Genomic DNA, 56,767 nt, shown 5'->3' with positions numbered 1-56,767 from the left:
TGGAGGTTCTCCACCCGCTGCACGTTGCTCCGGATGTCGGTCAACTCGGTGCTGGTACCCGGGACCCAGACGGCGGTGTGCGTGGCGGAGTCCGGGTTGCCTACCGCGACGATCGCCTTTCCGTCGCCAGCCGGATCGATGCCGAGCAACAGCCCTCGGTCACCTAGTCGGGTGAGCGTGGCGTCGACCTTGTCCAGCGTGGCCTGTTGCCGGTCGATCCCCTGTAGCTCCTCGGTGAGCCGCCAGATCTCCCGGCTGGCCGCTGTTCGCTCCGCGTCCGTTTCGCCGGGATCGGATCGCAGCTGGGCCAGTTGGTTGGCCAGCTCGGTTTCCCGGCGTTGCAACTCGTCCTGATGTCGGTCCAGCGAGATCCGGTTGGCGGCGTCCCGGTCCGTGGCCGGTACGCCGTCCAGCCAGCCGATTAGATCCGGGTACTGCTGGATGGCCCGTTCCTGCTGCTCGGGGGTGAGGCCGGTCCACCAGTCGTTGACCTCCCGGGCCGGGCGGCCCTGCTGACCAGCGATCTCCTCCCGTCCGATATCGGGTGCTTTGGCACGACCGAAACCCCGCTCAGGCTGTGGGAGTTCGACACTGATCGCGCTGGCGGTGCTGTCGTCCAGTGGTCGGGCCTGGTCCAGCACCGTGGCGAGTTCGTCGGCATACCGCTCGGCCTGCGCCGCGATGGCCGCCTGGTTGGCCACCATGACGTCCGCGCCGCCGAAACTGCCGGGCGATGCCGCGGTCACCAGCCCTGTCGTGCCGTCCACCGCGTAACCCGCACGTCGCGCGGCGGCGACGATTTCCCTCGCCTGTCCGGCGTAGCCGCGCATCCCGTCGGCGTGCCGGCTCAGCGCCTGATGAATCCGCCGCGCCGGAGGGTAGGCGTTACTCACCTCGGAGCGGAGGGTGGCGGCCGCTGTGTAGGCCGCCTCCGAGCCGGATCCGTGCGGCCAGGCGTACTCCAGGGCGCGGGTCTGGTGGACCAGTTCCTCGGCGACGTCGTCCAGATCCCGGGTCAGCTGTTCCCAGGTGGCGGCGGCCACGGCGAACGAAGCCGGATCGGCGGCGAGCAGGTCGGCCAGGGTCAGTACGCTCATTCGGCGTACTGCTTCCGCAGGCTCGCCTCGGCGCGCGCGTCGCTGGCCTGGTAGGCGAGCGCCGCTGACCGCAGCCGGGCGGCCAACCGGTCCGCCGAGGAGGCCAGTCGGTCGAGAAAGGCCGCCCAGGACGTCGCCGCAGCCCGGGGCGGCGTCCGCCGACGACCAGCCTGCCGCCTGGCTCACTGCCGGACCCAGGCCAGGCTCCCGAACCGTACGCGCCTTGCGCAGCGATTCCGCGACCTGGGTGATCTCGGTTGCGACAGCCTCTACCCGATCCGGATCGACTTCGAACTGCGGACCACCCATCACTCCTCCGCATAATGAGATCATTTCACTACGTAATGGATCGAGTGAATAGTACCGCATTTCGTCCCATAGACGTTTTTGAATCGGGAAGTGGATAGATCAAATCGGTGGGCACCTCGCCCGAGCCGAATGAACAGCGGATCCCCGCTCCGCCCTGGCCGGGGAAGCGGGGATCCGGACGTGCCGCTGGGATCAGGCGCAGATCGCGTACGCCTTGACGGCCCAGGAGTTGCCGTAGCCGCCCTCCTCCTCGGCACCGGTCACGGTGACCGTGGTCGACGAGTTCGCCCACATCGCGGTCATCCGCACCTCACCCTGACCGTTGTCGATCTCACCGCCGACGCCGTGCACCCGCTTCCCCTCCGGGCAGCGCGCGACCGCGCTCTTCGGAGTGGTCGAGTCCAGCACCCCGAAGCCGGTGATCCGGACCAGTCCGGCCGGCGGGGTCGCGCAGATCGCCTTGCCGACCATCGTCCACTTGTCGAGGTAGTTTGGCCCGCCGTCCTCCATCCCGGCCACCGTGATGCCGGTCAGGTCGGCGTTCGGCCGCAGGTCGTCGATGACGACCCGGCCCAGGCCGCCGGACATCTCCGCACCGAGCCCGAGGACCTTCTTGCCGGGCGGGCACTCGACGTCCATCGTCTTGCCCACGTTGGAGTTGTGGTCCGAGAACTGGGTGCGGGTCTCCAGACCGGCCGGCTCCGGTGCGCAGAGCGCACTTGTGGTGATCGACCAGTCGTTGCCGTAGCCGGTGCCGTCCTCCCGACCGGTCACCGACCACGCCCCGCCGCCGACCAGCGGCAGCATGGTGTCCATCGTGACCTGGCCGTTGCCGTTCACGATCCGGCCGCCGCCGCCGAGCACCGTCGTGCCGACCGGGCACTGGGCGTTCGTCGTCTTCCACTCGCTGTCGCTCTGGCCGCCCGTCACCTTCAAGACCAGGCCGGGTACCGCGCTGGCCGGCGTGACCAGCAACTGGCTCACCAGCAGCGCGGCGGACGCCAGGCCCGCCGTGGTGGCGATCCGCCGGACCCGCCCAGCGCCATTCTGTCGTACGTACATCGGGCAGCCTCTCCTCGTTCTCGCTCCATGTCCGGATCGCCCGTACTGTCAATTCCCCGACAGTTCCCGAATTCGTTTTCCTTCGGCGGGCGACCCGTTTCCGACCTGGGTTTTTCCCGGCCGACAACGACGTTACGAGAAAGGGGTCCACTCCCGACTCACCAATTCGTGCCGCCTCGGCGAGTAGTCGGGACTCACCGGCGTACGCCGCGACGTGACACGAGCCGGACCAGTTCCAGCAACGCTCCGGCGGCGACCGCGAGCCCCACCGCCACGGCCGGCGCGGTCGTGCCGACCAGGTTCAGCTGGAAGAAGTCCTGGAGGAACGGCACCACCAGGATGACCGCGAACGCGCACCCGAGGGCCAGCACCAGCAGGATCCGCCACCAGGTGTACGGCCGGGCGATGATCGCCACCGCCCAGAGCCCGACCAGGAAGAGGGTGAGCGTCGCCGCCGAGGTCTCCGCCGCCAGGTCGCCGTCATAGACACTCCGGGCGAACAGGTACGACGTGAGCGTCGCCGCCATCGCCACCACCCCGGACGGTACGGCGAACCGCAGCACCCGGCTGACGAAGCCGGACCGGGCCCGTTCCGTGTTCGGGGCCAGCGCCAGGAAGAACGCCGGGATGCCGATGGTCAGCGACGAGATGATGGTCAGGTGCCGGGGCAGGAACGGGTACGGCACCTGGCTCAGCACCACCGTCACGGCCAGCAGCACCGAGTAGACGGTCTTGGTCAGGAACAGGTTCGCGACCCGTTCGATGTTGCCGATCACCCGCCGCCCCTGCGCGACCACCGCCGGCAGCGCACCGAAGTTGTCGTCCAGCAGCACGATCTGGGCCACCGCCCGGCTGGCCGGACTCCCCGAGCCCATCGCCACCCCGATGTCCGCGTCCTTGAGCGCGAGTACGTCGTTGACCCCGTCCCCGGTCATCGCCACCGTGTGCCCGGCGGCCTGGAGCACCGCCACCAGGTCCCGCTTCTGCTGCGGCCCGACCCGGCCGAACACGGTGTGCCGCTGCACCACCTCGGCGAGTTCCGCCGGATCGGTCGGCAGTTCCCGGGCGTCGACCGGGTGTTCGGCGCCGGGCAGCCCGAGGCTGCGGGCGACCGCACCGACCGAGCGGGCGTTGTCGCCGGAGAGGACCTTCACCGCCACCCCCTGCTCGGCGAAGTAGCGCAGCGTGTCCGGCGCCTCCGGGCGGAGCCGCTGGGCGAGCACCACCAGCGCCACCGGGTGTAAGGAAGGGCCCCCGCTTATCGTTTTCTGTTGTAGCGGGGGCCCTTCCTTACCCGGGGTGGTGGAGTCTGAGCGGGCGAGTAGCAGTACCCGCAGGCCTCGCTCGCCGTACGCGTCCGCCTCGGTGAGCGCGGGGTGGCCGGCCGGCAGCAGTACGTCGGGGGCGCCGAGCCGCCACCGCCCGATGGCCCCGTCCGGATCGACGAGGGTGGCCCCGCCCCACTTCCGGGCGGACGAGAACGGCACCCGCTCCGCGATCCGCCATCCACGCGGCGCCGGGTACGCCTCGACGACCGCCCGGAGGCTGGCGTTCGGCCGCTCGTCGGCGGCACCGAGCAGGCCGAGCAGCTCCGGCACCGGGGCGGTCGGGTCGAGCCGGCGTACCTCGGCCACCGTCATCGCCGCGTCGGTGAGGGTGCCGGTCTTGTCCAGGCAGACCACGCTGACCCGGGCCAGTCCCTCGATCGCCGGCAGTTCCTGCACCAGGCAGCGCCGCCGGCCGAGCCGGATCACCCCGACCGCGAACGCCACCGAGGTGAGCAGGACCAGCCCTTCCGGCACCATCGGCACCAGGCCGGCGACCATCCGGCGGACCGCCTCCGGCAGGTCGTCGGAGTTGACCAGGTACTGGCTGACGATCAGGGCCAGTCCGGTCGGCACGATCAGCCAGGTGACGAACCGCAGGATGGTGTTCAGCCCGCCGCGCAGTTCCGAGTCGACCAGGGTGAACCGGCTGGCCTCCTCGGCGAGCCGGGCCGCGTACGCCGCCCGGCCGACCTTGGTGGCCCGCATCGCCCCGGTACCGGCGGCGACGAAGCTGCCGGAGAGCAGCGGGTCACCGGGCTGCTTGACCACCGGGTCGGCCTCGCCGGTCAGCAGCGACTCGTCGACCTCCAGCTGCTCGCCCTCGACCACCACCCCGTCGACGGCTATCTGGTCGCCGGGTCCCAGCTCGACGAGGTCGTCCAGCACCAGGTCGGCGGCGGTCACCTCGACGGCGTCGCCGTCCCGGCGTACCACCGGGCGGGCGGCGCCGACGATAGCGAGCCGGTCCAGGGTGCGCTTGGCCCGCAGCTCCTGGACCACGCCGATCAGGGTGTTGGCGATGATCACGCCGCCGAAGAGCGCGTCCTGGATCGGGCCGACCGCGAGGATCACCCCGAACAGCACACCCATGATCGCGTTGATCCGGGTGAACAGGTTCGCCTTGACGATCTCCCCGACGCTCCTGGCCGACCGCACCGGTACGTCGTTGACCTGCCCCGCCACGATCCGCTCGGCGACCTGGGCGGTAGTCAGCCCGGACTCGATTGTCAGCATGGTCGAAAACTACGAAGCCGGGCCGCCGCTCGGCTGCGCCCGATGGTCAACCGCCGACCCTGACCTTTCTCGGGGTCGACGTACCCGCGATTTCCGGGTCGTCTGGGCGACGCCCCGGATCTCCTCGAGCGGGCTGCCTGGGTACCGTCGCAACGGTGCGACCCGCGACCGAGGCAGCCTGGCGGTTCGGGGGCGGGCGGCGACGACGCCACCGGGCCCTCGTCGCCGACCTGCTGCTCTGGGCACTGCTGGCCGGGCTGGTGACGTCGGGCTGGGCCGGGCACCGGTCGTACCCGCCGTGGCTGCTGCTCGGCGGCCTGGCAGCCCTGGGCGGCGCGCTGGCGGTGGGACGGCGCCTGCCGCTGGTCCCGCTCTTCGTCGTGGTGGCGCTCTGCGGGCTGGACGGCAACTACTCCTTCGGCCTGCCGCCGGTCAGCTATCTGCTCGGCCGCCGGATGGCCAGCACCTGGCCGGCGGCGGCAAGCTACTCCGGGCTCGCGGTGCTGGGCACCCCGCTGGTGTGGAGCCGGTCCGGTTTCGTGCCCTGGGCGACGATGGCCGGCGCGCTGGTCTACGCCGGGCTCTTCCCGTGGTTGGTCGGCCGCTACCGGCGGCAGCAGCGTGCCCTCGTCGCCGCCGGTTGGGAGCGGGCGGAGCAGCTCGAACGCGAACAGCGGATGCTGACCCGGGAGGTACGGCTGCGCGAGCGGGCCCGGATCGCCGAGGACATGCACGACTCGCTCGGCCACGAGTTGAGCCTGCTCGCGCTCCGGGCCGGTGCCCTGGAGGTCCGGCCCGACCTGGACGAGCGGACCCGGGAGGCGGCCGGCCAGCTCCGGGCCGGCGCGGCTGCCGCCACCGGCCAGTTGCGGGACATCATCGAACTGCTCCGGGACGACCCGGCCGACGAGGCGGCCGCTCGGCACCCCGGCGCGGCAGCCGGGAGTCTCGGGGAGGTCGCCGATCTCGTCCGCCGGGCGCGGGCCGCGGGGATGCCTGTGGAGCTGCACGACGGGCGGCCAGCGGAGCCCATGCCGCCGCTGGTGGCCAGGGCCGTCTTCCGGGTGGTGCAGGAGTCACTTACCAACGCCAACAAGCACGCGGGCGGCGCGGCGGTCACCGTGCGGCTCGACGCCGACGACAGCGGGGCGGTGCTGGTCGACGTCACGAACACCGCCCCGCCGCCCGGTGCGCCACCGGCCGCGCCGGTTTCTGCCCGAGGCGGGCGCGGCCTGGTCGGACTCCGTGAGCGGGTACGGCTGACCGGCGGCACGCTGCGCGCCGGTGCCCGGGACGGCGGCTTCGAGGTCGTCGCCCGGCTGCCCGTCCGGGCCGACCGCCCGGTCCCGGCGGAACCGCCGCTCTCCAGTCCGGTCCCGGCCGAACCGCTCTCCGCCGGCGCGAGCCAAGCCGAACCGCTCTCCGCCGGACCGGTCCCCGTGGAACCTCTGCTCCCCGACGCGGTGCCGGCGGCCGACCTGCGTCGTCGGGTGCAGCGGGAGGCCCGCCGGGGTCTGGTCGCGGCCACGACGGTGCTGGCGACGCTCGCCGTTACGCTCGGCGGCGCCGCCCTCGGCTACTACCTCTACGTGACCAGCAACTCCGTACTCAACCCGCACCGGTACGCGGAACTGCGGGTCGGGCAGGACTGGGCCACCGTGCTCCCCCTGCTGCCCCGGCGGGAGATGCTGGAGCCGCCGGAGCCCGATCCGCTGCCGTCGCCCGCCGGTGCCGACTGCCGCTACTACCGCTCGCACGGCGACGTGCTCCAGCCCCGGCTGGACGTCTATCGGATCTGCGCCGCGCACGGCCGACTGGTGTCGAAGGACCTGCTTCCCGAGGCATGACTGGCGGTGCGGTCCGGCAATGCCACTCCACCGTCACCGGTCTTGCTCGTACACATGTGCCATCCGCAGGGTGTGGATTGCCTGCCGCCACCCCGACGAACGGGACAAATGCGGGGTAAACTACCCTGAGTGCCCGGAGGGCTACATGGAGGCACGGAAAGTCGTACGGGTCGTGGCGGTGCTCGTGGCGGGCGCGGTGGCGCTCTGCCACGCGTACCGGACGTTCTCGGACGAGCCCGCGGCGACACCCGGTTACGGGCCGGGCGTCCTCCACCTCAGGGGCGTCAACGACATCGAGTTCGGCGACACCGCCCAGGAGTTACGCCGACGTGGGGAACTCGACGCGACATTCCCCGCCGACGACCTCTCCGCCTCCGACTGCGGCCCGAGCCTGACCGAGCCGGCCACGGTCAGCCCGGTCTTCGCCGGCGACCGGCTGGTGCTGCTCTGGGCCAGCCCACCGGTGCGTACCCCGGAAGGTGTCACCGCCGGCACCCCCGTCGACCAGGTCGAGGCCGCCTACCCGGCCGCCACCCGGCTGACCGCGCCCCCCGGCAGCTACCGCTACGACGGACTGCTGGCGATGCAGGGGGACCGGGCCTACCTCTTCCTGCACGACGGCCGGACGGTCCGCAAGACCGTCGCCGGCTACACCGACTACGCGAAGCGTCTCTTCGACGAGGGCTTCGGCACCTGCTGAGCCCGCTCGCCACCGTCCCGGACGCGGCCTCGGGCGGACAGCCGGAACGCCAGGTCCGATCTCCGCCAGCGACTCTGCCGGTCCGCCGGACAGAGTTGCCGGATGCACGTCGTTCCCGGGCTCAAGGTGCTGTACTTCGGCACGCCAGTGGTGTTGATCAGTTCCCGCAACGAGGACGGCAGCGCCAACCTCGCCCCGATGTCGTCGGCCTGGTGGCTGGGACAGTCCGGGATGCTCGGCCTGGGCAACAGCGGCCAGACGACGGCGAACCTGCGCCGGGAGCGGGAGTGCGTACTCAACCTGCCCTCGTCGAACATGGTCGGTGCGGTGGACCGGATCGCGCTCACCACCGGGAAGCGGATCGTGCCGGAGCACAAGCTCGCCCAGGGCTACCGGTACGAGCCGGACAAGTTCGCCCTGGCCGGTTTCACCGAGCAGCCGTCCGAGCTGGTCCGGGCGCCCCGGGTCGCGCAGTGCCCGATCCAGCTGGAGTGCCGGGTCGTCGCGGTACTGCCGATGGCCGAGCCGGTGCCCGACTGCACCGCCTTCCAGGTCGAGGTACTCCGCGCCCACGTCGACGAGTCCCTGGTCATCCCCGGCACGCGCCACGTCGACCCGATCGGCTGGGATCCACTGATCATGAAGTTCTGCGAGTTCTTCGGCGGCGGCCACAACGTGCACCCGTCGAGGCTCGCCGACGGCTGGCAGCTGCCGCACCGGTTGCTTCCCACCTCCGCCGGCTGACCGTGCCCTTCCCGCATCCGGTGCGTATTGCCAATCTGACGGTGCGCAACAGGAACGCATTCTCCATCGAAACCTGGCTGATCCAGATCTCGAATAGAAAATGGAAGTTCCACGAGCACCGGGCCATAATGCCGGGCAAATCCGCAGCACCGGCGCCGGTTAGTGAATGAACATGCGTGACAGATGGAGTCAACTCGGAGCAGCCGCGAGAATTGCTATCTGACCAGATCCGACAGAGGAGTCACGATGGCGGTACGCGAGACCTATGCCTCGGACGAGCGGAGGCACCGACTCGTTCGGTCCACGCTGCTCGTCGCATCCACCGTGCTGCTGGCTGGGACGCTCCTCGCCGCGATCGTGTCGCCCACCATCCTGAACCGGCTCTACAGCGGTCAGCACGACTATTCGACGGCCAGCGACATCGGGCAGGCGTACGGCGCAGCCTCGGCACTGCTGGCCGCGCTCGCCCTGCTGGTCGTCTGCGCCTCGCTCGTGGTCCAGTACAACCAGTTCAGGTACGAGCGGGTGCAGGCCGTCTACCACCGCACCGACGACCTCGTGCAACTCGCCGTCGAGAATCCGGAGTACTGCCAGTGCTGGGGTGCCCGGGTGTCACCGGAACACGTGGACGAACGGCTCTTCTACTACTGCAGTCTGGTCATAAAGTCCTGGACGAGGGCGTGGGAGCGCAGAGGACTGACCGAACGCGAGGCGCGGGAGTTCCTGGCCCAGTTCTTCGACAGCGAGGTGCCCCGGCTCTTCTGGCAACGGCACGGCGACTGGCACCTGCACCGCAAGCCGCGTACCCGGGCGGCCCGGTTCATGGCGCTGGTGAACGAAGAGTTCCTCTGTGCGGTCAAGGCCGGGCCGCCCTCGCGGTCGTACGAGCCGCCGACGCCGCCGGTCAATCCGCCCTGGGACGGCCTGCGCGGCGCGACCCGACTCGGCGACGAGATGGTACGCCCGCAGCGTCGAAGGGAGTCACGAGCGCGCGAATAGAGCGTCGTGATCGGACGGCGGAACCGGGGCGGCGCGGACTAACTGTCCAGACCGCCCCGGTTCACGAAGGCGTCGTTCTTCAACCCGGCGACGAGTTCGCGCCAGACGCTCCGCCCGATCAGGAGCACGGCCGCGGGGCGCTGTGAATTCCGGAGTGCCACCCCGTCCCCGCTGAGCGCGAACTCGACACAATGATGTTCGGTCACGCAGCGCGAACTGCGCCGCCACGACGAGCGCATGACCGCGCGGTCGGCGGTCACCGTTCCTTCTCCGCCGACTGCGAGAACTGTTCGAGCAGGATCTTTCACAAATGGATCTTAACAGAAGAAGGTCACTAAATCGGGCAGAAACGGTGCTTTGCGTGTCGCTCGTGGGCGGCGACGTCAGCCGATCCGTTCGACCACCGGGCGCCGGATCACGAACTTGCCCGGCTCCCGGACCTGCTCGAAGGCCGCGTCGTTGAGCAGTACGCAGCTGCCGGACGGGCTGGTCACCCTGACCGTGACGCTCTTGCCGTTGTCCAGGTTGGTGACCTTCAACGTGGTACCGATCGGGAAGGTCCCGCTGGACGCGGCCGGACCGGCGTCCTCGTTGAACAGGGTGACCGTGCCGCCCTTGCAGATCACCTCACTGCTCGGGTCGTCGCCGTTCGGGTCGTTGCCGTTCGAGCCGCCGCCGGGGTTGGCCGGCGGCTGGGCGGGCGCCTCGGGTGGCTGGGCCGGCGGCTTCGCCGGAGCCGTGGTCGGCTCGGCGGCCGGTGGGGCGGCGGGCGGGACGGGCGCGTCGGCGCGTACCTCGGCGGTGCAGCCGGCGGTGGCCCGGCGCTGCTGGATCAGGTCGACCACAGCCTGCCGGTTGGCGATCCGAGCTTCGGAGAGAGCATCCGGGTTGGCCTGCTGACCGGCGATGAAGTTCAGGTTGTTCCGCAGCGCGGCGTCCAGGCCGGCGCAGCTCTCGCCAGCGTTGCCGAGTCCGGTCCCGACGGCCAGCGCACCGCCGAGCAGGGCTGCCGCCGCCACGCCCAGGAACACCTTCCGCCCCCGACCGGTCGTCCTGCGTCGCCTGTTCATACACCGCTCCCTCGCCTCGTCCGCCGCCGTACGCAGCGCCTCGCCCGCTGCCGGATGCAGCTACCGCTGGGTACGGCGACCGGTACGAAGTGGATCAGTTCGGATTCCTAAATGTTCTTTAACTACCCACCGCCACACCTTCGGTGCGATCCGTACGGCGCACTTGTCCGCCGGACATCGACCGCCCTACCTTGCAGGCAGACACCGGAAAGTTTCTTAATTGTTTTGCCGACGCTCCAACCCCCGCTCCAGGAGTGCATATGCGCGGATCCGTTCTCTGTCGACTCGGTACCCTCACCGCGGCCACCGCCGTCACCGCCCTGCTCGCCGGCATCGCCGTACCCCCGGCTTCGGCCGCCCCCGGCGCGGCGTCCCGGCCCGAGACCGCCTCCCGGCCCGACGGCGGCCGGGGCGGCGACTACGTCAAGGTCGGATACTTCACCCAGTGGGGCATCTACGGCCGGGCCTTCACCATCAAGAAACTGCACGACTCCGGCGCCGCGGGCCGGCTGACCCACCTCAACTACGCCTTCGGCAACGTCAGCCCGGACGGCCGCTGCTACGTCGACGGCGGGCCGGGCGAGGGCGACGCCTGGGCCGACTACCAGCGGCCGGTGCCCGCCGAGGAGAGCGTCGACGGCGTCGCCGACAGCTGGGGCGAGCCGCTGAACGGCAACTTCGGGCAGTTGCAGAAGCTGAAGGCACTGCATCCGGACCTGAAGGTACTAATCTCACTCGGCGGCTGGAGCTGGTCGACGCACTTCTCCGACGCGGCGCTCACCCCCGAGTCCCGGCGGAAGTTCGTCTCCTCATGCATCGACCTCTACCTCAAGGGCAACCTGCCCAACCCGGACGGCAGCGCCGGCGGACCCGGCTCGCTCGCCGGAGTCTTCGACGGCATCGACCTGGACTGGGAGTGGCCGGGCTCGGCCGGTGACGTCGACACCGTCTACCGGCCCGAGGACAAGCAGAACTTCACCGCGCTGGTCGCCGAGTTCCGCCGCCAGCTCGACGCGCTCGGCAGGCCGGCCCGGCGGCACTACGCGCTGACCGCCTTCGTACCGGCCAACCCGGCCGCGATCGACGCCGGCTTCGAGGTCCGCAAGGTCTTCCGGAACCTGGACTTCGCCACCGTGCAGGGCTACGACTTCCACGGCACCTGGGAGCCGGTCGCCAACCAGCAGTCCGCCCTGCGGGTACCGGCCGGGGCCACCGAACCGGACTTCGCCGTCGACCGCACCATCGACGCCTGGCTCGACCGCGGCGCCGAGCGCCGCAAGCTGGTGCTGGGCATCCCGTACTACGGGCGCGGCTGGACCGGGGTCACCGGCGGGCGCGACGGGCTGTTCGGTACCGCCACCGGCGGCGCCGCGCCGGCCACCTTCGAGGCCGGCTACGAGGACTACAAGGTGCTGAAGACCAAGGTGGGCAGGGACGGCTACCGGCTACACCGCGACCTGCGCGCCGGCACGGCATGGCTCTACGACGGTACGACGTTCTGGACGTACGACGACCCGGCGGTGCTGCTCCAGAAGACGCTGTACATCCGCGCGGAGCGACTCGGCGGCGCGATGATCTGGTCGCTGGACGGCGACGACGAGCAGGCCACCCTGACCCGGACCATCGACCTCGGCCTCTGGACGCCGTAACCCCACTGCGCACGAGGAAGTGGCTGCACCAACTCACGGCGGAACACCTCGACACCGAACCCGACGCCGCCGGACCCGATGCCAAAAGCCGGCTGTCCGCGAGTGGGTGAAGCCGTCAAGCCCGGACCACCGGCCCGGCTGCGGCCGGATGAACACGCCAGTCCAGCGCGTTCATCCGGCCGCCGAGTCCAGTTCGGACATCAAGGCATGACTGTGTGTCGCCTCGCCCGACGGTCATTCGGTGTCAGGCGGCACTTCGGGGTCCGCCGCACGTCGCGCCCGCAGAGGTCCACCCGAAGAGGCGCCGGCTAAAGGGCCTCGTAGAGGCTCCAGGAGCCGTCCGGCTCCAACTCGCAACTCCACGAGCTGGCCGCACCCGCCGCCAGGTCACCCTCACCCTGCTCTGCACACAGCACCTGGTCCGGGTAGGAGCCCACATAGATCTTCGTGGCTGCCGCGGCGGAAGCGCCGCCGATTCCCAGTCCTACGGCCAGGGTTGCACCGATGACCACCACCTGAATGATGGCACGCTTGCCTAAGAGCGCGTTTTAGATGTGGTCGCACGGCGTGTGCGTCGGTAGGTGAGGCAGTGGTCGATGTGCCGGTATGGATCGATCGCGCCGGTACCCCTCCGACCTGACGGACCTACAGTGGGCGCTCATCGAGCAGGTGCTACCGCCGCCGAAGTGGATGGGCCGCCCGGAGAAGCACTCCCGCAGGGCCATCGTTGACGCGATCTTGTACGTGGTGCGGACGGGCTGCGCCTGGCGGTACCTGCCAGCGGACTTCCCGCCGTGGCAGACCGTGTACGGCCGGTTCCGGCAGCGGAACAAGACCGGCGCCACCGAGAGAATCCTGGACGAGCTGCGCGAACAGGTCCGGATCAGCCAGGGCCGCAACCCGCAACCGAGTGCGGGGATCATCGACTCCCAGAGCGTCAGGACCGCCGACACCGTCCCGACGACCACCCAGGGCTACGATGCGGGCAAGAAGATCAGTGGGAGGAAACGGTTCGTCGTCACCGACACGTTGGGGCTGCTGCTCGTCGTGTGCGTGGTCGCGACGAGCGTGCAGGACCGAGACGGCGCGAAGGGCACCTTGCTGAGCCTCTACCACGCCCTCGGAGTCCGATACGTCCTCGCCGATGGCGGCTTCGCGGGTGTACTCGTCGACTGGTGCCAGCGGTTCCTGAAGCTGACCTTGGAGATCGTCCGCAAACCCAAAGGGCAGAAGGGATTCGTGCTGATCCCCCCGCCGTTGGCCGGTAGAGCGCACGCTCGGCTGGTTGATGCTCCACCGCCGCCTGGCACGGGACTACGAAACCCACCCGGAGGTCTCCGAACACATGATCCGCTGGGCCGCGATCAACGGCATGCTCGGCTACCTCGACCGCGGCGGACCCGCCACCCGCCAACCCCGACGCACCTTCCACACGCCGGAGTAGCCACATCTAAAACGCGCACTAAGGTCGCCGCTGGAGTCCGCAACTTTCCTCCCCGTCTGCCGATCCATCGAGCCAGAGCGGCTAAGGCTAGGGTCCGCAGAATGCCAGCGTCAATCGGAAATCCGACCGAACAAGCGCTTTGCATTAATCTTGGCCACCAGATGATCCGCGATGGTCAGCCTGATTCCAGAATCGCCAGACAGGTGCCCGGCTGTCGAATTCCACGACCCGACCGTGACGATTCACGGGCGGTTCGGGCGGTCCACGGGCGGGCCGGCGATCCCGAGACGGCAAGACGCCCGGCTGGCCTTTCGGACACACCGGGCGCCTTCCCTGATCAGTGGCTGTGGCGGCGGGATTTGGGAACCTTGGTCATGGAAGGATCAGATGTTCCTGAGCCGCCATCCTTCGACGTACGTCGGCGCGTTCGTTGCCGCCTGCGTGATGCCGTGGTCGAAGCACCGGTTCTGAATCTGTTCGATCTTCTGGACGTTGTATGTCACGTTGAACGCCTCCACCCCGTACTCGGCCAGCAGCCGGCTGTACGGCGCGACTGTGGTGTTGATGGTGACTCCGAACTTCGTGGTGATCGACGCGACGATCTGGGCGCTGACGTTGCGGGTCAGGAACTCGCTGAGCTTCGCGGTCGTACCCACGGTCACCGTCACGCTGAACGTCTGGCTCGTTTCGGTCACGATGGTGGTGTTGAGTGGAGCGCTGTTCCCCGCGTTGTCGAAGACCCTGGCGTAGGCAATGTTGAAGGTCGTCGACACCGAGGCCACCGAGACGTACCGGTACAGCGTCCGTCGAACGATGATGATCCCCGAGGTGCCGACGTCGGACGTGGTGGCCGCGCCGACGGTCGCCGGGAACGCGTCCGACGGGCAGGGAATCTGAGGCGGGTCCGCGCTCGCGGCGCCCGCTGTCGCGACGACCGTCAGCGTCGACAGCAGCGTGGCCAGCACGGTGACCATACCGAACCGGCGGAATGGATTGCGGGTGTTGGGGGCTGACATCCGTACTCCTCTCAGGACTTACCTCCAGGCCGGTAGAGTGCCGGAGCGCACTGGAAATCGACTGGACGGAGACTGGACGACAACGCCGTCATGATCATGCGGTCGGCGGGAGGTCGGTGACGCCCAGGTCCAGGCCGTGAGCACGAAGGTTCTCGAAGAGTTGCCGGCTCGCCGGGGCGGACAGCCGAACGCCCGGTAGGTCGTTTTCCGACCTGCCGGGCGTTTTGCCTGTTCAGTGGCGGTGGCGGCGGGATTTGAACCCGCGGAGGGCGTAAACCCTCACACGCTTTCGAGGCGTGCTCCTTAGGCCACTCGGACACACCACCGCCGAGAAGGGTACCCGACGCCTCCGGTCGACGTCGCGGCGGTATCCGCCGTACGGACCTGGCAGGATGACCTCACATGAGTACGCACATTGGCGCCAAGCCTGGCGAGATCGCCGAGCGGGTCCTGATGCCGGGCGACCCGCTGCGGGCCAAGTGGATCGCGGAGACCTACCTCGAGGACGCCAAGTGCTACTCGACGGTGCGCGGCATGCTCGGCTTCACCGGCCGCTGGTCCGGCACCGAGGTTTCGGTCCAGGGCTCCGGCATGGGGATGCCGTCCGCCTCCATCTACGCGCACGAGCTGATCAACGATTACGGCGTGAAGTCGCTGATCCGGGTCGGCTCGTGCGGCGCCCTCAGCGAGGACCTCCAGCTTCGGGACGTGATCGCGGCCAGCGGCTCGTCGACCGACTCGAACATGAACCGGATGCGGTTCGACGGGCTGATCGACTATGCCCCGGTCGCCGACTTCGGGCTGCTGCGTACCTCGGTCGAGGTGGCGCAGCGGCGCGGCATCGCGATGCGGGTCGGGCCGATCCTGGCCGCGGACGCCTTCTACACCGACCGCCCGGACCTCTACGACACGCTGGCCGACTACGGCGTGCTGGCGGTGGAGATGGAGTCGGCGGCGCTCTACACGATCGCGGCCCGGTTCAGGGCGAAGGCGTTGACGTTGCTGACCGTCAGCGACCACATCAAGCGGGGCGAGCAGACCACCGCGCACGAGCGCGAGCAGACCTTCGGCCAGATGGTCGAGATCGCCCTCGACACCATCGTCGCCTGACCAACAACGTAAGGAAGGGCCCCTTCCTATACAAAAAGCGATAAGAAGGGGCCCTTCCTTACGCCCCGTCAGGGGGTGGCGAGCGCCTCGGTCGGGGCCAGTCGGGCGGCCCGGATCGCCGGGTAGAGCCCGGCGAAGGCGCCGATCAGCAGGGTCGCGCCGACCCCGCCGGCCATCGCCCAGCTCGGCACCACCGTCGGCCAGTCCCGGGACAGGGCGTAGCCGGCGGTCACCCCGATGCCGATCAGCACTCCGCCGACCCCGCCGAGGGCGGATAGCAGCAGCGACTCGGCGAGGAACTGGGTGCGTACCTGACCCCGGGTCGCGCCGAGCGAACGGCGCAACCCGATCTCGGCCCGCCGTTCGAGTACCGAGATCACCATCGTGTTCGCCACTCCGACCCCGCCGACCAGCAGCGCGACCGCGCCGAGCCCGAGCAGCAGGCCGGTGAACGCCTCGTCGGTGGCCTGCTGTGCCTCCAGCGCGTCGGACGGCCGGGACACCTTGACCTCGTTCGGCGCCTCCGGGTTCGCGGTGGCGCCGAGCACGGCCTGCACCGCCTCGACCGACTGCTCGGCCGAGCGGGTGTAGACGGTGGTCGGGTGCCCGTCGAAGCCCAGGTACGACGCCGCCGCCTCCCAGCCGAGCAGTGCGGAGAGGTCCAGTTCCGGCGCCAGCGGCACCGGGGCCAGGATCCCGACCACCGTGAACCACCGACTGCCGAGATAGACCTGTACGTCCGGTCCGGCACTGCCGATTCCCAGCCGTTCGGCCGCGGTGGCTCCCAGCACGACGGCCGGGTAACGCGACGTCGCCTCGTTCAGCCAGGTACCGCTGACCACCGTCGCCCCGACCGTGTCGAGCAGGTCCAGTCGGGCCGCCCTGGCGGCGATCCCGCCGCTCTCCACCGCCGGGATCCGGTCCGACCGGTAGACCCGGGCGTCGGAGAGCATCCCGGTGGCGGAGACCTGCTGGACCGGCCCGATCCGGCCGATCATCGCGACCGACTCCTCCGGCAACTGCGCCTCGTCGCCGAACATGGTGTTGCCGGGTCCGACGGTGAGCAGGTTGGTGCCGAGCGAGTCGAGCATCCGGTCCAGCTCCGCCCGGGAGGAGGACGAGATGCCGACCACCGCGACCATCGCGGCGATGCCGATCGCGATGCCCAGCGCGGAGAGGAACGCCCGCAGCGGCCGGGTACGCAGCCCGACGCCGCCGACCCGGAGGATGTCGCGGGGCCGCATCCGCGCCGGTACCAGCCGGGGCCGTGCCCCGCCCGTCCCGGCCATCAGCCCGCCCCGTTCGACGAGAGCGACGAGACCGGCGAGAGCGACGAGATCGGCGCGAAGCCACCGCCAGCCGGCCGACCGCCACCTGCGCTGTCCGACAGGACGAGGCCGTCGCGCATCTGCACCTGCCGGGGCATGCTCGCGGCGATCTCCCGGTCGTGGGTGATGACGATCACCGTGGTTCCGGCGGCGTTCAGCTCCCGCAGCAAGGCCAGCACCCCCGCCCCGGACGTCGAGTCGAGGTTGCCGGTCGGCTCGTCGGCCAGCAGCAGCGCCGGGTTGCCGACCACGGCGCGGGCGATCGCCACCCGCTGCCGTTCGCCGCCGGAGAGTTCGTGCGGCCGGTGGTCGAGCCGGTGCCCCAGCCCGACCCGGACCAGCGCGACCTCCGCGCGCCGCCGCCGCTCCCCGAGGGGTACGCCGGCGTAGAGCAGCCCGTCCGCCACGTTGTCCAGCACCGGTACGCCCGGTGCGAGGTGGAACTGCTGGAAGACGAAGCCGATCCGGGACGACCGTAACGCGGAGAGTTGCCGGTCCGACAGCTTCGCCACGTCGAACCCGTCGATGTGCACGGTGCCGGTCGACGGCCGGTCGAGGGTGCCGATCAGGTGCAGCATCGTCGACTTGCCGGAGCCGGACGGCCCGACGATCGCCACCAGTTCGCCCGGCCGGATGGCGAGGGTGACCCCGCCGAGCGCGGTGACCCCGCCCGGATAGACCTTTGTGACCCGGTCCAGCACGACGACCCCGTCGGTGCCGGCCGGCGCGTCGGCGAGCGCGGTCGCCCCGCCGGCCGGCCCATGATGGCGCACCGCCGTTCCGTCCCGGCTCACTTCGGCATCCCCACGGTCGCCCCCTCGACCAGCCCGTCGCCGGTCACCTCCACCCGGCCGGAGGCGAAGAGCCCGGTCTGCACCGCCACGATCCGGGTCGCGTCCCCCTCGACGATCTCCACGCCGTAACCGCCCTCGGCGAGGGCGAGCAGCGCGGCGACCGGGACGGTGAGGACGTCCTTCCGCTCGGCGGCGGTGAAGGCCACGTCGACCGAGGCGCTGTCGAAGCCGGCCAGCGCCTTCGGGTCGGCGGCGGTGACTGTCACCTCGATCCTGGTTTCCGACTCGTCCTGGCCGTTGGCGCCGCTGCTGGTCTCGATCACCGTCTCGGTGGCGGCGACGGTGCCGGGCACCGCCTTGCCGTCCGGCAACGTGACCGTGACCTTGGCACCCCGCTTGGCCAGCCGCTGGTCGTCCACGTCAAGCGAGACGGTGACCACCCGGGACGTACCGCTGTAGCTGAGCACACCGGCGCCGGGCTGCACCGCGTCGCCGCCCTCGGCCTCGATGCTGTCCACCCGTACCTCGCCGGTGGCGTAGACGACCTGGCCCAGCTCGACCCGGCCGGTCTCGTCCAGCCCGAGGTCGTCCTGCCAGTCCCGCACCGCCTCGGCGGTGGCCGAGGTGTACTCGTCGTCGACGGTGAACCCGTCGTAGCCGAGCGCACTCAGGTTCTTCTCGAACTGCTCGACGTCGTCACCGCTGTCCCCGGACCGGAGCGTCCGGTATGCCGGCAGGCCGCCGTAGAGGAGTACGACCTTCTGGTTGTCGACCGAGTAGAGCGGCTTGCCCCGGGTGACCCGGGTGCCGGCGGCGGCCAACGAGGTGACGGTACCGGCCTTCCGGGCGGCGACCGTGCGCGTCTCGCCGTACCCGAGTTCGCCGTCGGCGGTCTCCGAGTCGATCAGTGTCTGCCGGGTGACCTGGGCGTTCGCCGGTGGCAGGTGGCTGGCGGTGGCCGTACCCGGGTCGTCGCCGCCGAATCCGACGGCGGCCGCCGCCCCGGCGGCGACCGCGAGCGCGGTGGCGGTGACCACCGCCGCCGCCCGGCCCCGCCGGCGACGGCGGCGCCGACCCGGTCCGCCGCCGGCCGGAACCGCCCCCGTGGCGTTGCCCGGTCCGGCGCCCGCCGGAACCGCCCCCGTGGCGTGGCCGGCTGGGGCCGACGCCGCGCCCCCGCCCGCCCCGGCCCCGTCCGGAGCCGAGCCGTCGGCAGCCGAGCCGTCCCGGGCCGGGTCGTCTGGAGTCGGGCCGGTACCGGTGAGCGAGGTGCCCGAGATGCCCTCCGTCATTGGCCACCTCGGATTCGGACCGGGAAGTCACCCCGGCACTTCTCCATGGCAGCCTGGAACGCCGGGTCGTCCGGCTTGAACCCGCTGCCCTGGCCGAGCTCCATGGTGCCGTCCGGCTGCGGGTCCGGGAAGTTCGGCACCCCGTTCTCCCGCATGCACTTCGCCAGCTTGCGCACCTGCTCGACCTGCTCCGGGGTCAGCTCCAGCTGACCCCCGTTCGGCAGCAGATGGCGGCACTTCTCCATCGCCGCCTCCGCCTTGGCCGGATCCTCACCCGGCCTGCGCTGCATCCGGATCCCGCCCTTGCCCGGCTCCGGGTCGGGCATCTCCACCCCGTTCTCCCGCATGCACTTGGCGAACTCGAGGCGGCGATCATCGTTACTCATCGCGGCGGCACTGGCACTGGCCGTAGGACCGGCACCCCCGCCGCCCTGGGCGCTGGCCACCCCTGGCCCCTCGTCGGGCTTGGCGCAGCCGGCGAGCACCAGGCCGAGGACGGGGAGGGCCAACCAGATGCCCGACATTCGTCGGCGCATGGCACAACTCCTTCCGTGGGCCGGCGCGGTTCGCCGGCCGATACGGACAAAGTCAAGTCGTCGGCCCGTATCCGGGGCGTAACCGTCGACGTTTACGGCGCCGTTATCCGCGACCGAGTCACCATGGAACGGTGCGGGTACTGGTGGTCGAGGACGAGAAGCTGTTGGCGGACGCCGTCGCCGAGTGGTTGCGCCGGGAGGCGTTCGCCGTCGACGTCGCGTACGACGGCGACGCGGCCCTGGAACGGCTCGGCGTCAACGACTACGACGTGGTGGTGCTCGACCGGGATCTGCCGGTGGTGCACGGCGACGACGTGTGCCGGGCGATCGTGGAGGGCGGGGGCGCGACCCGGGTGCTGATGCTCACCGCCGCAGCCGCCGTACGCGACCGGGTGGCCGGGCTCGCCCTGGGCGCCGACGACTATCTGATCAAGCCGTTCGCGCTCGTCGAACTCTCCGCCCGGGTACACGCGCTGATCCGGCGGGCCAGGCCGGCCGCACCGCCGAAGCTGACCCGGGCCGGTCTGGTGGTCGACCCGGCCCGGCACGAGGTCTACCGCGACGGCCGGTACGTCGCGCTCTCCCGCAAGGAGTTCGCGGTGCTCGCCGAGCTGATGCGGGCCGGCGGTGCGGTGGTATCCGCCGAGGAACTGCTGGAGCGGGCCTGGGACGAGCACATCGACCCGTTCACAAACGTCGTCCGGGTGACAGTGATGAAGTTGCGCCGCAAGCTCGGCGATCCGCAGATCGTCGAGACCGTGCCGGGAGTGGGGTATCAGATCAGGTGAAACGACTCACGATCCGCGCCCGCCTGACCCTGGTCTACGGCGGCCTCTTCCTGCTCGCCGGGGTGGTGCTGTTGGCGGTCACCTACGTCCTGGTCTCCCAACAGATGCCCGCGACCTTCGGGGTCACGCTGAACCGTGCGCCGGCGCCGAAACTCGACCGGATCATCGACCCGGGGGACGCCGAACAGCTCCGGGTCTTCGCCCGGCAGGTGCAGGACGAGGCCCGGCAGAACGCCCTGGAGAGCCTGCTGACCCAGGGCGGCATCGCACTCGCCATCGTCTCGGCGACCGCGTTCGCCTTCGGCTGGCTGATCGCCGGCCGGGCGTTGCAACCGCTGCACCAGATCACCGGTACCGCCCGGCGGATCGCCGGAGCCGGCATCGCCGGTCGCGGGCTGCACGAGCGGATCGCGCTGGACGGCCCCCGGGACGAGGTCAGGGAACTCGCCGACACCTTCAACCTGATGCTGGAACGGCTGGACCAGTCCTTCGACGGGCAGCGGCGGTTCGTCGCCAACGCCTCGCACGAGCTGCGTACGCCGCTGGCGCTGAACCGGTCACTGCTGGAACTCGCGATCACCCGGCCCGGGGCGCCGGCCGAGTTGCGGCAGCTCGGCGAGACGCTGCTGGCGGTCAACGAGCGGCACGAGCGGTTGATCGACGGGCTGCTCACCCTCGCCGACTCGGAGCAGCAGGTGGTGGACCGTACCTCGGTCGACCTGGCCGAGGTGGTCGGGCACGTCGCCGAGCAACTGGGTACGGAGCTGCCGGTGTACCGGCAGTTGGCTCCGGCGCGTACCACCGGGGATCCGGTGCTGCTGGAACGGTTGACCCAGAACCTGCTGGAGAACGCGCTGCGGCACAACGTCCCGGCCGGCGGCCAGGTCTGGGTCAGCACCGGCACCGTCGACGGTTGGGCGAGCCTGGTGGTGGCGAACACCGGCCCGGTGGTGCCGGGGTACGAGGTCGAGACGATGTTCCAGCCGTTCCGCCGGCTGCGCCAGGAGCGGGTCGGCGGCGGCCGGGGCTTCGGGCTCGGGCTGTCGATCGTCCGGGCGGTCGCCGGCGCGCACGGCGGCTCGGTCCGGGCCGAGCCCCGGCACGGCGGCGGACTGGTCGTCACGGTACTGCTGCCGGCCGAGACGTCGGTACGGGCCGAACCGGAGCACGCCCCGCCGACCCAGCCGGGATACCCCGGGCCGGCTCGTCCGGGGCAGCTTCCGCCGGCAGCGGCCCTACCGGCGGTACCGGCGAGCTGACTTCCACAAACTGGCCAGGGTTATCCACAGGGGTGTGCACAACATTCGCCGAACTGTGGAAAACTCTGCGACGGATCGAACAGCGGCGGATCAGCGGAAGAAGGATCGCAGGGCGGCGGCGCACTCGGCGGCCAGGACACCGCCGTACACCTCCGGGCGGTGGTTGAGCCGCCGGTCGCGTACGACGTCCCAGAGCGAGCCCACCGCGCCGGTCTTCGGCTCCCACGCGCCGAAGACGAGCGTGGAGATCCGGGCGAGCACCAGCGCACCGGCGCACATCGTGCACGGTTCCAGTGTCACCACCAGGGTGCAACCGGTCAGTCGCCAGGCGCCGACCGTCCGGGCGGCTCGGCGCAGGGCGAGGATCTCGGCGTGCGCGGTCGGGTCGCCGGTCAACTCCCGCTCGTTGCGGGCGCTCGACAACTCCGTACCGTCGGGACCGTAGACCACCGCACCGACCGGGACGTCTTCGGCCGGTAGCGCGGCGGATGGCGTTCGGGAGACCTCGAGGGCGCGCCGCATCCACGCCTCGTGCCGGTGCCGGCGCCCGGCCAGCGGCTGGCCCGGCAGGTCCGACTCGCCCGGGCTTCGACCCGCTGGTCCGGTCACGCCTCGCGGAGGTCCTCGACCTCGTTGGCGCAGCCGATGATCTGGCACACCTCGGCGGTCACGTCGGCCGGCAGCATCCCCTCGTGCGCGCAGAGCGCCAGCAGGCGGTGGGCCGAGATGCCGAGGTCGGCGAGGAGGTCGGCGTCACCTACCGGATCGGCGTCCGGGTCGACGGTCGGCTCGTTCTCGTCGTCGTCGGCCGCCCCGGCCGCCCGCTCCACCGGCTCGACCACGTCGTCGATGTCCAGGGCCGGAGCCTTGATGTCACCGACGAGCAGGGCCCCGAGCCGCGACTCCTCGGCGAACGCCGAATCCGAGCCGAAGACCCGCAGGTCATCGCCCTCGTCGAGACGCATGACGGCCAGGTAGGCGTCGTCGGACTCGACGAACAGCAGCGAGATCTCGGCGTCCGGGTCGACGTCGCGGAGCAGCTCGGCGACCTCGTCGATGTCACCCGCACCGTTAAGATCAACTTCTGTCGCGGCCCAGCCGGACGGGCGGCGCACCACCGCCGCGGCGAAGTACGACACGGTCCCCCCAAGTTACCCAGCGGCCCCCGGCCGCACATCACGCCGACCTCCGGTGCACAGCCGGCTCTCTGTCACGCGTGACGGTATCCGGTCGTATCCAGCCGGGCCCACGCAACGCCCCGAAGGAAGGGCCGGGGAAATCGAGGTGGGCGAGGCTGCCGAATCAGTTCGCCGGGGCCGACCGACTGGGCGGACCCACTGGCGACGGGTAGCGGTGAGCTAAGGACGGGTAGCGGTGGACTCAGTTCGCCAGGCGGCGACGGGTGGCGATCAGTTCGCGCAGCCGGTCGACGCGGGCACGGCGGGGATGCTCCCGCTCCCGCACCGACTTCGCCCCGGCGAGCTCGGCGAGGAGCTGCAACCGGCGACGGCTGCGTTCAGGGTCGAGCCGATGCTCTGTCCAGGCCATACCGCCGAGAGTGCCGAGTCCGGCCCGGTTCGTCAAGACCGGTAGCGCTCCGCAACAACCCCTTCGCTCCACGGAGCCGTGGTGAACGATCCTCGACCGGGGCACATCGGGACGTGAGCCCGCTACCACAACGGCCAGTCACCGCTTGTGTACCAGCGCGTCACCAGAGCCGCTGCGGCGATCGCCCAGCCCACGGCGGTGGTCAGGGCGACACCCAGGCCGGCGCCCCGGTTGCCCCGGACCGTCAGCAGCAGCGCGGTCAGCCAGGCCGTCCCGCCGGCCAGCAGCGTCCACAACACGTACCCGCGCAGGTCGTGCCCGAGCAGGCCGAAGGCGAGCAGCCAGGCGGCGGCGGAGGCGCCACCCGCGGTGACGGCCCCGGGGCGTACCGGATGGGGCTCCCGGTAGGTCGGGTGGGTGTGCGCGGGCGGCGGGCTGGCCGGGAAGAGACCGGAGGGGGTGTGTCCGAAGGGTCGCGGCTGCCATGTCGGCGGCCGGTGCTCGACACCCGGCGACGGCGGGGCGCGGAACGGCATCCCGGGTGGGACCAGCATGCCGGGTTGCAGCACCCCCGGTTGGGGCGGCTGCCCGGCCCGGTCCGGCTCGCCGGGCTGGTTCGGCTGGGGCGATCCGGGGGGTGTCGGACCGGGCCGGGGTTGCAGTGCCGGCTGTTCCGCCACGATCCCCGCTCCTTCCCACCCGGGCACAGCGGTCCGGGTGCCCATAACGGGCTCCACCCGACCGTGACGATCCAGCCGGGCCGGTCGAGCCGTCCGTCCGCAGCCTACCCGTCGATCCCGCCAACCGACCGGCTCGCGACCTTTGGCGACACCGCCCGACGCAGGGACGGACGCTGCCCCGGAACCGTCAACTGGACGCCGTGCGGCGGGTACGGATGCCGTCCGGGGGTGGGAGCGGGCGCTCCGGGCCGGCGGGCTCGGGGCGGGTCTGCCACTATGACCGGATGCCATGGGGAGGATCAGCGGAACCGGGTCGGGTCGGCCGGCGGCGGGCGTACCCGGTCGCCGTCCTGCTGGTGACGGTGACCGCGCTTGCCGCCGGTTGCGCCGACACCCGACAGCCGAGCGGCGCGCCGGCCTTCGAGCCGATGGACACCTCGGCCACGTCGAGCCCGTCCGCCGGGGACGGGACGCCGAGCGCCGTGCCGACGCCGACGCCGACCGCCAGCGCGAAGCCGAGCAGGTCGCCGTCGAAGAAGCCCAGCACCCCACCGCCGGCGAACGGCGGCAGCGGCAAGTACGTCTTCCCGGTGCAGACCGGGAACGTCGCCTACCACCCGACCCACTCGGCGTACCCGGCCACCGACATCTTCGCCAACTGCGGCTCGCCGGTGGTCGCCGTGACGAGCGGCCGGGTCCTCGAGGTGAGCCGGGTCGACCGGTACAGCAAGTCCGGGCCGCAGGGGCCGGACAACGGCGGCAAGTCGGTCTCGCTGCTCGGCGACGACGGCGTCCGCTACTACGGCTCACACCTGACGAACGTGACCGGCGGCATCGAGGCGGGCGTCCGGGTGCGCGCCGGGCAGCAGGTCGGCACGGTGGGCAGGACCGGCAACGCCAACAACGTCTGCCACCTGCACTTCGGCATCTCGCCGCCGTGCCAGAAGACCGCCGACTGGTGGATCCGGCGCGGCGTCGTCTGGCCGGCGTCGTTCCTGGACGCCTGGCGGAAGAAGCGGAACACGTCGCCGGCCGCCAAGGTGCGGGACTGGCGGGCCGACAACGGCTGCCCGAAGGCGCCGTAGTCGCGACGGCTGCCGAAGGCGCCGTAGGCTCGGCGCGCCGAGCCTGTTCGGCCGCCTGGATCCGGTGTGCGAGAGTTCCGGTCGTGGACGTCGCGGTGATCGGGCTCGGACTCATCGGCGGCTCGGTGCTGCGGGCACTGGCCTCGACGGGTCACGCGGTGCTCGGCTACGACGCCGACCCGGCGACCAGGGCCACCGCCCGGACCGCCGCCGCACAGGCGCCGCCGGCACACCGCTGGCAGGTCGCCCGGACGGTACGCGACGCGGTGGCCGGCGCCGAACTGGTGGTGGTCGCCGTACCGCTGCCGGCGGTGGCCGGGGTGCTCGACGAGATCGCCGGCTCCGGCTACACCGGACTGGTCACCGACGTCACCTCGGTCAAGGAGCCGGTGCGCCTCCTGGTGGAGCGGCACCTGGTCGGCCGGCACCCGCACGGCGGTACGGACCGGCGGGCCGGTTTCGTCGGCGGGCACCCGATGGCGGGCCGGGAGACCTCCGGCTTCGGTGCCGCCGATCCGGCGCTCTTCACCGGCTGTGCCTGGGTGCTCTGCCTCGAACCGGGGACGACCTCGACGGCCGACTGGTTGACGCTGGCGGCGGTGTTGACCGGCCTCGGTGCCCGGGTGGTGCCAGCGGTCGCCGCCGAACACGACCGGGCGGTGGCCGCCGTCAGTCACGTACCCCATCTGCTGGCCAGCGCGGTCGCGGCGGTCGCCGCCGCCGATCCGCTGGCCGGCACCCTGGCCGCCGGCTCGTTCCGGGACGGCACCCGGGTCGCGGCGACCCGCCCGGACCTGGTCGCGGCGATGTGCGGCGGCAACGCGGCGGCGGTCGGGCCGGCGCTGGATGCCGTACTGCGGGAACTCGACGGCGCCCGCGCGGCGCTCGGCGCGGCGGATCCGATCGGCGCGCTGCGCGACTGGCTGGCGCCCGGCTCGGCGGCCCGGCGGGCGTGGCCGCCCCGGGCGGGCGACTCGGTGGAGTTGCCGGCCCGGCCCGACGCGCTGCTCGGGCTCGGTCGGGCCGGTGGCTGGGTGACCGGGGTGGCCGAGGACCGGCGTACGGTCACCGCGGTCAGACCCGCTCCCCCCGATCCAGCCTGATCACCCGCCGCTCGGTGACGATCGCCGTGACCAGCTCGTACGGCGTCACGTCGAAGGCCGGGTTCACCGCGTCGCCCGCACCCACCCCGGCCGGCCGGCCATCCCGCTCCCGCAGGTCGTCCCGCTCCCCCGAGTCGTCTCGCTCCCGCAGGTCGTCCCGCTGCTCCGGCGGGTGGCCGTACGACAGCACCTCGGCGGCGCCCCGGTCCTCGATTTCGACCTGCGCACCGTCGGCCGTGTCCGGGTCGACTGTCGACTCCGGCGCGACGACCACGAACGGGATACCGGCCCGGCGGGCGCCGAGCGCGTGCGCGTACGTGCCGATCTTGTTGATCACGTCGCCGTTGGCGCAGATCCGGTCGGCGCCGAGCACCACCCCGTCGACCTCGCCCCGGGCCATCAGGAACGGACCCGCCCCGTCCACCGCCACCCGGTACGGCACGCCGGCCCGGCCCAGTTCCCAGGCGGTCAGCCGGGCACCCTGCAACAGCGGCCGGGTCTCGCTGGCCAGTACGGCGCCGAGGGCGTCCCGGCGGTGCAGTTCGAGTACCGCGCCGAGGGCGGTGCCGCCGACCACCGCCGCCAGCGCGCCGGTGTTGCAGTGGGTGAGCAGTCGGGGGCGTTCCCCGCAGAGTTCGGCCAGCAGGTCGGCGCCGAGGTTGGCCATCGCGGCCGAGGCGGCGATCTCCTCGTCCCGGACGGTCAGCGCCTCGGCGAGTACCGCGTCGGCGCCCTCGGGCAGCCGGGCGGCGGCCCGGCGTACGCCCCGGGCCAGGTTCACCGCCGTCGGCCGCGCGTGCTCCAGCAGGTGTACCGCCGCCGTGGTGTCGCCCGGCCGGTGCGCGGCGAGCGCGACCCCGAGCGCACCGGCCACGCCGAGGGCCGGAGCCCCGCGTACGGCGAGCCGCTGGATCGCCGCGACCAGTTCGTCGACGGTGTCCAGCCGGAGCACGGTGAGCCGGCCCGGCAGGGCGGTCTGGTCGATCAGTTCGACGGCACCGTCAACCCAGTCGATCGTGCGCATGGCCGCCAGGGTACGGCCGCATCCCGACACCGGCGAGCCCCTGGCCGCGCCCGAAAGGCCGAGCCCCTGGCCGCGCCCGAAAGGCCAAGCCCTGGCCGCGCCCGGGACGGCCGAGCCGGGTCAGCTCTCGCCGAACGACCGCAGCGCCTCCAGCAGGGTGTCGCGGCTCTTCTTCTCCAGCAGTTCGCTGCTCCACGCCTCCTGCAACGCCAGCCGGCGGCCGTCGTGCAGCACGAGTTCGGCCTTCAACGGCACCTGTTTGCGGATGGTGGCGCCGGCGACCTCCTCGAACGGCAGGAACTGGTGCCGGCCGGCCAGTTCGGCGACCGGGGTGGAGCTGACCAGTTCACGCAGCCGCTTCGTACCCTTGTCGGCCTTGCCGGGGTTGCCGACCAGGACCAGCCCGCGGTTGAGCATCAGCACGTCGTGCTCGACGCCGTCGACCTTGATGTTGGCGAGCCCGGCGAGCAGCCGGGCGCCGCTGGCGGTGGCCCTGCGCTGCACCACCCGGCCGTGCGTGGGGTCGATGCCGAGCCCGGTGAGCCGGCCGACCGCCTCGGGCAGGGTCTGCGCCCAGACGGCCAGTTCGGCGATCTCGGCGAACGAGATCGGCCTACCGTCCCGTCCGACCAGCCTGGCCGGCTCGGACCAGGAGTGCTGCCACCAGGCCACCTGCGCGGTGACCGCCGCGCTCTGCAACAGCGTCTCCATCGGCTCGGCGAACCTGCGGGTCGCCTCGGGGCGGTCGGCGTTCGGGAAGAACTGCTCGGCGAACTCGCCCAGCCGGCCCGCCTGGACCACCTCGAACAGCACCGGCAGGCCCGGCTCGGGCGCCCCGGTGAACCGGCCGAGCGCCCGGAAGACGGCGTCGGTCTGCCGCTGCACGCCGGCCGCGACCATCGCGTGGGTGAACTGCGGCCAGGGCAGCACCTGCCGGTCGCCGACGTCGACGACCCGGTCCTGGAGCCGCCGGCCGAGCGCGGCGATCTGCGGGAGGAGTGCGTAGCCGGGCCGGTTGTCGGCCGGTCGGGGTACGTCGGGGGCGGTGGCGATCACCGAGATCCGCTCCGGGATCGGCGGGTGGGTGTCCCAGCGTGATCCGGTGCCGTCCGGCTCGTTCCCGCGCAGCTCCGCCAGTTCCGCCTGCCGGGCGCCGAGCAGGGCGTAGAAGCCGCCGAAGAGATCGTCGGGGACGAACCCGGCCTCCCATCCGGGGTGCACGTACCGCTGGAAGTAGAAGCCCCAGGCCGCGTCGAGGACCGGCAGTTCGCGCAGTGCGGACGCGGCGGCGGCCCGCCCGGCGACCTGCACGGAGGCGCGGTCGGCCTCCAGTTCCTGCCGCCGCGAGGCGGCGTTGTCGACCAGCAGGTAGAGCCGGGCGTAGCCCTTGAACACCCAGCCGACCGGGTTGCCCGGACCGATCCGGTTGATGGTGCCGCCGAGCGCGAGCCGGCCCCGGTACGCCACCGCGCCGAGCCGGGTGTGCCGCCCCGAGTAGTGCCCCAGCTCGTGTGCGAGTACCGAGCGGACCTGGTCGACGCTCATCGCCTGGAGCAGGGGCAGTCCGATGTAGAGGATTCGCCGGCCGCTGATCAGGCCGAGCAGTTTGGCGTCCTCGGTCACCGCGGCGTTGACCTCGGGCAGCAGCCGGATCTCGTCCGGTACCCGGGTGCCGACCACGCCGGCCAGCTCGTGCACCGTACGCCACAGCTCCGGGGCCTGGTCGGGGCCGACCGGTAGCCCTTCCGGCGGCTCCGGCCTGGCCCGGATCGCCTTCCAGAGCGCGACCGAGACGGCGCCGACCGTGGCCACGAAGAGCGGAAAGACGATCTTCAGTGCGAGTACGCCGTTGAGTACCGACGTGAGCCAGATGCCCAGGGCCACCGCACCGCCGAACTGGACGAGTGCGACGACGTAGAACCCGGCGAGCATCAGCACCGACGCCAGCGCGCGGAAAGTGGCGACCACCTTCTGTCCTCCCCCGTGAGATGCCTCCCGCCCGGACGCGTGCTACGCGGGCGGCGGCGGACGGACACTACGACGAGCTTCGAAGCCCGGCAACCCCGTTCCGCCGACTTGCCGAGGATCGGAGCCGACTTGCCGAGGATCGGAGCCGACTTGGCGGGTCAGGAGGAGGCTTCACTGGCTAACCTGATCGGCATGACCGGACGGGACCCCCTCGCCGACCTGCGCCGAATCGCCTTCCTGCTGGAGCGGGCGAACGAGGCCACCTTCCGGGTCAGGGCGTTCCGGTCGGCCGCGAAGGTCCTGGCCGAGCTGCCCGCCGAGGAGCTGGCGAGCCGGGCCGGGGCGGGCACCCTCACCGAACTTCCCGGGGTCGGCGACGTGACCGCCCGGACCGTCGCCGAGTCGCTGCGCGGCGAGGAGCCGGTCTATCTGCGCCGGCTGCTCGCCACCGAGGGACTCGACCTGGGCGAGGAGGCCGCCGCGTTGCGAGCGGCGCTGCGCGGCGACTGCCACAGCCACTCCGACTGGTCGGACGGCGGTTCGCCGATCGAGGAGATGGCGCTCGCCGCCGTCGAGCTGGGGCACGAATATCTGGTACTCACCGACCACTCGCCCCGGCTGACCGTGGCCCGGGGGCTGACCGCCGCCCGGTTGCGCCGGCAGCTCGACTACGTCGCGGCGGTCAACGACGCGCTGCCGGAGGGCTTCCGGATCCTCACCGGGATCGAGGTGGACATCCTCGACGACGGTTCGCTGGACCAGGACGAGGAGCTGCTGGCCCGGCTGGACGTGGTGGTCGGCTCGGTGCACAGCAACCTGCGGGACCCGAAGGCCCGGATGACCCGGCGGATGCTGGCCGCGGTCGCCAACCCGCACCTGGACATCCTGGGCCACTGCACCGGGCGGATGGTCTCGTCCCGGCCGCCCGGGGTGACCGGTCCCGGCGACCGGGGACACCGGGCGCGTACCCGGCCGCCGAGCGAGTTCGACGCCGAGGCGGTCTTCGCCGCGTGTGCCGAGTACGACAAGGCTGTCGAGATCAACTCTCGGCCGGAGCGGCAGGACCCGCCGAAGCGGCTGCTCCGGCTGGCCGTGGAGGCGGGCTGCCGGTTCGCCGTCGACACCGACGCGCACGCCCCGGGCCAGCTCGACTGGCAGCGATTCGGCTGTGAGAGGGCGGTGCTGTGCGGCGTACCGGCGGAGCGGGTGGTCAACACCTGGTCGGCCGGAGAGCTGCTGGAGTGGACCGGCTCACACCCGGGCTGAGCTGGTCAGCTCGGGCGGCATCCCGGCCGGTACGGCGGGACGCCGCCGGCCGAACAACCCCTGCGAGACCGCCACCCCGGCCAGTACGATCGCCGCGCCGACCGGCTGGTACCAGGCCAGGTGCTCGCCGAGCGCGAGTACCCCGATAAGCACCGCGAAGACCGGGATGACGTAGGTGACCATCGAAGCCGTACTCGCGCCGGCCAGCCGGATGTTCCGCATGTTGATCACGAACGCGAGGCCGGTGCCGAGCGCGCCCAGGGCCAGCACGCTGGCGATCACGTCGACGGAGAGCCGGGTCGGCACCGGCGGGGCACCGGCGATCAGCGGCGCGGCGATGCCGAGCTGTGCCGTCGCCATCACCAGCTGTGCGGCGGAGCCTGGATCCACCGGTGGTTGGTGAGGTGGGCGTGCCGGTGTGTGGGGATTGACCGCCGCTGATGGGTGGGGGTGCTGGGCAGGTCGGGTCTGCCGGTCTGTCCGGCTTGCTCCGTGGTCCTGGTCGTGGTGGTCGGTGTTGGTGTGGTTAGCCGGCGGGTGGGGGCAGGGCGCGGATGCGGTGCAGGGCGGTGAGGAGCGCGTCGGCCCAGGGCCAGGCGCGGGGTAGGTGTAGGTGCAGGCGGCGGGCGGTGCGGGTGAGGCGTGCGCCGACGGTGTAGATCTTGCGGCGGACGGTCTTGGCGGTGACGCGGGGCAGGCTGAGGCCGAGGCGGGCGGTCCAGCGGGTCAGGTTGTGGGCGATGGTGTTCAGGACCAGCCAGGCGGCGTTGCCGCCGAAGCTTTTGGTGGGTAGGTGGGCCAGGCCCATGCCGTGTTTGAGGTCGCGGATGGCTAGTTCGACCTCGGCGTGGCGGCGGTGGTCGGCTTCCAGGTCGAGCATCGGCCCGTCGCGGTCGGTGATGAACGGGTGGTAGTCGTAGACGGGGAACAGAGCCTGTTGGGCGGCGCGGCCGGTGTTGCGGGCCAACGCGTCGGTGCAGGGGGTGCGGCGCACGATCAGCCGGACCGGGGCCGGGTTGGGCCGGTCGTGGCCGTGGGTGTCCTGGGTGAACGGGGTCCAGGTGATCTCGGTGACGGCGGCGCCGGGTAGGAAGTAGTCGATCGGAGTCCAGGCGGTGTCGTCGATGGCGGGGATGACGTGTTTCAGGTTGCCGATCATGCGGGCGCCGATGGAGAACCGCACTCCGGCGGCCCGGCAGGCGGCGACCACGTCGTGCAGGTAGAACCCGGAATCCATCCGGAACACGAGGTTCCCGGCTGCGCCGGCGGCCCGCACACGGCCGATGGTCTCCTTGATGAACACCGGCGCGGCGGTGGCGTCGTTGGACCGGCCCCGCCGCAGTCGGGCGTGCGCGACGTCGCCGGTGCCGGCGATCACCGCGAGCAGGGGGTGATAGCCCCGCCGTCCGGTGCGCATCACCTCCCGCGCGCCGGCTTTGCCCAGCCCGTACGTCTCACACAGCGTGGAGTCGATGTCCACCGTCACCGACTCGGTCAGGCCGGGTGACGCCCCGGCGGCGACCGCCCGGGCCAGCAGCCGGCGGGCGACCACATCGAGTTGCCGGGCGTGGTTGAACCCGAACGCCCGCAGAAACGACCCGACCGTCGAGGGCGCCGCCACCCGGTGACCCAGCACCGCCTGGGTCGACCCGGCCCGCAACGCGGCCACATCATCGATGCAGTCCCCACCGGCCAGCAGCGAGTGGATCACCGTCAGGCACTTGTCGTCCGGATGCGCGCCCAGACTGCCCGGCACCGTCACATGCTCCCGCAACAGCCCAGGCAGACCCAGCCGCTGCCCCAACGACGCCGCCACCAGCAGACCCGCATCCGACACGGCATTACCGTCATCCGCGCTGACAACAAGCCGATCCAAGCTGTGCGATGCTGACACCACGAGGGTGCTCCTTGGGTAGGTGAATCATTGGTGTGGTAACCACGATTTTCCCTGCCCAGGAAGCACCCTCACTCGTTCAACACGCCTCACCCCGACCACACCCCGGTGGATTCAGGCGGAGATCGCCAGCCCGGACTCGGCCCGACCGGCGACGAACCGCTTCTGGTACGGGATCGACACCCCGTAGCAGGCCGCCGCCCCGAGGCACATCAGCTGGCCGGTGAACTCGGCACCGCCGAGTCCCTGCCACACCCCCAGCACCACCAGCACCCCGGCGAAGCCGAGGCCGAGCCCGACCCCCCGGCGGGCGGTCATCCGCTCGGTGCGGAACACCAGCACCGCCAGCGGCAGCACCAGCAGCGGGGTGGTGGCGTTCCAGATGCCGGCGAGCATCGAGGAGACCCGCTGCTCGCCGTAGCCGAAGAGGGTGAACGGCAGGGCCACCCCGACCGCCGCCAGAACGGCGGTGTGCAGCCAGAGCACCGGGTCGCGGGGCAGCCGGTCGCGGAGCAGCGCGAGCACCACCAGCAGGGTGATCGCGCCGGTGCCGACCCGGCCGAGGGTGACGTAGACCGGGTGCAGTTCCCGGATGCCGACCTTGATGAACAGGAAGCTCGATCCCCAGATGGCACCGAGCGCGATGAAGCCCGGCAGCCAGGAGCGGAGAGCAGCCTTGTCAGGGGTGGTAGCCGTAGTCACCCCTGACACTCTGGGCCAGGGGTGCGACATTGTCCCGCGATTTCCCGCCCCCCGTGTCCAGCGCCACAGATCCCGGACAATGGGTTGGTACCGTCGACCGCGTCGAGGAGGTGACCCATGGCCATGCCGGCACAGTTCGACCCGCTTGTGGACTTCGACGGCATGTGGACAACCCAGCTCGCCGACCGCTATCTTCCGCTGCCGGCACTGCCTACCGCACGTTACGAGTGCATCAACGGAACGTTGACGAAGACCCCGGCAGTCGTCGGTGCCAACAGCTACGGTGCGATGGCACTCGCCCACCTGCTCGCCCCGGCCGCGCAGGCGGCCGGGTTCTACGTATGCGGCCCGGTCAACCTCACCTTCGAGTTGCGGCAGTGGATCCAGCCGGACATCACGATCCTGCACGCGCTGCCGCAGACCGACGAGGAGGACAAGTGGGTGCCGGTGCGGCTCTGCACCATGGCGGTCGAGTTCGTCTCGCAGGGCAGCCGGAAGCAGGACTTCGTCGACAAGCCGAAACGGTGCGCCGAGGGCGGCGTCCCCTACTTCATGCGGGTGGAGATCGTCCGCCGGCTCCGGCACGCCGCCGTCGAGCTGTTCAGCCTGACCGACGGCGAATACCGGCGCACCGCCGAGGCGGTCTGCGGGCAGCGGCTGCAGGCCGGCGAGCCCTTCGAGATCGACTTCGACCCGCGCGAGCTGCTGCCCTGATCGCCGCTCGTCCGGCGGCACCGCCGCGCCGGTAACGCGGGTGAGCGAAGCCGCCGAAATCCCGTAGGGTCGTCGGCGTGGGACGAATCAACGAGTTGGCCGACCGCTACGTCGACGACTGGGCCCGGCTCAATCCCGTCGGCGCGACCTTCGTCGGCATCGGCGGCTACGACGACCAGCTCGGCGACCTCTCGCCGGACGGCTTCGCCGGACAGGCCGAACTGACCCGGCGTACGCTCGCCGCGCTCGACGGCACCGAGCCGGACTCCGAGGCGGAACGGACCGCGAAGGAGGCGATGCAGGAGCGGCTGGGCCTGGAACTCGCCCGGTACGAGGCGGGCGAGACGGCCAGTGAGCTGAACGTCATCGCCAGCGGGCTGCACGATCTGCGGCAGGTCTTCGACCTGATGCCGACCGAGGGTGCCGAGGCGGTCGGCAACATCGCCACCCGGCTGGGCAAGTTCGCCGGGACGCTGGAGTCCTACAAGACGACGCTGCGTACCGCCGCCGAGGCCGGGCACGTCAGCTCCCGGGTGCAGATCGTCGAGGTCGCCAAGCAGTGCGGCATCTGGACCGACCCGGACGGCGACAACTTCTTCCACTCCCTGGTCGAGCGGCTGGAGGCCGAGCCCGCGCTCGCCGCCGAACTGCGCCGGGGCGCCGCCGCGGCCACCGCCGCCACCGCCGCCTTCGGGCACTTCCTGCGCGACGAACTCGCCCCGCTGGGCCGGGAGAAGCAGGCCGCCGGGCGGGACCGCTACGAACTCGCCTCGCAGTACTTCCTCGGCGCCCGCGTCGACCTCGCGGAGACGTACGCGTGGGGGTTCGAGGAGCTGGCCCGGCTGGAGGCCGAGATGCGCACGGTCGCGGCGGAGATCGCCGGTCCGGGCGCCGACATCGACGCGGCGGCCGCCGCGCTGGACGCCGACCCGGCCCGCCGGATCCAGGGCAAGGAGGCGTTCCGGGACTGGATGCAGGCACTGGCCGACAAGGCGATCGCCGAGCTGCACGGCACGCACTTCGACATCCCGGAACAGGTACGCCGGATCGAGTGCTGCCTCGCGCCGACCAGCGACGGCGCCATCTACTACACCGGCCCGAGCGAGGACTTCTCCCGGCCGGGCCGGATGTGGTGGGCGGTGCCGCAGGGCATCACCGAGTTCTCCACCTGGCGCGAGGTGACCACCGTCTTCCACGAGGGTGTGCCGGGGCACCACCTCCAGGTGGCGCAGACGCAGGTCCGGGCCGACCTGCTCAACCGCTGGCAACGGCTGCTCTGCTGGAGTTCCGGCCACGGCGAGGGCTGGGCGCTCTACTCCGAGCGGCTGATGGACGAGCTGGGCTACCTCGCCGACCCCGGCGACAAGCTCGGCATGCTGGACGGGCAGGCGTTCCGGGCCGCCCGGGTGATCGTGGACATCGGCATGCACCTGGAGCTGGAAATCCCCCGGGACAACCCGTTCGGCTTCCACCCGGGCCAGCGGTGGACTCCCGAGCTGGGCTGGGAGTTCATGCGGGCGCACTGCCGGGTGCCGGACGAGAACCTGCGCTTCGAACTGAACCGCTATCTGGGCTGGCCGGGGCAGGCGCCGTCGTACAAGGTCGGCGAGCGGATCTGGATGCAGGCCCGGGAGGAGGCGAAGGCCCGCAAGGGTGCCGCCTTCGACCTCAAGGAGTTCCACCGGGCCGCGCTCGACCTCGGGTCGCTCGGCCTGGACCCGCTGCGCTCCGCACTCGCCCGGATCTAGGCTCCTGCTCCGGGCGGTCGCCCCCGTCGACCCGGACAACGGTCCTCACCTGTGCCGACACAGGTGGGGGCCGTTTGTCGTTCCGGTCCGTGCTCGACCTTGGTGCTCCGGTCCGTACTCGTGTCCGTGCTCAGCACGGATGTCCGTACCGGCTCTGGCTGCGAGGCTGGTTGCCGTACCCGAAAGAGCTTGCGAGGGGGTGAACCGAATGAGTGCCGGAACGTTGGCCGAGGCGTACCACCGCTTCCACCACACCGGACCGGAGTGGGGCGAGCACGAACTGAGCAACCACGGTCCGATGGCGGTGGAGGTGCTGGTCCGGCGCGGACGGGGTGCCGAGGTGCACCGCTGGATCGACAGGTACGCCCGTCGGCTGGACGACCTGCCGTCGGCGGGTGACCCGATCGGCGACGACAACTGGACCGACGCGCTGGGCGACGGGCGGCGGGTCGCGGACTGGGCGTCGTACTTCGCCCGACTCCTCGCCGAGCGGCCGTGGCGGGAGGTACTGGGTACCTGGTGGCCGCGGTTGCTGCCCGGCATCGCCGCCGGTACGGCGCACGGGGTGATCCGGGTCGGGCACGTCGTACGGACCCTGCTGGCCGGTCCGGAGAACAGTGTCGCGGTCACCGAACTCGCGCACGGGCTGGCGTTCTGGGCCGCCCGGTCCACCGCCCTGCCGCCCGCGGACGAGCCGGTCGGCCGGCTCGAACCCGGTAGCGCCCTGGACCTGGTGCCGCGCATCCCCGAGCAGCAGGGTGGGGTGGCTGCCCGGCTCGGCCAGGTGGCCCGGCTCGACGGCTGGCCCCGGTCGGTCGGCGCGCTGCGTCCGGCCACCGATCCCGAGGATGCCCGCGCCCGGCTCACCGACCTGGTAACGGCGGCGACCCTGCGGTACCTCCGGCACGGGCACGGCCATCCGGTACTCCTGGTACACACGGCGACCGCGCCCAACGCCGTGCTACAGGCGCTGCCCGCCCTGCCGACCCGGCTGTGGGCGCCGAGCCTGTCGGCGGTCTGGACGGCCACCGCTGCGGTCTTCGCCGGGTACGCCCCCACCGAGCCGGCCCCCGACTCGGCACTGCCGACCGTCCCGGCCTGGCCCGACGCACTGGCCGAGGTACTCGATAGGGCGGTCTCGCACGGCGACGAGCACGTCATCAAGTTCGCCGACACGGCAGCGGACGTCTACGCCCGGACCGGACATCCGGACGCGCTGGCGGCGGCCCTGCACGCCGCCGATCTGATCAAGATGCCCGACTAGCGACGCACCACCGCACGACTTCCCGACGAAACACCAAGAATGTCCGACAGCACACCAGAGGATTCGGAAGGACCAGGAACATGTCCGAGGCAACCAGCACCACCACCCGACCCGACACGAACCGGAAGGTGATCGCGTCGACCTTCGTCTCCCTGGACGGGGTCATCGGCAACCCGCACCTGTGGTCGTTGCCCTACATGGATTCCGAAGGCCAGCGGTACGCCCTCGACCAGCTCTTCGCCAGCGATGCGCTGCTGCTCGGCCGCCCCACCTACGACGGTTTCGCCCAGGCCTGGCCGAACATGCCGCCGGACGGGACCGGCTTCGCCGACCGGATGAACACGATTGCCAAGTACGTGGTCTCCACGACGCTGGAGAAGGCGGAGTGGCAGAACACGACGATCATCAACGGGAACGTGGCCGAGGAGGTCGCCGCCCTGAAGCGACAGCCGGGCCAGGACATCCTGATGTACGGCTTCGGCCGGCTCGCGCGCACCCTGCTGGAGCACGGCCTCCTGGACGAGGTGCGATTCTGGCTGACTCCGGTCCTGGTCGGCAGTGGACGCGGTGAGCAGGACGGCGACCTGCTCTTCCGGGAGACCGCCAGCATGTCGCTGGAGTTCGCTGGGCAGCGGGTGCTCGACTCCGGCGTGGTCATGCTCAGCTACCGGCCGACCGGCTCGAAGCAGGGCTGAGCCTCCGCCGGTGCCGGCCGGCCCTCGCTCCGCTCCGGCGTGGCGAGGGCCGGCCGGCACCGGTCGCTCATGCCCGGGCACGGGGACGTCCTCACGCCCCGGGCACGGGGACGCCGAGGGTGGCGAGTTCGGCGCGTCCCTCGGCGGCGCGTTCCGGGTCGAGCAGCAGGGTGCAGGCCCGTTCGAACCGGGCGGAGATCTTCTCGAAGCCGACGACCGCGGCAGCCAGTGCGGCAGGATCGCCGGTCCGGCGCCACCGGGCCCGGGACAGGCAGGCCGTGGCCCAGTCGTGCTCGGCCGCGCAGTCGACCGCCGCCGCCAGCCGTTCGTCCGCATCCGGCAGGTCGGCGAGTACCGCCAGTTCGGCTCCGGCGGCGCGGGCGTACAGCTCGAACCGGCCGCCCGGGAACCCGGCGGAGGCCCGCTCGACCAGGCCGGCCGCGCCGGCGAGATCGGCACGGTGGACGGCCACCCTGGCATCGGCGAAGACGATCGACGCGGGAGCTGGCCCACCCACCAAGCCCGGATCGACTACTCCGGCCGCACCCGGCCCGAGCACCCCTGCCCCATCCGGGCTGAGGACTTCGGTGACCCGGTGCCGCCAGAGCAGGAAGCGGCCCTGGTCGCCACGGAGTCCGTGGCCGAACGCGGTGAAGGCGATCGGCGCGGCCAACCATCCGACCGGCGGGCGGCCGGCGCGCTGCCAACCGGCCCAGACCCGCTCGGCGAGTGCCAACGCCTCGTCGAACTCGCCGGCGAGCATCAGTACCGGAATCCTTCCGCTGGTCGAGAAGTAGGAGTGCCGGCCGAGCAACTCGTCGCCCGCGACCCGTTCCACCACGAGCCGCGCGCCGGGCAGGTCGCCCGCGCGGTACGCGTTGGTGGCGGCGACGTTGAAGGTGTCCTCGATCTCCGAGGCGGTCCTCGGGTCGTTGCGGTCCATCACGGCGAGCAGGTCGAACCGTTCGATCACGATCCGCTGCGCCTCGCGGAGCCGCCCGGCCAGCGCCGCCACGGCGCCCACCGCGTCCAGACCGGCGCTGATCAGCACCGGGTCCCCGGTGACCCGGGCCGCCGCGAGGGCGGCCTCGGCCAGCGACGGGTCTGGACCGGCCCGCTGCCCGGCGGTCTGCCACGCCCCGGCGAGCCGCAGCGCGGCGGCGACGGCAGGCTGGGCCCAGTCGCCGGCGGTCTCCGCCGCGTCGAGCAGCCCGCGCAGCCGTTGTTCGGAGATCTGTGCGGGGATTCGGCCACAACCCCGGTTCGCCAGCTCCACCAGCCGGGCCAGGGTGACGGCCTCGCCGTTGCGGTCGCCACCGGCACGGGCCCGCTCCGCGGAGGCCAGCAGCAGCTCGGCGGCGTCCACGCCGGAGGCGGTGCCGACGTGCGCGCAGTCCGACGCGGTGCGCAGGTCGCGGGCTGCCTCGACGTCACTCGGGGCACGTTCGGCCGCCTGCCGGTAGTAGTCGAGCGCATCGGTCAGGAACCGCCTGGCGTACGCCAGGTGCCCGAGCGAGCGCGCCAACCGGTGCGCCAGCGGATCGGGTACCGGCGGGGTCTCCGCGAGGGCCGCCCGCAGGTCGTCGACGACGGCGTCGAAGTCGTCCCGCCAGTCTCCACCGACCTGCACCGACTGGCCGACACCGTCGAGCCGTACCTCCAGGTCGGCGGCGGCGTCGGCGGCCCAGCCGCGCCGCCGCTCGGCGGTCTCGGCGCGTTCCCCGTGCCGGTCCGACTGCTCGCGGGCGAAGGCGCGGACCACCGCCAGCAGCCGCCACCGACGTGCGGTGCGCTCGTGCACCACCAGGCTCTTGTCGACCAGCCGGCCGAGCAGGTCGACCACGTCGGCCTGCCCGCCCGTCCCGCTGACCGCGACCGCCGCGGCCAGGTCGAACCGGCCGGCGAACACGGCGAGCCTGCGGAACAAGGCCTGCTCGGCCGGCTCCAGCAGGTCGTAACTCCAGCCGATCACGGTACGCAGCGAGCGGTGTCGCTCGTCCGAGCTGCGGCTGCCGGCGAGCAGCCGGAGCTGGTCGTCCAGGGCCGTCAGCAGCCCGGCGGCGCCCAGTGACACGCCGCGCGCCGCCGCGAGTTCGATGGCCAGCGGCACGCCGTCGAGCCGGGCGCAGAGTTCGGCGACGGCCGGCGGGTCGTCGAGGAATCCCGGGTCGGCGGCAAGGGCCCGGTCTCGGAAGAGTTTCGGCGCGTCGGCCGGCGGCAGCGGCGGCACCGGGAGGACCCGCTCACCGGTGAGGCTGAGCCGTTCGCGGCTGGTGGCCAGTACCGTCGTGCCTGGGCAGGCGGTGAGGACGAGTTCGACGAAGCCGGCGGCCCCGTCCAGCAGGTGTTCGCAGTTGTCCAGGACGAGCAGCCACCGGCCGTCGCCGAGCCGGGCCAGTACCGCCTCGACCAGCGGCTGCTGCGAGGTCTGCGCGACGCCGAGGGCGGTCGCGACCGCCTGGGCGACGAACCCGTCCCGGACCGGGACCAGGTCGACGAAGACCACCCCGGCCGGGAAGTCCGGCTGGCTGGCCAGCGCACTCTGCACCGCGAGTCGGGTCTTGCCCACCCCGCCGGTTCCGGTCAGCGTCACCAGCCGGGTGTCGGCGAGCGCGCCGCGCACCGCGACGGCCTCCGGTTCCCGACCGACGAAGCTGGTGCGGGGGACGGGCGGCCCGGTCGTCCGACCGGCCTGCGCCGCGAGGGCCTGCTGTTGGGACGCGAGCACCGTGAGTGCCCGCCGGTCGGTCGCGCCGGTCTTGCGGAGCAGCGCCGAGACGTGGCTTTCGACGGTACGCACCGAGATGAACAACTCGGCGGCGATCTCGGCGTTCGACAGCCGGGCACCCAGCAGCCTGAGCACCTCGGCCTCGCGGCTGGACACCTTCTCCGTCGGCAACCCGGTCACCGGCCAATCCTGCCACCCGGCTGAGGTAGCCGTTTCAGCTTGACGACGTGTCTCCTGCGCGACGCCGGGGCACCCAGTGCAGGATCTGGCCGGCGATCAGCGCGGGGTGCGTGTCGGGCAGTTCCTCCAGGGCGCGGGCGAGGTGTCCGGCGAGGTACACCAGCAGGCCGATCCGGTCGCCCCGGAAGCCGATCAGCAGGGAGAGCCGCGCCGGGGCACAGGGCCAGGGGTTCCCGCAGCTCAGGCAGCGGTACGACGGATGTTCCGGGACGTGGCTGCCGGTCCCGCGTCGTCGCCGGGCGGCGAAGCGGTGCCACCGCGCCGATGGCCCGATCACCGCCTCACGCCCGCTGCGGTAGCCGAGCCGGCTGCTGCCGCCGCGTCGGCCTGACGTTGCCGGCCCGGCTGCCGGCCCGGTTGTCCAGCCCGGCTCGTCGGTTGGTCGGCCGACGGGATGCCGACGGTGTCGGTGCCGGTGTCGGAACCAGCGGCGGCTCCCAGGGTCTCGGCGGTGCCGCCATCAGCGGGGGGGCGTCCGGACAGCGCCAACGGAGCCCGCATCGGCAGTACCGCCACAGCCGCCGCCAATCCCGTCGGTGAATTCTCCGTACTCGTCGAGCACGCATCGGGCATACCTCCCTGGAAAGTGACCGGGCGGAAGGCCGGAACTGCTTGCGACTTCTGCCCCTTGTCCCTTGACGGAACTCGATCAGACTCGTGCCAACCGGAGACATCTCAATTCCGGCCGTCCCGACCTGCCGCATCGCTTTCTCTGCCTGTCGCTTTCTCCGCCTGAATCCACCCTGGACCGTGACCGGGCGATGACGGAAGATAATCGGCGGGCAGTAACAACGGATATTCCGAAACACGGCCGATTACTGAAAGGCACTGAACATGAGTAATCTTCCGACAAGACTCAAGGGACTACGGGCCGAGCGAGGCGTCACTCAGGACCAGGTGGCCGATGCCGTGCAGGTAAGCAAGTCGCTGATCGCGGCATTCGAGACGAGCCGCCTCTCGCCGAAGCAGGACACGGCGGCAGCCCTGGACGCGTTCTTCGAGTCCGGGGACGAGATCCAGAAACTGTCCACCGAGGCCAGGAAGAATCCCACCGAGGCCAGGAAGAATCGGCGGCCGACCCCGAGCTGGTTCCGCCCCTGGCGGGACCTGGAGGAGACGGCCGTGATCCTCCGCTATTTCCAGGCAACCCTGATTCCCGGTCTGTTGCAGACCGAGGCGTACGCACGGGCGGTCTTCGCCAGCACCGGAATGCTCTCCGACGAGGAGGTGGCGGCACGGGTAACCAGCCGGATGGAAAGGCAGGCCGCCATCCTCGACCGGGCGGACCGCCCCACCTTCGCCTTCATAATCGACGCCGCCGCCCCCCGGTGCGGCCCGGCCGAGATCGCCAAGGAACAACTCCAGCACCTGGCCGACACCAGTTCCCGGCCGAACATCTTCGTCCATGTCGTCCCCGACACCGCCGGCTTGCACGCCGGCCGCAGCGGGTCGTTCGCGCTGGCGACCATGGACGGTGGTGGAGCGGTTGGCCTACTGGACGACTTCTACGAAGGCCGAGTGGTAGAGGAACCGTCGCTCGTGACCGGCCTCGAACGAACGTGGCAGACTATAGCTGGGGTCGCCCTCCCGTGTGACCAGTCCAGAACCCTGATCCTCAGGTTGGTGAATGACTATGACGACCCAGCAGCCGAGCTGGCGCAAGTCCAGCCGTAGCGGTCAGAACGGCGGGGACTGTGTGGAGGTGGCCGACAACCTCTCTGGCCGGGTCCTCGTGCGGGACAGCAAGGACCCACAGGGACCGGTGCTGACCTTCACCCCTGACACCTGGCATGCCTTCGTCACCCTCGCCAGCGAGCACAACTGACCCTGCCCCGTCCAGGCGGCCTGCCCTCCCGGCGGCAGTCGGGTTCCGTCGAGCCGGTCAAGCCCGCCTCGACCTTTCGATCGGCTGGCGCAACGGCAACACAGTGGCGAGGCAGGTGGGGACGCCCACATGCGTGGGGGCCGGTGCCCGGACGGGCGCCGACCCCGACGCGTACCGCGATCAGCAGGTGATGGCGGCCGCCGGTCCGGCGAAGGTGCGGTCGATGGTCGTCGGCGAGCCGGTCTTGAAGTTCACGACCACCCGCATCAAGGCGTAGAGGTTGCCGGTGGCGCAGGCGCGCTGGATCTGGAAGCCGCCGCCGAAGCGCCCGAGGTCGAACCGGTCGATGGTGTTGCCCAGCGGCGTGGACTCGTTGCCACGGAAGATCCCGATGATGCCGTAGATGCTGTTCACCTCCTGGTCGCAGTAGACCGAGTAGTCCACGGCCGCCGAGGCCGCCCCGGCCCTGACCGGAGGGCTGATGCTGACCGTGCAGGTCGTGGCCGCCGGCACGAGCCCGCCACGAGCGGTGCCGCCCGACTGCGACAGCAGGTGCACCTCCGCACCGGCCCCGGAAGACGCCGGGCCCTTGCCCGTCAGACCCTCGGCCGCCAGGCCGGCCACGGTCAGGCTGCCGGTCCCCGGGGCGGACCCCGACGACGTCGGCACGATCGCGGACGCAGGGCCGGCCGCGAATGCCGTCACGGCGACCACCGCGGCGACTGCCACGACGAGCTGCCGGAGCAGCCCTCTGGAACGACTGGTGTGCATAGCGTCTACCTCCACAGCTGTGATGCCCTTTCGCCCCTGGACCGGTCACCGTCACGGTGGCCGACGACGAACGGGCGACGATGCGCCGACGCTAAGCAGGCCAACTGGATGGCAATTGGACGCGCACTGAACCGGGCTCCCGGCGGGCACACCGTCGACCCGGCGGCCGACCTGTCCCTTGCCGAGTTGATCGCGTTGCTCGGCTACGACGACGACGGCGTGGCCAGGGGGACCGACCGGCACCTCGACTACGGCCTGGCCGGCGCGCTGCTCACGGATCTGGCCCTGGCCGGACGCATCGACGTTGTCGGGAAGTACGTCGTCGTCACAGACCCGGCACCCACCGGTGTCCGGCTGACGGACGCCGCGCTTCACCAACTCCAGCACGACCGCCGGTCCCGCGAGCCCAGAGACTGGATCATCCGGCTCACCAGGAACGTACGGTCGGCTGTGCTGAGCCAACTCGTCGACGCGGGCACACTGCGGCGCGAGACCGACAAGGTGTTGAAGGTGGTGCCCCGGACCCGATATCCCACCCGGAACGGCTCGGAACCACCGGCCAAGACCGAGGCCCGCCAACAGATACGCTCGGCCGCGACGAGGTCGGACCGGGTCGATGCACGGACAGCCGCGCTGTGTGGCCTGGTCAGCGCACTGAATTGGGAACAACACGTCCTGCCGGATCTACGACCCGTGCAGGTGCGCAACCGCTTCGCCGAGTTCCGACGATCGGTGTGGGCGGCAAACGCGATCCAGAGGATCATCGACGACGCCCGTACGGCCTCAGCAGCAGCGGCAGCCGCCGCCGGCGCGGGAGGTTGAAGCGGCTGCCCTCAGCCATGTCCGTGCCCGCCGCCACCAACCGAAGCTGTCACGCTTCGTGGACGGCCTCGGTGCCGGCCTGCGCCCGGGTCTGGCCGCCGCAAGGCAGACGCGGCGGCGGGCTGCGTCGCGGGTCACAGAGCGTCACGACCTACGGGCGCCGGCGCGGCGTCCGATCATGTGGAGAGACGAGCGAGCCGTTCGGCTGGTGAGTCAGCGCAGTGCTGCGGTGAGTTCGACGGCGTTGTCGAAGGCGGATGCCGCCCTTTCGGATTCGTCTTCGGTGAGCGTGACGGACCGGGCGCGGGCCAGCATCTCGGTCGCGGTCTTCGGATCGTGCAGCACCATCGCGAGTTCGGCGCGATAGACCAGGACCTCCACCTGCTCGACCGGGTCGTCGTCGGCTTGCGGGCGGGCCAACGCGCTGTCGAGGATCCGGACGGCCTGTCCGGCGTTTCCCCTGGAATCGGCCTGCACGACGGCATTCGCGAGGGCCTTGGCCAGCCGCCCGGCAGATGTGGTGGCCGGCGCGGAGGCCGTGGCGGCGTTCCGGAAGACGCGGATCCAGTTGCCGCCCGGGTCGATGACGCTGAACCCGCCCAACCCGTCGACGTTCTTCCGCGCCCTGGGCCGGGTCATCCGCGGCGTTCCGGAGACCAGTACCTTGCCGTACGCGGCGCGCATGCCGGCGGCGAATGCCCGGTGTAGTCCCTCGATGTCGGCGGTGAGGACCAGACAGGAGCCATAGGACTGCTCCGGGTCGAATCCGGCGATCTCGAAGAACTGTAGCTGCAGGTCTTCCCGCTGCACCCCCACGCACGCGTTGGGCTTGCGCTGCTTGTACGTGGTGCGGAAACCGAGAACTCCGTAGAAGGTTTCGATGTCGTCAATGGATGCGCACGGCAGCAGGGGAACGGTCACCTCGTTGGTCATGCCTCCTTCCTAGGCGTCGCAGGGTGCCCGTCGCACATGGAAATAGCCGATCGTCGCCTTCGGTCATCCGATCGGCTGATGACCCGGAAGGCAACGCCGCCGAGCCGAGCCAGCGGCGGCGCCTTCCTGGCTGCCGTACGGCTCGCCAAGATCAAATGTCCGGGTCTGCCGCATCCGGCGCACGCCGCCTCAGCCCGACCCGTCACGCTCGTTGGCCGACCTCCGGTGCCAGTCGGCGCCGGGATCAGCCGACGACGGGGCACGGTGATTTATCGGGCCGTCGCATCCCGGAGTCCGCCAAGCCACTCGATGCCGAGCCGGTGGCCGTCCGGGAATTGGTCGTCGCGATCCCAGCGCCACGTGGTGATCATCGCCAGCACGAGGGTCCGGCAATCTCGGAGCAGGTGGTGATCGACGCCCGGGTACTGGTCTCCGACCTCGTCGGGTGCGTGGGCCAGGTCGAACTCGATCGGTCCCCGGCAGCACGTCTCGAAGTCGACGAAGAGCGGGCCGGTCGGGGTCGAGAGCAGGTTGCCTGGGTGAGGTTCGCCGTGCAGGAGCTGTTCGGGTCGGCCGCTGTCGCTGACCGCTCCGCGCAGGCGGTCTAGCGTGCCGGCGAGAAAGACCCGGTCCGCGCCGGCCAGCTTCGGCGTCCGGTCGTGGTCGGCCACGAGCGTCTGGGCCTCGGAAACCCGGTCCGTGAAGTGCGGGGTGGGCAGTTCGACCCGGCGCATTCCGGCGTGCAGGCGTTCAAGCGTTCTGGCGTAGTCCGCGGGTGGAATCGCTTGCGGAGTCACGGTTTCGTAGTAGGTCCACAGGGTGACCACGTAGTCATCCCGGACGAAGACCTCGGGGGCTTTCAGCGCGGCCACCGGGCTTCCGCCCTCGGACAGTTGCTGAGCGATGTCCACTTCAAGCTGGGCGCACTGATGTGCCGCCGGTGCCACCCGGGCCAGCACGTCGCAGGGCTGCAAACGCAGGGTGAGCTTGTTCGAGTTGTGCAGGACGGCGGCGTAGTGGGCGGTCAGGCCGAGCGACGAGGCGATCGACATGGCTGCCTGTGTTGCCCGCTGGGCCTCGTACGCCTGCATCGGAAGCACCGTAACTCGGCGTTCCCGGCGCAGCAGCCGTATTTCGGTCCCCGCTCTCTACTTCCGGTCCGACTACGACGTGACGATTGCGGTTGCGGAGCAGGCGCAGCCCTGGCGGCACAGCACCCGCACGGACACGCTGGACGAGGTGGTCTGCACCGTGGAGGCTCTCGCCGACACATCTACGCACTGGCAACGGTATGCCTATCGCGGTGCGAAGGTGTTGCTGGACCGCCTGGACGGGGGCATCGCCGAGCTGACTTCGTCCCTACAACAAGCACCTACGGTGGGAGCTACAGCAGAAAGCTTCCCGCTTCCCGACCTATGGAACGCAGCGTTTGTGCCGGATCGCGTCGGAACGGCTTCGCTGCGGCTGTTTCCTGCGGTTGAGACCCTGGCCTGTCAGCACGGCCACGCCGATGTGTTCGAAGCCTGGGGAAGCGATATCGAGCTCATCCATGCCTTCGTCGACACCGCGGTGCCTGGCCGCTCCTGACGACTCTCCTGACAGCGCCTGGGCGCACTCTTTCTGCCGCAACCCGCGTACGTCGCGTCAGCTCGGCCCGTCACGCTCGGTGGCCGACCTCCAAATGCCAAGTCGGCGCCCGGAACTGCCGGAGAGTGTGCGAGGTCAGTTGGCGGTGGTCAGCCATTGAGCGGCGAGTTCGGTGATGATCGCGCCGCCTCGGTCGTTGAGGTGGATGTGGTCGACGTGCAGTTCGCGCCCGCCGTTGCGGGAGACCTCGTCCCAGCTCTGACCGAACAGGTAGTGCTGGGCCGCTGCGCCGAAGGCCAGCAGGAAGCTGAAATCGTATGGTGCGGGGTCGCCGCCGCGCTGCCTCAGGAGGTCGGCCAGTTGCTCGTGTACGGGCAGGTAGTCGACCTGGGCACGGGCTGCGGTTTCTCTGATCACGGTGTTGTACGCGGTGAGTTTCCGGTTGAGGGCGGCGTCCAGGTCCTCGCCCAGCGGCGGCAGGGACAGCAGCGCGATCCGGGCGGTGGTGCGGGACTTGACCCGCTCGACGATCGCATCGAGGTTTTCCCGGTACTGATCCAGCGGTACACCATCGCGCACGTCGTTGCCGCCGATCAGGATCATGACCGCGCTGGGGCGGCACGCGACGATGTCGGTGTCGACCCGCCGGCGCAGGTCGGCGCTGGTGTCGCCGTTGATGCCGGCGTTGACGAACTCGTACTCGCGGTGTTCGGGCCGTTCGCGAAGTGCGCCCACCCAGTCCGCGCCGAGCCTGCCCTGAATCGAGCTGGAGCCGGCCGCGACGACTGCGGGACGCGCGTCCGGCCTGCGGCCGTCGGCGCAGGCTTCGGCTGGTGGATTGGCCGGCGGCCGGCCGAAGGCGAGGTACACGACGGTGCCTGCGGCCCCGAGTACGCCGACGAGCAGCAGGCACGCGGCGATGATGATCCGTCTTTTCATGGTCGGTACCCCAGCGAGCTGGTGTGGCCGGCGGTGGCCAGGGTGCCCGGGCCGTCATGTGTCTGCCCGCAGGATGTCATGGCGAACCGGTGACGTGGTGGCACTGCCCGGACAGCCCGCCGAGCGCTGAAATGGATGGGCATGTCCACCACGCCGGTCGTCGCACCGAACGGCGCTGCCATCCGACGGCTCGATGTGCTTCCCAACGGCACGGTGTCCGCTGGTGAGCCCAGCTACCGGTTCGAGCCCCGAAAGGACCTCTCCCGATGGACGCACCAAGATCCGGTGGGCCCCGAGACACGACGCGACACCCGAACACTCCTGCCGCGGACAGTTCGGGTCCCCTGACGCAGCCGAATTCCCGACCAGCCGTCGACAGCTCCCGACCGTTCGGTGCCCACCTGCGGATGAGCTGGTGGAAGCCGCTCGTGGTCATCGTCGTGCCGCCGCTGGCGATGTTGCTCCTCCAGGTGCTGCTCTACCTGCTCGTCGGCGTCATCGAGAACAGCGACGACCCGATGGCGGCCACCTTCACGCCGTTGAAGTTCCTGGCCGTCAACCTGAGTGTGGGCACGGCGGGCGTACTGGCGATCCTGCTCCTGGTGTGGATCGCCAAGGTGCCGTGGCGCAGCCTGATCAGCTCACCACGAGCCTTCGACGCGCGCCGCCTGACCTACTACCTGATCGGAGCGGCGCTGCTGGTCAGCGCCGGGATCGGGGTCGTGGCGCTGGTCGCACCCGAGGCCCCGGGCTGGACCGCCTTCGGTGTCACCGGCACGACGGTCGCCATGCTGGTGATCGTCCTGCTGAGCACCCCGATCCAGGCCGTCGGCGAGGAGCTGATGTTCCGCGGCGCCGTGCTGCCCGCCGCCGCATCCTGGGTGCGGGCGGTCCGCCCAGCCCTGGTCGTCGGGCTCGTCGTCTCCAGCCTGGGCTTCGCCGTGGTCCACGGGTCGGCCGACCCCTGGCTGTTCGGATACTACACCCTGATCGGGATCAGCACCGACCTGATGGCGATCATCAGCCGCGGTATCGAGGCGCCGGTCGCCTTCCACGTCGCCAACAACGTCCTGTTCACGACCGTCAACACGGTGATGGCGGACGGCGAGGGCTTCGCGATCGACCGGTCCACCGACACCGGCGACGCGTCCCTGCTGATCCTCGGCGCCGTCAACGTCGCCATGGTGCTGCTGGTCTGGCTGCGCGAGCGGCGGGCTCGGGCCACAGGCTGACGATTCTGAGGGTACGGTTCGGCCGTGCCCCGACCGCTGATCTTCCTCGACGTCGATGGCGTGCGCTGCTGCACCGCGTCGACCCGCATCTGGGACTGACCGACAACGACGTCGGGGCAGTACGCCGATGGTTCGAAGAGCGGGACAGGACTGCCTGATCGCCTGCCGGCGGGGCCCGGCCCGCGACTAGCGGAGATGCCGGGCGAAGAACCCGGCCGCGTCCTCCCCGGCGAACTGCGGGACACCGGTGTGTCCGCCCATGTTGGCGTGCAGCGTCTTCTCCCTGGAGCCGAAGGCGTCGAACAGGTCCAGGGCCGTCTGCCGGTCGTTTCCTTCGTCGTCCCACTGCAGCAGGACATGCAGCGGAATGCTGACCTGTCGAGCCTCCTCGAACATGGCACGCGGCACGAAACTCCCGGCGAAGAGGCCGGCGGCGACGATGCGCGGCTCGACCACCGCAAGCCGGATGCCGACGGAGATCACTCCCCCCGAGTACCCGACCGGGCCACCGACTTCGGGCAGCGACAGCAGGGCGTCCAGGGCGGCCCGTGCCTCCGGGGCCGGTCACCGCTACCGGGCAGCTCGATGGTGGCCGCGGCGAAGCCCTCCGCCGCGGCGAGCCGGGCCCGCGCCACCAGGCGGGGGTACATCCTGCGCAGTCCCAGCGGGGGGTGACCGAGCAGGATCAGCGGGACCGGTGTGGATGCGGATGCGGATCCGGGCGTCCACAGGATGCCGGGGATCTCGCCGAGGGTGAATTCGCGTTCGAGGACGCCGCCGTCGAGGCACTGCTCGGTGGTGAATCGCGTGGTCGTGCCCTTCGGGAGTGCTCGTGAACGGCGCTCCCGGACGACCTATCGTCCGACCGTGACCCCGGAGGGGAGCACCCATGTCGAAACGTTCACGGGTACCACCTCCTCGGTCTCTCGCACGGCCTCCCGAAAGCTAGCACCGGCCGCCGTGATCCGCCACACGTTTTCTCTGCGGCCGGTGCAGCAGGGTGAGAGACAGCCGGACAGCACGCCCATGTGCTCGGCGGCGAGCCGCTGTCGCCGTCAGCGGCCGCGTCCGTACAGCCTGTCAGCAGATTTGACAGCCCTATAGCTACCGGCTATCTATTAGCGGTCCGCGACGAAGGGGTGTGCCTGGGGTGCAGGACGTGGTGCTGGCCATGCTGGCGAAGGAGCCGGCGTACGGGTACGAGTTGCGCGGCCGGATGCGTGCCGCGCTCGGCCCGCTGGGCGAGTCGATGAACGCCGGGCAGATCTACGTGGCGCTGACCCGGCTGGGCAGGGCCGGCCTGGTGACGTCGGAGCGGGCCGACGGCCTGCCGGACCGGCCCGACCGGCGGGTCTACGCGTTGACCCCGGCCGGACAGCAGCGGGTCGCGGGCTGGCTGGCCGAGGTGAGCTGGCCGAGGCCGGACCTCACGGAGTTCCACCTGAAGCTGGTGGCCGCCGCCGCCGGCCGGCTGGCTGATCCGGTGGCACTCGTCGACGCGCAGCGGCGCGAGGTGCTGCGCCGGCTGCGCGACACCCAGCGGGCCGCGCTCGACCGGTCGGTGGACCCGGTCGCCGGACTGCTGCTGGAGGGCGTCGTACTCCGGCTGCGCGCCGACCTGGAGTGGCTGGAGGCATGCGAGCGCATGTGGACCGAACGTGGTCGGACTGGGCGGAAGGCGGAGGCATGACCGGATCGATGGCGTTGCGGGCGCGCGGGCTGACCAAACGGTACGGCTCGCACAACACACTGGTACGTGCCGTCGACGAGGTCGACCTGGACGTGCCCGTCGGACAGACGTTGGCGGTCATGGGCCCGAGCGGCTGCGGCAAGTCCACCCTGCTGCACCTGCTCGGCGGGCTGCAACGCCCGACCGACGGGCAGGTGTGGCTGGCCCAGCACCGGGTCGACACGATGAGCGAACGGGCCCTCGCCCGGCTGCGGCGCGACGGCGTCGGGTTCGTCTTCCAGTCGTTCCACCTGATGGACGAACTCACCGCGGTGGAGAACGTCGAGCTGGCCGCGCTGCTGGCCGGCCAGTCCCCGGGGCGGGCCCGCAAGCGGGCGATGTACCTGCTGGACCGGGTCGGGCTCGCCGACCGCGCCGCGCACCTGCCCTCGGCGCTGTCCGGCGGGCAGCGCCAGCGGGTCGCGATCGCCCGCGCGCTGAGCAACGAGCCGCTGGTCGTACTCGCCGACGAACCCACCGGCAACCTGGACAGCACCGCCACCCTGGAGGTACTGCGGCTGTTCGAGGAGTTGCACGCCGCCGGACAGACTCTCGTGGTGGTCACCCACGACGCCCGCATCGCCGCGGTCGCCGACCGGGTGATCTCGATGCGCGACGGCGCGTTCGCCGACGACAACCAGTACGCCGGCACCACCGCCGGCACCTCCGCAGGCACCGTCTACGACGGGCGGCGCTGAAGATGTCCGGCCGCCTCCTGCTCGTCTGCCGGCTGCTGGTGCGGGACCTTCGCCGCCGCCGGACCGAGGCCGTCCTGCTGCTGGTCGCCATCACCGCCGCCACCGCCACGCTGACCCTCGGCCTCACCCTCAACGAAGTCGCCGACCGGCCGTACCAGCAGACCCGGGCCGCCACCGCCGGACCGGACGTGATCGTGACACCCCGGGCGACCGGCCAGGCCGCACTGGACGAACTCGCACCGATGACCACCGCGGCCGGCGTCACCGGTCACAGCGGTCCCTTTCCGATCGCCTACCTGACGATGACTGCCGGCGGTACGTCGGCGCAGACCGTCGTCGAGGGCCGGGACACCGCGCCGGTGTCGATCGACCGGCCCGCCGTGACCGACGGCACCTGGGTACGCCCCGGCGGCGTGGTCGTCGAGCGTGCCTTCGCCGACGCCCTCGGCATCCGCGTCGGCGACATGGTCAGCATCGGCGACAGGGCCGTCGGCGCCGACGACACGGTCAGCGCCGACGGCCCTCCGCTGCGCGTGGTCGGGACCGCGGTGACCGCCGCCAGGGCCACCTATCCGTACGCCGGGTGGCACCATCCGGGCAGTGTCCTGGTCGAGCGCGGCGGCCTGGTCTGGGTCGACCGTGGTGACCTGGCCAGGCTCGCCGGCGGCCGGCCGCTGTCGTACACCCTCAACCTGAAACTCGCCGACCCGGCGGCCAGCACCGCGTACGCCGTCGGCGACCAGCTCACCATCTGGCAGGCGATCGACGACCTGAACGGCCGGCTGTACGGCGACGCGCAGCGGACCCTGCTCGTCGGCAGCTGGCTGCTCAGCGGCCTTGCGCTGGCCGGCGTCGCCGGCATCGTCGCGGGCCGGATCATCGGCCAGCGCCGCCGGGTGGGACTGCTGAAGGCCGTCGGCGCCGGACCGGCCATGATCGCCGCCGTCCACCTCGCCGAGTACCTGGTGATCGGACTTGTCGCCGCCGCCACCGGTCTGGCGGCGGGCTGGTTCGCCGCGCCCGTACTGATCCGCCCGAGTGTCGGACTCATCGGCTCCGTCAACGCCCAGCCACCCACGCTGCGCACGGTGGTCGCCAGCACGGCTCTCGCCCTCACGATCGCCGTGGCGGCGACGCTGCTGCCTGTGGTGCGCGCCGCCGCCACCAGCACCGTGCACGCGCTGGCCGACGCCGCGACGCCGCCGCGCCGCCGGTGGTGGCGCATCTGGCTGTCCCGGCATCTGCCCGCCGCCCTGCTGATCGGGGTACGTATCAACGCCCGCCGGCCGCGCCGGGCCCGGCTGGTCACCGTGAACACCCTGATCACCACGACCGCGCTCGTCGCCGTACTCATCATGAACAGCCGGGTGGAGAATTTCGACCTCGGCTACACGGAACTCGCCAACCCCCGCACCGAGCGGATGGACCAGGCCCTGCTGGTCGTGGTCGTCGTGCTGTGCGTCCTCGCGCTCGTCAACGCCGTCGTGAGCACCTGGACGGCGGTCCTGGACGCCCGGCAGCCGCTGGCCGTCGCCCGGACGCTCGGCGCCACGCCCGCACAGGCCGCCCTGGGCCTGGCGGTGGCGCAACTGCTTCCCGCCGTACCCGGCGTCGTCGCGGGGATCCCGGCCGGGATCGGACTCCTCGATCTGGTCAGCCGCGCCGAGGTCCAGCGACCACCCAACTCCTGGCTGGTCGGCACCGCGATCGGCGTCCTGTTCGCCGTCGCCGCGCTCACCGCCGTCCCCGCGATGCTCGCCACCCGGCGCCCGGTCGTGGAAACCCTCCGGTCCGCACCGACCTGACAGCCGGGCACCGTCGTGCCGAGGTCTCGGGTCAGCTGGCGAGCCGGGCGCGGCGCCCCGTGGAAGACGTGGTAGCCGTCGGGTCGACCCGTCGCGCTCGGCGGCGACCTCCGGTGCCAGTCGGCGCCGGGAACGTGCCTACGAGCAAACATCTGGTCTTGTTGGGCGGGTAGATGGGCCCAACTGTGATCCGGTGCGACCTCCAGGGAATCGTTAGCACCCGTCAAGCAGGCCGTCGGGAAGCTCGCCGGCCCGACCGACCTCGCCGAACAGGTACGGGACATCGGCTTCGGTGAGCTGCCGGTGACCAACGCACACACGATCGCGGCCGGTCGTCTACCCCCACACCACCGAGATCCCTTCGACCGGATGCTCGTGGCACAGGCCAGCGTCGAGGGTATGACGGTGGCCTCCCGCGACTCGTCGATGGCACTCTACGACGTGGACATCTTGAAGGTGTGACAAGCCGGTCCACTCGACCGTAAGGGGTATGACCCGCGCCCCAGGCGCGGCAGGCATGCAGCCGATCCGGACGGCACCGGCATCATCCACGAGCCCACGGTAGCCGTCCCAGCGATGGCCGCCACCAGGCGTCCGGTCGTGGAGACCATCCGGTCCGCACCGACCTGACCGCCGGGCACCGCTCTGTGTCGAAGTCCGGGGTCAGGTGTCGAAGTCTCCGGTCAGCTGGCGAGCTGGTCGCGGCGGCGGGTGAGGTAGGCCCGCTCGGCGGGGTTGCCGGCGAGGCCGATCGCCCGGTCGTACGCGACCCGCGACTCGCCGCCGCGACCGAGCCGCCGCAGCAGGTCGGCGCGGGCGGCGTGCAAGGCGTGGTAGCCGTCGAGGATCTCGGCGAGCCGGTCAACCTCGGCGAGCGCGACCCCGGGGCCGTCGACCTCGGCGACCGCGACCGCCCGGTTGAGCCGGACGATCGGCGAGGGGTCGAGCAGCACCAGGCGGTCGTAGAGGGTGGCGATCGTGGCCCAGTCGGTGTCCCGGGCCGACGGGGCATCCGTGTGGACCAGGTTGATCGCGGCCTGCACCTGGTAGCGCCCGGCCGGGTCGCCGCCGGCCGCCACCGCCGCGATCCGCTCCCGGAGCAGCGCTCTCCCCTCGGCGATCAGGCTGCGGTCCCAGGCGCCACGGTCCTGCTCGTCGAGGGTCACCAGCTCACCGGTGCGGGACACCCGCGCCGGCCGCCGGGCGTCGGTGAGGAGCATCAGGGCGAGCAGGCCGGCGACCTCGCCGTCGTCCGGGAGGAGGGTGCGGAGCAGGCGGGCGAGGCGGATCGCCTCGTCGGTGAGGTCGACGCGGACCGGGTCGTCCCCCTCGCTGGCGAGATAGCCCTCGTTGAAGACGAGGTAGACGACCGCGAGTACGCCGGCGAGCCGCTCGCGGATGTCGTCGGCCGACGGCACCCGGTAGGGGATGTGCGCCGCCTTGATCTTCGCTTTGGCTCGGGTGATCCGGCGCGCCATCGTGGTCTCCTGCACCAGGAAGGCGCGGGCGATCTCGGCGACGGTGAGGCCGCCGAGCAGGCGCAGGGTGAGCGCCACCCGGGCTTCCGTCGCGAGCGCCGGATGGCAACAGGTGAAGACCAGTCTGAGCCGGTCGTCCCCGACCGGGCCGGTCGGCTCGGCGGGGGTGTCGTCGTACACGATTCGGGCCGCTCGGTGCTTGGCGTCGCGCTGCGACTCGCGACGGAGCTGGTCGATCGCCTTGCGGGCCGCAGTGGTGGCGAGCCAACCGCCGGGATTGGCCGGTACGCCCTCGCGCGGCCACCGCTCCGCAGCCGTCAGGAACGCCTCGGCCGTCGCATCCTCGGCGATGTCGAGGTCGCCGAACCGGCGCGCGAGGGCGGCGACCACCCGTGCCCACTCCTCGTGGTGGGCACGGGTGATCGCCTGCTCGACGGTCACCTCTGCGCGGAGCCGTTACGCCGGGCCTCCCCGCGGCCCGGGAACCGGTGCACCTCCTGCGGCCAGTCGAGCGCGGTCGCGAGCCGGCCGGCCCAGTAGCGTGCCGTCTCGTCGTCGGGCACGTCCACCACGGCGAAGCCGCCGAGGTGCTCCTTGGTCTCGACGTACGGGCCGTCGGTGAAGACGGGCTCGCCGTCGACCGACTCGACACTGCAGATCGCGGTGGAGCGGTCCAGCGCGCCGTTGCTGAAGATCAGGACGTCCTCGGTCCGCATCTCCTCGACCACGGCCCAGCCGGCTACGCCCTTCGCGCGCAGTTGCTCCGCCGTGTGCTCGGGCACCCACTCGTCGTTGAAGGTGATCAGGTACTCCGCCATTGTCGTCTCCTCTCGGTGCCCGGACGGGGGCCTTCCCCGACTCCTCGGGGTGCGGTGGCCAGCCGGCCGCCGCACACTCGTTCCACGAACGGCCACCCCCTGATACGACACCACCTGGCAACTCTTCTTCGAGGCGGGCCCCGACCGCTCGTCCGGGACAGATCCGGTGACGCATGTCTTCGTCGCCGGTGCCGCCCTGCCGCCGCACAGCGCCGGTTCGGGCTAGCTGGTGACCACGGTCGAGGTTTCCGATTCGTCTGCGGCGATGTCGTCGGCTGCCGTGCCACGGCGGGGTCCTCGGACGACGATGTAGACGAAGAGGACGGCCATGACCACGGCTCCGGCCCACATGGCCTGCTGCCAGCCGTCGACGAACGACTCTTTCGCAGCCTGCAGCAGTCCTTCGGCCAGTGGCCCCGCGTCACCGGCGACCGCGACGGCGTTCGCGACGCCCTCCCGGGCGGTGTCGGCCGCCTCGGCGGGCACGCCGTCGAGCCGGGTACCGATCGCGTTCTGATAGCCGGCGGAGAGGACCGCACCGAGCAAAGCGACACCGATGGCGGTGCCGAACTCGCGGGTCACGTCGTTGAGTGCGGAGGCGACACCCTGGCTTTCGCGCGGCAGCGAGCCGGTGATCGCCTCGGTGGCGGGCGTCATGGACAGGCCCATGCCCAGACCCATGGCGAGCATGCCGGGCAGCACGGAGAGGTAGCCGCCGTCGACGGAGACGAGGATCGCCATCATGGCGAGTCCGGCGCCGCCGACGAGGATGCCTGCGGCCATGGTCGCGCGGCCGCCGATCTGGATACCGGCCTTCGGGGCGAGACCGGAGGCGAGCATCATCACCAGCGCCATCGGCATCATCGCCAGGGTCGCCTGGAGCGCGGACCAGCCGAGCACGGCTTGCAGGAACGGGAAGAGCACCACGAAGATGCCCGCCTGTACGCCGAAGACCGCCAGCAGCACGAGCGATCCGCCGGCCAGGCCACGCTCGCGGAACAGCCGGATGTCGAGCAGCGGCGCCGGGTGACGCAGTTCCCAGACGGTGAAGCCGGTCGTGGCGGCGAGACCGCTGGCGAGCCCGAGCAGCGTGGCAGGCTCGGTCCATCCGATCACCGGGCCCTCGTGCAGCACGAAGATCAGGGAGAGTACGGCGATGACCGAGGTCACCGAGCCGACGGTGTCAAAGCGGTGCCCGCTGTACCGGTGGGAGTTCGGGACGGAGCGGACGACCATGACGACCGATCCCAGGACGAGCGCGACGGGTAGGGCGAAGAGCCATCGCCAGGTGGCGACGTCGACCAGCAGCGCGGAGAGGTACATGCCGAGGATGCCGCCGCCGCCGGCGACCGCGGTCCAGATCCCGATGCCCTTGGCCCTTTCCTTCTCGGGAAAGGTAGAGGTGATCACGGCAAGCGTGACCGGCATGATCATCGCCGCGCCGACACCGGACAGCAGCCGGGAGGCGAGCATCATCTGCGAGGAGGTCGCCAGGGCGGCGGCCACGTTCGCCACGCCGAAGATGACCAGACCGATCAGCAGCATCGGCTTGCGGCCGCGCCGGTCCCCGAGGGCGCCAAGCGGCAGCAGCAGTGCGGCCAGCGTCATGGTGTAGACGTTGATGATCCACAGAACCTCGCTCTGCGAGGCGTCGAACTCGACGGCGAGTTCCGGCTGGGCGACGTTCAGGCCGGTGACCGAGGCGATCACGGCCATCAGTGCCACGCAGACCGCGACCAGGATCGTCCGGCGCTGGCGCGGGTCGTCGACCGTGGCGTGACCGGCCGCAGTCGGGGTCGGGGTCGGCTTGATGGTCATGGGATTCCTTCGGGTAGGCAGGGGGCAGTACGCCGGGAGCTGTCGGCT

50 protein-coding genes, 1 tRNA gene and 6 pseudogenes (1 of these 57 cut by a window edge) are annotated in these 56,767 nt (G+C 71.3%); 26 read left to right on the top strand and 31 right to left on the bottom strand.

The window, feature by feature from the left end:
* From O7626_RS35900 to O7626_RS35890, 3 genes are all read right to left on the bottom strand, one after another.
* A protein-coding gene (locus tag O7626_RS35900; protein ID WP_278065403.1) for an alpha/beta hydrolase crosses the window boundary here: on the bottom strand, positions 1–1,097 show its 5' portion. It extends 631 nt beyond the left edge of the window; the window shows 1,097 of its 1,728 coding nt (coding positions 1–1,097); it begins with the start codon at positions 1,095–1,097; its stop codon lies off the left edge, out of view.
* A 501-nt stretch (positions 1,098–1,598) separates the two neighbouring features.
* A complete protein-coding gene (locus O7626_RS35895) occupies positions 1,599–2,468 on the bottom strand; it encodes a hypothetical protein (RefSeq protein WP_278065402.1) in 870 nt (289 codons plus the stop codon).
* A 194-nt stretch (positions 2,469–2,662) separates the two neighbouring features.
* Positions 2,663–5,029 (bottom strand): HAD-IC family P-type ATPase, encoded by a 2,367-nt coding sequence (locus tag O7626_RS35890; RefSeq protein ID WP_278065401.1) that lies wholly within the window; start codon positions 5,027–5,029, stop codon positions 2,663–2,665.
* A 155-nt stretch (positions 5,030–5,184) separates the two neighbouring features.
* On the opposite strand from O7626_RS35890, the gene O7626_RS35885 reads away from it, so the two are divergent.
* The 4 genes from O7626_RS35885 to O7626_RS35870 all read left to right on the top strand — a co-directional run bounded on the left by O7626_RS35885 (position 5,185) and on the right by O7626_RS35870 (position 9,319).
* Positions 5,185–6,876: a histidine kinase gene (locus O7626_RS35885; RefSeq protein WP_278065400.1), complete on the top strand. Its 1,692-nt coding sequence runs from the start codon at positions 5,185–5,187 to the stop codon at positions 6,874–6,876.
* A gap of 145 nt (positions 6,877–7,021) precedes the next feature.
* Positions 7,022–7,576 carry a hypothetical protein gene (locus O7626_RS35880; RefSeq protein ID WP_278065399.1) on the top strand — a complete coding sequence of 185 codons (555 nt, stop codon included), beginning with the start codon at positions 7,022–7,024 and terminating at the stop codon, positions 7,574–7,576.
* 102 nt (positions 7,577–7,678) lie between these two features.
* Entirely contained in the window at positions 7,679–8,320 is a 642-nt protein-coding gene (locus O7626_RS35875) for a flavin reductase family protein (RefSeq protein WP_278065398.1), read from the top strand.
* Between the two features lie 246 nt (positions 8,321–8,566).
* The gene (locus O7626_RS35870) at positions 8,567–9,319 is read left to right on the top strand and encodes a DUF6082 family protein (protein WP_278065397.1); all 753 of its coding nucleotides are present in this window, start codon (positions 8,567–8,569) and stop codon (positions 9,317–9,319) included.
* A gap of 38 nt (positions 9,320–9,357) precedes the next feature.
* Here O7626_RS35870 and O7626_RS35865 read toward each other — a convergent pair whose 3' ends face one another.
* Positions 9,358–9,579, bottom strand: a complete 222-nt coding sequence (locus O7626_RS35865; RefSeq protein ID WP_278065396.1) for a DUF397 domain-containing protein — start codon at positions 9,577–9,579, stop codon at positions 9,358–9,360.
* Between the two features lie 123 nt (positions 9,580–9,702).
* Positions 9,703–10,389, bottom strand: a complete 687-nt coding sequence (locus O7626_RS35860; protein ID WP_278065395.1) for a hypothetical protein — start codon at positions 10,387–10,389, stop codon at positions 9,703–9,705.
* 260 nt (positions 10,390–10,649) lie between these two features.
* On the opposite strand from O7626_RS35860, the gene O7626_RS35855 reads away from it, so the two are divergent.
* A complete protein-coding gene (locus O7626_RS35855) occupies positions 10,650–12,038 on the top strand; it encodes a glycoside hydrolase family 18 protein (protein ID WP_278065394.1) in 1,389 nt (462 codons plus the stop codon).
* Between the two features lie 308 nt (positions 12,039–12,346).
* Here O7626_RS35855 and O7626_RS35850 read toward each other — a convergent pair whose 3' ends face one another.
* Positions 12,347–12,550: a hypothetical protein gene (locus O7626_RS35850; protein WP_278065393.1), complete on the bottom strand. Its 204-nt coding sequence runs from the start codon at positions 12,548–12,550 to the stop codon at positions 12,347–12,349.
* Between the two features lie 94 nt (positions 12,551–12,644).
* Here O7626_RS35850 and O7626_RS35845 point away from each other — a divergent pair.
* A pseudogene (locus O7626_RS35845) lies at positions 12,645–13,196 on the top strand (IS5 family transposase); the annotation flags it as partial.
* Positions 13,197–13,326: 130 nt separating this feature from the next.
* Positions 13,327–13,482, top strand: a complete 156-nt coding sequence (locus O7626_RS35840) for a hypothetical protein (protein WP_278066540.1) — start codon at positions 13,327–13,329, stop codon at positions 13,480–13,482.
* A 383-nt stretch (positions 13,483–13,865) separates the two neighbouring features.
* Here O7626_RS35840 and O7626_RS35835 read toward each other — a convergent pair whose 3' ends face one another.
* Both O7626_RS35835 and O7626_RS35830 read right to left on the bottom strand, forming a co-directional pair.
* Positions 13,866–14,498: a hypothetical protein gene (locus tag O7626_RS35835; protein ID WP_278066539.1), complete on the bottom strand. Its 633-nt coding sequence runs from the start codon at positions 14,496–14,498 to the stop codon at positions 13,866–13,868.
* 236 nt (positions 14,499–14,734) lie between these two features.
* Positions 14,735–14,824: transfer RNA gene (locus tag O7626_RS35830), tRNA-Ser, on the bottom strand.
* Positions 14,825–14,900: 76 nt separating this feature from the next.
* Here O7626_RS35830 and deoD point away from each other — a divergent pair.
* On the top strand, positions 14,901–15,608 hold the full coding sequence (gene deoD, locus O7626_RS35825; RefSeq protein ID WP_278065392.1) for a purine-nucleoside phosphorylase: 708 nt from the start codon (positions 14,901–14,903) through the stop codon (positions 15,606–15,608).
* Between the two features lie 68 nt (positions 15,609–15,676).
* Here deoD and O7626_RS35820 read toward each other — a convergent pair whose 3' ends face one another.
* The 4 genes from O7626_RS35820 to O7626_RS35805 form a co-directional block, all read right to left on the bottom strand.
* Positions 15,677–16,897: an FtsX-like permease family protein gene (locus O7626_RS35820; protein WP_278065391.1), complete on the bottom strand. Its 1,221-nt coding sequence runs from the start codon at positions 16,895–16,897 to the stop codon at positions 15,677–15,679.
* A complete protein-coding gene (locus O7626_RS35815; RefSeq protein ID WP_278066467.1) occupies positions 16,897–17,637 on the bottom strand; it encodes an ABC transporter ATP-binding protein in 741 nt (246 codons plus the stop codon). The genes O7626_RS35820 and O7626_RS35815 overlap by 1 nt, the downstream gene beginning before the upstream one ends.
* Before the next feature lie 89 nt (positions 17,638–17,726).
* A complete protein-coding gene (locus O7626_RS35810; protein ID WP_278065390.1) occupies positions 17,727–19,022 on the bottom strand; it encodes a peptidoglycan-binding domain-containing protein in 1,296 nt (431 codons plus the stop codon).
* Positions 19,019–19,558: a hypothetical protein gene (locus tag O7626_RS35805; RefSeq protein WP_278065389.1), complete on the bottom strand. Its 540-nt coding sequence runs from the start codon at positions 19,556–19,558 to the stop codon at positions 19,019–19,021. The genes O7626_RS35810 and O7626_RS35805 overlap by 4 nt, the downstream gene beginning before the upstream one ends.
* 131 nt (positions 19,559–19,689) lie before the next feature.
* Between O7626_RS35805 and O7626_RS35800 the strand changes: the two genes are divergently transcribed.
* Positions 19,690–20,346 (top strand): response regulator transcription factor, encoded by a 657-nt coding sequence (locus tag O7626_RS35800; RefSeq protein WP_278065388.1) that lies wholly within the window; start codon positions 19,690–19,692, stop codon positions 20,344–20,346.
* Complete coding sequence (locus O7626_RS35795; RefSeq protein WP_278065387.1) at positions 20,343–21,605, top strand: HAMP domain-containing sensor histidine kinase; 1,263 nt, start codon at positions 20,343–20,345, stop codon at positions 21,603–21,605. The genes O7626_RS35800 and O7626_RS35795 overlap by 4 nt, the downstream gene beginning before the upstream one ends.
* A gap of 90 nt (positions 21,606–21,695) precedes the next feature.
* Here the strand turns inward: O7626_RS35795 and tadA are convergent, their stop codons facing one another.
* From tadA to O7626_RS41645, 4 genes and pseudogenes are all read right to left on the bottom strand, one after another.
* Positions 21,696–22,175, bottom strand: coding sequence for a tRNA adenosine(34) deaminase TadA (gene tadA, locus O7626_RS35790; protein WP_278066466.1), 480 nt, complete (start codon positions 22,173–22,175; stop codon positions 21,696–21,698).
* A gap of 35 nt (positions 22,176–22,210) precedes the next feature.
* On the bottom strand, positions 22,211–22,744 hold the full coding sequence (locus tag O7626_RS35785) for a tRNA adenosine deaminase-associated protein (RefSeq protein WP_278065386.1): 534 nt from the start codon (positions 22,742–22,744) through the stop codon (positions 22,211–22,213).
* 241 nt (positions 22,745–22,985) lie between these two features.
* Positions 22,986–23,153 (bottom strand): hypothetical protein, encoded by a 168-nt coding sequence (locus O7626_RS35780; RefSeq protein WP_165436896.1) that lies wholly within the window; start codon positions 23,151–23,153, stop codon positions 22,986–22,988.
* A gap of 122 nt (positions 23,154–23,275) precedes the next feature.
* A pseudogene (locus O7626_RS41645) lies at positions 23,276–23,611 on the bottom strand (hypothetical protein); the annotation flags it as partial.
* Between the two features lie 506 nt (positions 23,612–24,117).
* On the opposite strand from O7626_RS41645, the gene O7626_RS35770 reads away from it, so the two are divergent.
* Positions 24,118–24,918, top strand: coding sequence for a M23 family metallopeptidase (locus O7626_RS35770; RefSeq protein WP_278065384.1), 801 nt, complete (start codon positions 24,118–24,120; stop codon positions 24,916–24,918).
* Between the two features lie 83 nt (positions 24,919–25,001).
* On the top strand, positions 25,002–26,021 hold the full coding sequence (locus O7626_RS35765; protein WP_278065383.1) for a prephenate dehydrogenase/arogenate dehydrogenase family protein: 1,020 nt from the start codon (positions 25,002–25,004) through the stop codon (positions 26,019–26,021).
* Here O7626_RS35765 and mtnA read toward each other — a convergent pair.
* Positions 25,993–27,045, bottom strand: a complete 1,053-nt coding sequence (gene mtnA / locus O7626_RS35760; RefSeq protein ID WP_278065382.1) for an S-methyl-5-thioribose-1-phosphate isomerase — start codon at positions 27,043–27,045, stop codon at positions 25,993–25,995. The genes O7626_RS35765 and mtnA overlap by 29 nt on opposite strands.
* 120 nt (positions 27,046–27,165) lie before the next feature.
* On the bottom strand, positions 27,166–29,013 hold the full coding sequence (locus O7626_RS35755; RefSeq protein ID WP_278065381.1) for a M48 family metallopeptidase: 1,848 nt from the start codon (positions 29,011–29,013) through the stop codon (positions 27,166–27,168).
* A 192-nt stretch (positions 29,014–29,205) separates the two neighbouring features.
* Here O7626_RS35755 and O7626_RS35750 point away from each other — a divergent pair, with 192 nt between their 5' ends.
* Positions 29,206–30,279: a PHP domain-containing protein gene (locus O7626_RS35750; RefSeq protein WP_278065380.1), complete on the top strand. Its 1,074-nt coding sequence runs from the start codon at positions 29,206–29,208 to the stop codon at positions 30,277–30,279.
* A 39-nt stretch (positions 30,280–30,318) separates the two neighbouring features.
* Here O7626_RS35750 and O7626_RS35745 read toward each other — a convergent pair.
* The 3 genes and pseudogenes from O7626_RS35745 to O7626_RS35735 all read right to left on the bottom strand — a co-directional run.
* A pseudogene (locus O7626_RS35745) lies at positions 30,319–30,657 on the bottom strand (DMT family transporter); the annotation flags it as partial.
* Positions 30,658–30,805: 148 nt separating this feature from the next.
* Entirely contained in the window at positions 30,806–32,173 is a 1,368-nt protein-coding gene (locus tag O7626_RS35740; protein ID WP_278062977.1) for an IS1380 family transposase, read from the bottom strand.
* Between the two features lie 117 nt (positions 32,174–32,290).
* A pseudogene (locus tag O7626_RS35735) lies at positions 32,291–32,875 on the bottom strand (DMT family transporter); the annotation flags it as partial.
* 117 nt (positions 32,876–32,992) lie between these two features.
* Between O7626_RS35735 and O7626_RS35730 the strand changes: the two are divergent.
* From O7626_RS35730 to O7626_RS35715, 4 genes are all read left to right on the top strand, one after another.
* Positions 32,993–33,589: a Uma2 family endonuclease gene (locus O7626_RS35730; protein ID WP_278065379.1), complete on the top strand. Its 597-nt coding sequence runs from the start codon at positions 32,993–32,995 to the stop codon at positions 33,587–33,589.
* Between the two features lie 77 nt (positions 33,590–33,666).
* Positions 33,667–35,337, top strand: coding sequence for a DUF885 domain-containing protein (locus tag O7626_RS35725; RefSeq protein ID WP_278065378.1), 1,671 nt, complete (start codon positions 33,667–33,669; stop codon positions 35,335–35,337).
* A 208-nt stretch (positions 35,338–35,545) separates the two neighbouring features.
* Positions 35,546–36,601, top strand: a complete 1,056-nt coding sequence (locus O7626_RS35720) for a questin oxidase family protein (RefSeq protein ID WP_278065377.1) — start codon at positions 35,546–35,548, stop codon at positions 36,599–36,601.
* An 80-nt stretch (positions 36,602–36,681) separates the two neighbouring features.
* On the top strand, positions 36,682–37,296 hold the full coding sequence (locus tag O7626_RS35715) for a dihydrofolate reductase family protein (protein WP_278065376.1): 615 nt from the start codon (positions 36,682–36,684) through the stop codon (positions 37,294–37,296).
* 91 nt (positions 37,297–37,387) lie between these two features.
* On the opposite strand, the gene O7626_RS35710 is transcribed toward O7626_RS35715, so the two are convergent.
* Together O7626_RS35710 and O7626_RS35705 are read right to left on the bottom strand one after the other, a co-directional pair.
* Entirely contained in the window at positions 37,388–40,204 is a 2,817-nt protein-coding gene (locus O7626_RS35710) for a LuxR C-terminal-related transcriptional regulator (protein WP_278065375.1), read from the bottom strand.
* Positions 40,205–40,238: 34 nt separating this feature from the next.
* Positions 40,239–40,541 carry a flavin reductase gene (locus tag O7626_RS35705; RefSeq protein ID WP_278065374.1) on the bottom strand — a complete coding sequence of 101 codons (303 nt, stop codon included), beginning with the start codon at positions 40,539–40,541 and terminating at the stop codon, positions 40,239–40,241.
* Between the two features lie 557 nt (positions 40,542–41,098).
* Between O7626_RS35705 and O7626_RS35700 the strand changes: the two genes are divergently transcribed.
* Both O7626_RS35700 and O7626_RS35695 read left to right on the top strand, forming a co-directional pair.
* Complete coding sequence (locus O7626_RS35700; protein ID WP_278065373.1) at positions 41,099–41,938, top strand: helix-turn-helix transcriptional regulator; 840 nt, start codon at positions 41,099–41,101, stop codon at positions 41,936–41,938.
* On the top strand, positions 41,898–42,089 hold the full coding sequence (locus O7626_RS35695; protein ID WP_278065372.1) for a DUF397 domain-containing protein: 192 nt from the start codon (positions 41,898–41,900) through the stop codon (positions 42,087–42,089). The genes O7626_RS35700 and O7626_RS35695 overlap by 41 nt, the downstream gene beginning before the upstream one ends.
* Positions 42,090–42,269: 180 nt before the next feature.
* On the opposite strand, the gene O7626_RS35690 is transcribed toward O7626_RS35695, so the two are convergent.
* Entirely contained in the window at positions 42,270–42,860 is a 591-nt protein-coding gene (locus tag O7626_RS35690; RefSeq protein ID WP_278065371.1) for a hypothetical protein, read from the bottom strand.
* Between the two features lie 108 nt (positions 42,861–42,968).
* On the opposite strand from O7626_RS35690, the gene O7626_RS35685 reads away from it, so the two are divergent.
* Positions 42,969–43,682 (top strand): GPP34 family phosphoprotein, encoded by a 714-nt coding sequence (locus O7626_RS35685; protein ID WP_278065370.1) that lies wholly within the window; start codon positions 42,969–42,971, stop codon positions 43,680–43,682.
* A 213-nt stretch (positions 43,683–43,895) separates the two neighbouring features.
* Here the strand turns inward: O7626_RS35685 and O7626_RS35680 are convergent, their stop codons facing one another.
* Together O7626_RS35680 and O7626_RS35675 are read right to left on the bottom strand one after the other, a co-directional pair.
* On the bottom strand, positions 43,896–44,615 hold the full coding sequence (locus O7626_RS35680) for a VOC family protein (protein ID WP_278065369.1): 720 nt from the start codon (positions 44,613–44,615) through the stop codon (positions 43,896–43,898).
* Positions 44,616–44,884: 269 nt separating this feature from the next.
* A complete protein-coding gene (locus tag O7626_RS35675; RefSeq protein ID WP_278065368.1) occupies positions 44,885–45,706 on the bottom strand; it encodes an aminoglycoside phosphotransferase family protein in 822 nt (273 codons plus the stop codon).
* 79 nt (positions 45,707–45,785) lie between these two features.
* Here O7626_RS35675 and O7626_RS35670 point away from each other — a divergent pair, with 79 nt between their 5' ends.
* Positions 45,786–46,202: a hypothetical protein gene (locus O7626_RS35670; protein ID WP_278065367.1), complete on the top strand. Its 417-nt coding sequence runs from the start codon at positions 45,786–45,788 to the stop codon at positions 46,200–46,202.
* Positions 46,203–46,337: 135 nt separating this feature from the next.
* Here O7626_RS35670 and O7626_RS35665 read toward each other — a convergent pair whose 3' ends face one another.
* On the bottom strand, positions 46,338–47,141 hold the full coding sequence (locus tag O7626_RS35665; protein WP_278065366.1) for a GDSL-type esterase/lipase family protein: 804 nt from the start codon (positions 47,139–47,141) through the stop codon (positions 46,338–46,340).
* A gap of 407 nt (positions 47,142–47,548) precedes the next feature.
* Between O7626_RS35665 and O7626_RS35660 the strand changes: the two genes are divergently transcribed.
* Positions 47,549–48,373: a CPBP family intramembrane glutamic endopeptidase gene (locus O7626_RS35660; protein ID WP_278065365.1), complete on the top strand. Its 825-nt coding sequence runs from the start codon at positions 47,549–47,551 to the stop codon at positions 48,371–48,373.
* A gap of 186 nt (positions 48,374–48,559) precedes the next feature.
* On the opposite strand, the pseudogene O7626_RS35655 reads toward O7626_RS35660, so the two are convergent.
* A pseudogene (locus O7626_RS35655) lies at positions 48,560–49,179 on the bottom strand (alpha/beta hydrolase); the annotation flags it as partial.
* Positions 49,180–49,514: 335 nt separating this feature from the next.
* Between O7626_RS35655 and O7626_RS35650 the strand changes: the two are divergent.
* From O7626_RS35650 to O7626_RS35635, 4 genes and pseudogenes are all read left to right on the top strand, one after another.
* Positions 49,515–50,063, top strand: coding sequence for a PadR family transcriptional regulator (locus O7626_RS35650; protein ID WP_278065364.1), 549 nt, complete (start codon positions 49,515–49,517; stop codon positions 50,061–50,063).
* Positions 50,060–50,800, top strand: a complete 741-nt coding sequence (locus O7626_RS35645; RefSeq protein ID WP_278065363.1) for an ABC transporter ATP-binding protein — start codon at positions 50,060–50,062, stop codon at positions 50,798–50,800. The genes O7626_RS35650 and O7626_RS35645 overlap by 4 nt, the downstream gene beginning before the upstream one ends.
* 2 nt (positions 50,801–50,802) lie before the next feature.
* Positions 50,803–52,605 (top strand): FtsX-like permease family protein, encoded by a 1,803-nt coding sequence (locus O7626_RS35640; protein ID WP_278065362.1) that lies wholly within the window; start codon positions 50,803–50,805, stop codon positions 52,603–52,605.
* A 222-nt stretch (positions 52,606–52,827) separates the two neighbouring features.
* Positions 52,828–53,067, top strand: a pseudogene (locus tag O7626_RS35635) (type II toxin-antitoxin system VapC family toxin); the annotation flags it as partial.
* A 221-nt stretch (positions 53,068–53,288) separates the two neighbouring features.
* Here the strand turns inward: O7626_RS35635 and O7626_RS35630 are convergent.
* From O7626_RS35630 to O7626_RS35620, 3 genes are all read right to left on the bottom strand, one after another.
* On the bottom strand, positions 53,289–54,524 hold the full coding sequence (locus tag O7626_RS35630) for a DUF6596 domain-containing protein (RefSeq protein ID WP_278065361.1): 1,236 nt from the start codon (positions 54,522–54,524) through the stop codon (positions 53,289–53,291).
* On the bottom strand, positions 54,521–54,901 hold the full coding sequence (locus O7626_RS35625) for a YciI family protein (RefSeq protein ID WP_278065360.1): 381 nt from the start codon (positions 54,899–54,901) through the stop codon (positions 54,521–54,523). The genes O7626_RS35630 and O7626_RS35625 overlap by 4 nt, the downstream gene beginning before the upstream one ends.
* Before the next feature lie 222 nt (positions 54,902–55,123).
* A complete protein-coding gene (locus O7626_RS35620) occupies positions 55,124–56,719 on the bottom strand; it encodes an MFS transporter (RefSeq protein WP_278065359.1) in 1,596 nt (531 codons plus the stop codon).
* Between the last annotated feature and the right edge of the window lie 48 nt (positions 56,720–56,767).

It is taken from the genome of Micromonospora sp. WMMD1102 (assembly GCF_029626265.1).
In the GTDB taxonomy this organism is placed as follows: domain Bacteria; phylum Actinomycetota; class Actinomycetes; order Mycobacteriales; family Micromonosporaceae; genus Plantactinospora.
The sequence above is the reverse complement of the archived record's forward strand: the minus strand, read 5'-3'. Positions and strand labels throughout refer to the sequence as shown.

What these genes read in the sequence shown, in the direction of transcription:
- O7626_RS35715 (WP_278065376.1), top strand. Translation starts at nt 36,682, where the DNA reads ATGTCCGAGGCAACCAGCACCACCACCCGACCCGACACGAACCGGAAG.
- O7626_RS35870 (WP_278065397.1), top strand. Translation starts at nt 8,567, where the DNA reads ATGGCGGTACGCGAGACCTATGCCTCGGACGAGCGGAGGCACCGACTC.
- O7626_RS35780 (WP_165436896.1), bottom strand. Translation starts at nt 23,153, where the DNA reads ATGGCCTGGACAGAGCATCGGCTCGACCCTGAACGCAGCCGTCGCCGG.
- O7626_RS35890 (WP_278065401.1), bottom strand. Translation starts at nt 5,029, where the DNA reads ATGCTGACAATCGAGTCCGGGCTGACTACCGCCCAGGTCGCCGAGCGG.
- O7626_RS35625 (WP_278065360.1), bottom strand. Translation starts at nt 54,901, where the DNA reads ATGGCGGAGTACCTGATCACCTTCAACGACGAGTGGGTGCCCGAGCAC.
- O7626_RS35675 (WP_278065368.1), bottom strand. Translation starts at nt 45,706, where the DNA reads ATGCAGGCGTACGAGGCCCAGCGGGCAACACAGGCAGCCATGTCGATC.
- O7626_RS35855 (WP_278065394.1), top strand. Translation starts at nt 10,650, where the DNA reads ATGCGCGGATCCGTTCTCTGTCGACTCGGTACCCTCACCGCGGCCACC.
- mtnA (WP_278065382.1), bottom strand. Translation starts at nt 27,045, where the DNA reads ATGCGCACGATCGACTGGGTTGACGGTGCCGTCGAACTGATCGACCAG.
- O7626_RS35820 (WP_278065391.1), bottom strand. Translation starts at nt 16,897, where the DNA reads ATGGCCGGGACGGGCGGGGCACGGCCCCGGCTGGTACCGGCGCGGATG.
- O7626_RS35810 (WP_278065390.1), bottom strand. Translation starts at nt 19,022, where the DNA reads ATGACGGAGGGCATCTCGGGCACCTCGCTCACCGGTACCGGCCCGACT.
- O7626_RS35805 (WP_278065389.1), bottom strand. Translation starts at nt 19,558, where the DNA reads ATGCGCCGACGAATGTCGGGCATCTGGTTGGCCCTCCCCGTCCTCGGC.
- O7626_RS35700 (WP_278065373.1), top strand. Translation starts at nt 41,099, where the DNA reads ATGAGTAATCTTCCGACAAGACTCAAGGGACTACGGGCCGAGCGAGGC.
- O7626_RS35680 (WP_278065369.1), bottom strand. Translation starts at nt 44,615, where the DNA reads ATGACCAACGAGGTGACCGTTCCCCTGCTGCCGTGCGCATCCATTGAC.
- deoD (WP_278065392.1), top strand. Translation starts at nt 14,901, where the DNA reads ATGAGTACGCACATTGGCGCCAAGCCTGGCGAGATCGCCGAGCGGGTC.
- O7626_RS35860 (WP_278065395.1), bottom strand. Translation starts at nt 10,389, where the DNA reads ATGAACAGGCGACGCAGGACGACCGGTCGGGGGCGGAAGGTGTTCCTG.
- O7626_RS35840 (WP_278066540.1), top strand. Translation starts at nt 13,327, where the DNA reads ATGCTCCACCGCCGCCTGGCACGGGACTACGAAACCCACCCGGAGGTC.
- O7626_RS35730 (WP_278065379.1), top strand. Translation starts at nt 32,993, where the DNA reads ATGGCCATGCCGGCACAGTTCGACCCGCTTGTGGACTTCGACGGCATG.
- O7626_RS35770 (WP_278065384.1), top strand. Translation starts at nt 24,118, where the DNA reads ATGCCATGGGGAGGATCAGCGGAACCGGGTCGGGTCGGCCGGCGGCGG.
- O7626_RS35750 (WP_278065380.1), top strand. Translation starts at nt 29,206, where the DNA reads ATGACCGGACGGGACCCCCTCGCCGACCTGCGCCGAATCGCCTTCCTG.
- O7626_RS35640 (WP_278065362.1), top strand. Translation starts at nt 50,803, where the DNA reads ATGTCCGGCCGCCTCCTGCTCGTCTGCCGGCTGCTGGTGCGGGACCTT.
- O7626_RS35695 (WP_278065372.1), top strand. Translation starts at nt 41,898, where the DNA reads ATGACGACCCAGCAGCCGAGCTGGCGCAAGTCCAGCCGTAGCGGTCAG.
- O7626_RS35875 (WP_278065398.1), top strand. Translation starts at nt 7,679, where the DNA reads ATGCACGTCGTTCCCGGGCTCAAGGTGCTGTACTTCGGCACGCCAGTG.
- O7626_RS35720 (WP_278065377.1), top strand. Translation starts at nt 35,546, where the DNA reads ATGAGTGCCGGAACGTTGGCCGAGGCGTACCACCGCTTCCACCACACC.
- O7626_RS35835 (WP_278066539.1), bottom strand. Translation starts at nt 14,498, where the DNA reads ATGTCAGCCCCCAACACCCGCAATCCATTCCGCCGGTTCGGTATGGTC.
- O7626_RS35685 (WP_278065370.1), top strand. Translation starts at nt 42,969, where the DNA reads ATGGCAATTGGACGCGCACTGAACCGGGCTCCCGGCGGGCACACCGTC.
- O7626_RS35895 (WP_278065402.1), bottom strand. Translation starts at nt 2,468, where the DNA reads ATGTACGTACGACAGAATGGCGCTGGGCGGGTCCGGCGGATCGCCACC.
- O7626_RS35660 (WP_278065365.1), top strand. Translation starts at nt 47,549, where the DNA reads ATGAGCTGGTGGAAGCCGCTCGTGGTCATCGTCGTGCCGCCGCTGGCG.
- O7626_RS35620 (WP_278065359.1), bottom strand. Translation starts at nt 56,719, where the DNA reads ATGACCATCAAGCCGACCCCGACCCCGACTGCGGCCGGTCACGCCACG.
- O7626_RS35645 (WP_278065363.1), top strand. Translation starts at nt 50,060, where the DNA reads ATGACCGGATCGATGGCGTTGCGGGCGCGCGGGCTGACCAAACGGTAC.
- O7626_RS35690 (WP_278065371.1), bottom strand. Translation starts at nt 42,860, where the DNA reads ATGCACACCAGTCGTTCCAGAGGGCTGCTCCGGCAGCTCGTCGTGGCA.
- O7626_RS35665 (WP_278065366.1), bottom strand. Translation starts at nt 47,141, where the DNA reads ATGAAAAGACGGATCATCATCGCCGCGTGCCTGCTGCTCGTCGGCGTA.
- O7626_RS35880 (WP_278065399.1), top strand. Translation starts at nt 7,022, where the DNA reads ATGGAGGCACGGAAAGTCGTACGGGTCGTGGCGGTGCTCGTGGCGGGC.